47 protein-coding genes and 2 pseudogenes are annotated in these 57671 nt (G+C 64.3%); 22 read left to right on the top strand and 27 right to left on the bottom strand.

Translation table 11 applies throughout. The features are described from left to right. Position 1: 1 nt before the first annotated feature. Both IVA80_RS22035 and IVA80_RS22030 read right to left on the bottom strand, forming a co-directional pair. Positions 2 to 226, bottom strand: coding sequence for a DUF2783 domain-containing protein (locus tag IVA80_RS22035; protein WP_247435134.1), 225 nt, complete (start codon positions 224 to 226; stop codon positions 2 to 4). 8 nt (positions 227 to 234) lie between these two features. Next, positions 235 to 1863: an FAD-dependent oxidoreductase gene (locus tag IVA80_RS22030; RefSeq protein WP_247435131.1), complete on the bottom strand. Its 1629-nt coding sequence runs from the start codon at positions 1861 to 1863 to the stop codon at positions 235 to 237. A 110-nt stretch (positions 1864 to 1973) separates the two neighbouring features. On the opposite strand from IVA80_RS22030, the gene IVA80_RS22025 reads away from it, so the two are divergent. Next, positions 1974 to 2516 carry a MarR family transcriptional regulator gene (locus IVA80_RS22025; protein WP_247435128.1) on the top strand — a complete coding sequence of 181 codons (543 nt, stop codon included), beginning with the start codon at positions 1974 to 1976 and terminating at the stop codon, positions 2514 to 2516. Between the two features lie 50 nt (positions 2517 to 2566). Here IVA80_RS22025 and IVA80_RS22020 read toward each other — a convergent pair whose 3' ends face one another. Beyond that, positions 2567 to 3373: an N-acyl homoserine lactonase family protein gene (locus tag IVA80_RS22020; protein WP_247435125.1), complete on the bottom strand. Its 807-nt coding sequence runs from the start codon at positions 3371 to 3373 to the stop codon at positions 2567 to 2569. A 366-nt stretch (positions 3374 to 3739) separates the two neighbouring features. On the opposite strand from IVA80_RS22020, the gene IVA80_RS22015 reads away from it, so the two are divergent. The 6 genes from IVA80_RS22015 to IVA80_RS21990 all read left to right on the top strand — a co-directional run bounded on the left by IVA80_RS22015 (position 3740) and on the right by IVA80_RS21990 (position 10970). Beyond that, on the top strand, positions 3740 to 5245 hold the full coding sequence (locus tag IVA80_RS22015) for a caspase family protein (protein WP_247435122.1): 1506 nt from the start codon (positions 3740 to 3742) through the stop codon (positions 5243 to 5245). 148 nt (positions 5246 to 5393) lie between these two features. Further along, positions 5394 to 6065 carry an OmpA family protein gene (locus tag IVA80_RS22010; RefSeq protein ID WP_247435117.1) on the top strand — a complete coding sequence of 224 codons (672 nt, stop codon included), beginning with the start codon at positions 5394 to 5396 and terminating at the stop codon, positions 6063 to 6065. A gap of 158 nt (positions 6066 to 6223) precedes the next feature. Then, positions 6224 to 7153, top strand: coding sequence for an efflux RND transporter periplasmic adaptor subunit (locus IVA80_RS22005; RefSeq protein WP_247435114.1), 930 nt, complete (start codon positions 6224 to 6226; stop codon positions 7151 to 7153). Then, positions 7153 to 10302, top strand: a complete 3150-nt coding sequence (locus tag IVA80_RS22000) for an efflux RND transporter permease subunit (RefSeq protein WP_247435111.1) — start codon at positions 7153 to 7155, stop codon at positions 10300 to 10302. The genes IVA80_RS22005 and IVA80_RS22000 overlap by 1 nt, the downstream gene beginning before the upstream one ends. A gap of 66 nt (positions 10303 to 10368) precedes the next feature. After that, positions 10369 to 10608, top strand: coding sequence for a DUF433 domain-containing protein (locus tag IVA80_RS21995; protein ID WP_247435106.1), 240 nt, complete (start codon positions 10369 to 10371; stop codon positions 10606 to 10608). Beyond that, positions 10605 to 10970: a DUF5615 family PIN-like protein gene (locus IVA80_RS21990; RefSeq protein ID WP_247435103.1), complete on the top strand. Its 366-nt coding sequence runs from the start codon at positions 10605 to 10607 to the stop codon at positions 10968 to 10970. Before IVA80_RS21995 ends, IVA80_RS21990 begins: the two co-directional genes overlap by 4 nt. A gap of 7 nt (positions 10971 to 10977) precedes the next feature. Here IVA80_RS21990 and IVA80_RS21985 read toward each other — a convergent pair whose 3' ends face one another. Continuing rightward, positions 10978 to 11652 (bottom strand): Crp/Fnr family transcriptional regulator, encoded by a 675-nt coding sequence (locus tag IVA80_RS21985; RefSeq protein WP_247435100.1) that lies wholly within the window; start codon positions 11650 to 11652, stop codon positions 10978 to 10980. Positions 11653 to 11900: 248 nt separating this feature from the next. Between IVA80_RS21985 and IVA80_RS21980 the strand changes: the two genes are divergently transcribed. Together IVA80_RS21980 and IVA80_RS21975 are read left to right on the top strand one after the other, a co-directional pair. Beyond that, on the top strand, positions 11901 to 13979 hold the full coding sequence (locus IVA80_RS21980; protein ID WP_247435097.1) for an AsmA family protein: 2079 nt from the start codon (positions 11901 to 11903) through the stop codon (positions 13977 to 13979). A 229-nt stretch (positions 13980 to 14208) separates the two neighbouring features. Beyond that, a complete protein-coding gene (locus tag IVA80_RS21975; RefSeq protein WP_247435094.1) occupies positions 14209 to 16656 on the top strand; it encodes an adenylate/guanylate cyclase domain-containing protein in 2448 nt (815 codons plus the stop codon). A gap of 190 nt (positions 16657 to 16846) precedes the next feature. Here the strand turns inward: IVA80_RS21975 and IVA80_RS21970 are convergent, their stop codons facing one another. The 7 genes from IVA80_RS21970 to IVA80_RS21940 form a co-directional block, all read right to left on the bottom strand. Continuing rightward, positions 16847 to 20260: a DEAD/DEAH box helicase family protein gene (locus IVA80_RS21970; protein ID WP_247435091.1), complete on the bottom strand. Its 3414-nt coding sequence runs from the start codon at positions 20258 to 20260 to the stop codon at positions 16847 to 16849. 203 nt (positions 20261 to 20463) lie between these two features. After that, entirely contained in the window at positions 20464 to 20664 is a 201-nt protein-coding gene (locus tag IVA80_RS21965; protein WP_247435089.1) for a hypothetical protein, read from the bottom strand. A gap of 4 nt (positions 20665 to 20668) precedes the next feature. Further along, entirely contained in the window at positions 20669 to 20962 is a 294-nt protein-coding gene (locus tag IVA80_RS21960; RefSeq protein WP_247435087.1) for a BrnT family toxin, read from the bottom strand. Positions 20963 to 20964: 2 nt separating this feature from the next. Further along, positions 20965 to 22143 carry a restriction endonuclease subunit S gene (locus IVA80_RS38645; RefSeq protein WP_247435084.1) on the bottom strand — a complete coding sequence of 393 codons (1179 nt, stop codon included), beginning with the start codon at positions 22141 to 22143 and terminating at the stop codon, positions 20965 to 20967. Then, complete coding sequence (locus tag IVA80_RS21950; RefSeq protein ID WP_247435081.1) at positions 22140 to 23681, bottom strand: class I SAM-dependent DNA methyltransferase; 1542 nt, start codon at positions 23679 to 23681, stop codon at positions 22140 to 22142. The genes IVA80_RS38645 and IVA80_RS21950 overlap by 4 nt, the downstream gene beginning before the upstream one ends. A gap of 272 nt (positions 23682 to 23953) precedes the next feature. Further along, positions 23954 to 25222: a Spy/CpxP family protein refolding chaperone gene (locus IVA80_RS21945; protein ID WP_247435145.1), complete on the bottom strand. Its 1269-nt coding sequence runs from the start codon at positions 25220 to 25222 to the stop codon at positions 23954 to 23956. A gap of 142 nt (positions 25223 to 25364) precedes the next feature. After that, a complete protein-coding gene (locus IVA80_RS21940; protein WP_247435077.1) occupies positions 25365 to 26387 on the bottom strand; it encodes a LysM peptidoglycan-binding domain-containing protein in 1023 nt (340 codons plus the stop codon). A 171-nt stretch (positions 26388 to 26558) separates the two neighbouring features. Between IVA80_RS21940 and IVA80_RS21935 the strand changes: the two genes are divergently transcribed. After that, complete coding sequence (locus IVA80_RS21935; protein ID WP_247435074.1) at positions 26559 to 29222, top strand: EAL domain-containing protein; 2664 nt, start codon at positions 26559 to 26561, stop codon at positions 29220 to 29222. Between the two features lie 234 nt (positions 29223 to 29456). Beyond that, positions 29457 to 29816 carry a hypothetical protein gene (locus IVA80_RS21930; RefSeq protein ID WP_247435071.1) on the top strand — a complete coding sequence of 120 codons (360 nt, stop codon included), beginning with the start codon at positions 29457 to 29459 and terminating at the stop codon, positions 29814 to 29816. A 28-nt stretch (positions 29817 to 29844) separates the two neighbouring features. On the opposite strand, the gene IVA80_RS38385 is transcribed toward IVA80_RS21930, so the two are convergent. Together IVA80_RS38385 and IVA80_RS21925 are read right to left on the bottom strand one after the other, a co-directional pair. Next, positions 29845 to 29967 (bottom strand): hypothetical protein, encoded by a 123-nt coding sequence (locus IVA80_RS38385; protein WP_256467498.1) that lies wholly within the window; start codon positions 29965 to 29967, stop codon positions 29845 to 29847. Between the two features lie 111 nt (positions 29968 to 30078). Continuing rightward, positions 30079 to 30255 (bottom strand): hypothetical protein, encoded by a 177-nt coding sequence (locus IVA80_RS21925; protein ID WP_247435068.1) that lies wholly within the window; start codon positions 30253 to 30255, stop codon positions 30079 to 30081. A 145-nt stretch (positions 30256 to 30400) separates the two neighbouring features. Here IVA80_RS21925 and IVA80_RS21920 point away from each other — a divergent pair, with 145 nt between their 5' ends. The 3 genes from IVA80_RS21920 (at position 30401) to IVA80_RS21910 (ending at position 33035) form a co-directional block, all read left to right on the top strand. Next, a complete protein-coding gene (locus tag IVA80_RS21920) occupies positions 30401 to 30538 on the top strand; it encodes a hypothetical protein (RefSeq protein ID WP_247435065.1) in 138 nt (45 codons plus the stop codon). 97 nt (positions 30539 to 30635) lie between these two features. Next, a complete protein-coding gene (locus tag IVA80_RS21915) occupies positions 30636 to 31793 on the top strand; it encodes a beta-propeller fold lactonase family protein (RefSeq protein WP_247435062.1) in 1158 nt (385 codons plus the stop codon). A gap of 354 nt (positions 31794 to 32147) precedes the next feature. Continuing rightward, positions 32148 to 33035, top strand: coding sequence for an HlyD family efflux transporter periplasmic adaptor subunit (locus IVA80_RS21910; RefSeq protein WP_247435058.1), 888 nt, complete (start codon positions 32148 to 32150; stop codon positions 33033 to 33035). Positions 33036 to 33158: 123 nt separating this feature from the next. Here the strand turns inward: IVA80_RS21910 and IVA80_RS21905 are convergent, their stop codons facing one another. Beyond that, positions 33159 to 34007: a caspase family protein gene (locus IVA80_RS21905; protein WP_247435055.1), complete on the bottom strand. Its 849-nt coding sequence runs from the start codon at positions 34005 to 34007 to the stop codon at positions 33159 to 33161. Positions 34008 to 34426: 419 nt separating this feature from the next. Here IVA80_RS21905 and IVA80_RS21900 point away from each other — a divergent pair, with 419 nt between their 5' ends. The 3 genes from IVA80_RS21900 (at position 34427) to IVA80_RS21890 (ending at position 38532) form a co-directional block, all read left to right on the top strand. Then, complete coding sequence (locus IVA80_RS21900; RefSeq protein WP_247435052.1) at positions 34427 to 36157, top strand: hypothetical protein; 1731 nt, start codon at positions 34427 to 34429, stop codon at positions 36155 to 36157. Positions 36158 to 36432: 275 nt separating this feature from the next. Further along, on the top strand, positions 36433 to 37158 hold the full coding sequence (locus IVA80_RS21895; RefSeq protein WP_247435049.1) for a thermonuclease family protein: 726 nt from the start codon (positions 36433 to 36435) through the stop codon (positions 37156 to 37158). Between the two features lie 186 nt (positions 37159 to 37344). Beyond that, a complete protein-coding gene (locus IVA80_RS21890) occupies positions 37345 to 38532 on the top strand; it encodes an aminotransferase class V-fold PLP-dependent enzyme (RefSeq protein WP_247435046.1) in 1188 nt (395 codons plus the stop codon). A 174-nt stretch (positions 38533 to 38706) separates the two neighbouring features. On the opposite strand, the gene IVA80_RS21885 is transcribed toward IVA80_RS21890, so the two are convergent. Then, positions 38707 to 39813, bottom strand: coding sequence for a hypothetical protein (locus IVA80_RS21885; RefSeq protein WP_247435042.1), 1107 nt, complete (start codon positions 39811 to 39813; stop codon positions 38707 to 38709). Further along, entirely contained in the window at positions 39813 to 41249 is a 1437-nt protein-coding gene (locus tag IVA80_RS21880; protein WP_247435038.1) for an MBOAT family protein, read from the bottom strand. Before IVA80_RS21880 ends, IVA80_RS21885 begins: the two co-directional genes overlap by 1 nt. Before the next feature lie 337 nt (positions 41250 to 41586). Between IVA80_RS21880 and IVA80_RS21875 the strand changes: the two genes are divergently transcribed. Beyond that, positions 41587 to 43686, top strand: coding sequence for a S9 family peptidase (locus tag IVA80_RS21875; protein ID WP_247435035.1), 2100 nt, complete (start codon positions 41587 to 41589; stop codon positions 43684 to 43686). Between the two features lie 192 nt (positions 43687 to 43878). Here IVA80_RS21875 and IVA80_RS21870 read toward each other — a convergent pair whose 3' ends face one another. From IVA80_RS21870 to IVA80_RS21850, 5 genes are all read right to left on the bottom strand, one after another. After that, entirely contained in the window at positions 43879 to 44598 is a 720-nt protein-coding gene (locus IVA80_RS21870; RefSeq protein ID WP_247435032.1) for a ribonuclease activity regulator RraA, read from the bottom strand. A 130-nt stretch (positions 44599 to 44728) separates the two neighbouring features. Continuing rightward, positions 44729 to 46468 (bottom strand): L-arabinonate dehydratase, encoded by a 1740-nt coding sequence (gene araD / locus IVA80_RS21865; protein WP_247435029.1) that lies wholly within the window; start codon positions 46466 to 46468, stop codon positions 44729 to 44731. Next, entirely contained in the window at positions 46465 to 47322 is an 858-nt protein-coding gene (locus IVA80_RS21860; RefSeq protein WP_247435026.1) for an ABC transporter permease, read from the bottom strand. The genes araD and IVA80_RS21860 overlap by 4 nt, the downstream gene beginning before the upstream one ends. Positions 47323 to 47336: 14 nt before the next feature. Beyond that, on the bottom strand, positions 47337 to 48098 hold the full coding sequence (locus tag IVA80_RS21855; RefSeq protein WP_247435021.1) for an ABC transporter ATP-binding protein: 762 nt from the start codon (positions 48096 to 48098) through the stop codon (positions 47337 to 47339). Continuing rightward, a complete protein-coding gene (locus IVA80_RS21850) occupies positions 48098 to 49117 on the bottom strand; it encodes an ABC transporter substrate-binding protein (RefSeq protein WP_247435018.1) in 1020 nt (339 codons plus the stop codon). Before IVA80_RS21850 ends, IVA80_RS21855 begins: the two co-directional genes overlap by 1 nt. A 94-nt stretch (positions 49118 to 49211) precedes the next feature. On the opposite strand from IVA80_RS21850, the gene IVA80_RS21845 reads away from it, so the two are divergent. The 3 genes and pseudogenes from IVA80_RS21845 to IVA80_RS21835 all read left to right on the top strand — a co-directional run bounded on the left by IVA80_RS21845 (position 49212) and on the right by IVA80_RS21835 (position 53888). Then, positions 49212 to 49940 (top strand): GntR family transcriptional regulator, encoded by a 729-nt coding sequence (locus IVA80_RS21845; RefSeq protein ID WP_247435015.1) that lies wholly within the window; start codon positions 49212 to 49214, stop codon positions 49938 to 49940. A gap of 194 nt (positions 49941 to 50134) precedes the next feature. Beyond that, positions 50135 to 50266: pseudogene (locus IVA80_RS21840) on the top strand (response regulator); the annotation flags it as partial. A gap of 115 nt (positions 50267 to 50381) precedes the next feature. Beyond that, the gene (locus tag IVA80_RS21835; protein WP_247435012.1) at positions 50382 to 53888 is read left to right on the top strand and encodes a PAS domain S-box protein; all 3507 of its coding nucleotides are present in this window, start codon (positions 50382 to 50384) and stop codon (positions 53886 to 53888) included. Positions 53889 to 54005: 117 nt separating this feature from the next. Here the strand turns inward: IVA80_RS21835 and IVA80_RS21830 are convergent, their stop codons facing one another. After that, complete coding sequence (locus IVA80_RS21830; protein ID WP_247435009.1) at positions 54006 to 54641, bottom strand: response regulator; 636 nt, start codon at positions 54639 to 54641, stop codon at positions 54006 to 54008. Between the two features lie 149 nt (positions 54642 to 54790). Here IVA80_RS21830 and IVA80_RS21825 point away from each other — a divergent pair, with 149 nt between their 5' ends. Continuing rightward, entirely contained in the window at positions 54791 to 55081 is a 291-nt protein-coding gene (locus IVA80_RS21825) for a hypothetical protein (protein ID WP_247435006.1), read from the top strand. Between the two features lie 54 nt (positions 55082 to 55135). Here the strand turns inward: IVA80_RS21825 and IVA80_RS21820 are convergent, their stop codons facing one another. From IVA80_RS21820 to IVA80_RS21800, 5 genes and pseudogenes are all read right to left on the bottom strand, one after another. Further along, positions 55136 to 55639: a response regulator gene (locus tag IVA80_RS21820; RefSeq protein WP_247435002.1), complete on the bottom strand. Its 504-nt coding sequence runs from the start codon at positions 55637 to 55639 to the stop codon at positions 55136 to 55138. 152 nt (positions 55640 to 55791) lie between these two features. Next, positions 55792 to 56109, bottom strand: coding sequence for a PilZ domain-containing protein (locus IVA80_RS21815; RefSeq protein WP_247434999.1), 318 nt, complete (start codon positions 56107 to 56109; stop codon positions 55792 to 55794). A gap of 2 nt (positions 56110 to 56111) precedes the next feature. Then, a complete protein-coding gene (locus tag IVA80_RS21810; RefSeq protein WP_247434996.1) occupies positions 56112 to 56990 on the bottom strand; it encodes a protein-glutamate O-methyltransferase CheR in 879 nt (292 codons plus the stop codon). 129 nt (positions 56991 to 57119) lie between these two features. After that, positions 57120 to 57506, bottom strand: coding sequence for a response regulator (locus IVA80_RS21805; protein ID WP_247434992.1), 387 nt, complete (start codon positions 57504 to 57506; stop codon positions 57120 to 57122). 32 nt (positions 57507 to 57538) lie between these two features. Continuing rightward, positions 57539 to 57671, bottom strand: a pseudogene (locus IVA80_RS21800) (chemotaxis protein CheW); the annotation flags it as partial.

Below are 57671 nucleotides of genomic sequence, written 5' to 3'. Positions count from 1 at the left end.
GTTATTGTTGTTGCTGTTGTTGCTGCTGGCCGTCGATCATGCGCCGCTTCGCGAGCAGGATCGCTTCCCGCAACACGTCGATGTCGCCGATATGGTTGGCGAGGACCAGCACCAGAGCCGCGTCGAAATCGGCGCTCTGCTCGTCGGTGAGGCCGCGATGCGCCTCGACGATGGCGCGAAATGCATCGTCCGGCCGCGCGAAGTTGGAGCTGGTGGAAAGCGGCATGCGAAACCTCAATTCAAACCTTCAGCCCGCGACAATGCGGCTGCGATCGCCGCACGCGTCGGATGGCGGAAGCGCGCCGCGACGTAACCATCGGGCCTGAGCAGATAGGCTGCGCCCGACTCGGCGCCATAGCGCCCTGCGACCAAGCCCGAGGAATCGCCAAGTCCTCCCTCGCCGCCGATGCGGATATCCTTCACGCCATCCGGCACATCGATCGCCGCGCCATTGTTGAATGATAGCAAGGTAAAGTCCGTTCCGCCCCTGCGGAATGCATCCGTCAAATAGCCGCGCTCGCCCGTGGCCGTCGCAACCGGCGCATCCAGCATGCAACAGCCGGGCGACGGTCCCCCGCGCCACGCATCCGCATCGGGCGATGACAGCGGCGTGTCATAGCTGCACGGCACCGACAGCCGGCCGCCATTGACCATGCGCTTGCCGAACTCCGTCTCCTTGGCCAGCGACAGCACCGCCTTGCGCAGCCGCGCCTCCTGATGCGAGTTCGGCGCCATGAAATCGGTCGAGCGGGTGGATTCGCGAATGTTCTCGTCGGCCGCCATGCTGCGCTCGACATGGTAGCTCTCGAGCAGGCTCGCGGGCGAAGCGCCACGCAGCACGCGGTCGAGCTTCCAGGACAGGTTTTCGGCGTCCTCGAGTCCCGAGTTTGCGCCGCGCGCACCGAAGGGCGAAACCTGATGCGCGGAATCCCCCGCGAAGATCACGCGGCCGTGGAGGAAGCGATCCATCCGCCGGCACTGGAATTTGTAGAGCGAGATCCACTCGAACTCGAACTTGTCGTGCCCGAGCATGCGCGCGATCCGCGGCCGCACGTTCTCGGGTCTCTTCTCGACCACGGGGTCCGCATAGCGATTGAGCTGGAGATCGATGCGCCAGACATCGTCCGGTTGCCGGTGCAACAGCGCCGAACGTCCCGCATGAAACGGCGGATCGAACCAGAACCAACGTTCGGTCGGAAATTCCGCAGTCATCTTGACGTCGGCGATCAGGAACTGGTCTTCGAACACCTGGCCGGCGAAGTCGGCGCCCACCATCTGCCGCAGCGAGGAGCGGGCGCCATCGCAGGCGACGACATATTGCGCATGCAGGCGATAGGCGCCCTCCGGCGTTTCGATCGTCAGCGCGACGGAATCGTTGCGGCTCTCCAGCGCCGTCACCTTGTTGCGCCAGCGCAGGTCGATATCAGACAGATCGCTAATGCGATCGACCAGATAGGCTTCGGCGTAATATTGCTGGAGGTTGATGAAGGCTGGCCGCTTGTGACCGTCTTCGGGCAGCAGGTTGAACTGGTAAAGCTGCGACTCGCCGTGAAAAATGCGCCCGACGCTCCACACCACGCCTTTCTCGACCATGCGGTCGCCGACGCCGATCCGGTCCCAATATTCCAGCGACCTTTTCGAAAAGCAGATCGCCCGCGAGCCCTCGCCAATGCGGTCGGCATCATCCAGAAGGACGACGCGCTGGCCGCGCTGGGCGAGATCAATTGCCAGCGACAGACCGACCGGACCAGCGCCGACGACCACGACCGGAGGCTCGGCCGGGCTCTGGCCGGGGCGATCCTGATCGGGGTGGCGGCGATAGCCGAACTGGGTTTTGGCCTGCTGCGTATTGGCCTGCGCCATGCGCTAACCTCGGCTCTGGTCAGGAGAGGACCGATCTGCTAGATAGTCTCACGTGCAACTATTTTGGACCGGAGCCGGCCGGCCGTCAACTGGAATTCGGAGCGCTCTCCTTGGCGAGGACATCCAGCGACATCGCGCTGAAGACACGTGAAGCCGACGAGGCTTCACCGTGGCCAAAGTCACGGCTCGACCTGTTCAAGTTCGTGCCGTTCCGGCTCAACCGGCTGGCGGCGGAAGTCAGCGCCGCGCTTTCGGTCGAATATCAGGAACGGCACGGTCTCGACATTCCAGCCTGGCGCGTGATTGCCACGCTCGGCTTTCGCAACGATGCCTGTAGCGCGCAATACATCTCGCAATGCACCCGCACGCACAAATCCACCATCAGCCGCGCGGTGACCACGCTGTTGCACGAGGAACTGATCGAGCGGGTCGAGAACGAAGCCGACCGCCGCGAATTCCGCCTGCAACTGACGAAGAAGGGCCGCGCTCTCTACCAGGAGCTGTTCCCGCAATTGCTGCGGCGGGAAGATGAGATCCTCGCCTGCCTCTCCGCGTTGGAGCGCAAACAGCTATCGACGCTGCTCGGCAAGATCGAACAGAGTCTCGACCTGATCCAGACCAGCGAAGAAGCCGACGCCAAGCAGGCGTATTAGCCTCCTCTGTCATTCCGGGTTCCCGCTCCGCGCGCCCCGGAATGACGCCGTCATTTCGCAAATGATCTCGACGGCGGCAGGTGCAATGCCCAGGCATCGACCTTGTCGCTGGCACGCGGATAGATCTCCGTCACGATCGGATCATGGCCGGGAATGAACCTGTCAGGATGGCCGGCGAGGCGTTCGATCGTCTCCCAGCCCTGCGCCATATCGCCGATGTTGTAGACGATGGGGAACGGGCTCTTGCGCTGGAGATTGGCGTAGTAATGCGCGGCATCGGAGGCCAGCACCACGGGTCCGCGCGCAGTCTCGACCTTGACCACCTGCAAGCCATCCGAATGGCCGCCGACACGGTGCACGGTCACGCCGGGAGCAACCTCGCCGTCGCCGGAATAGAAATGGACGCGCTCGCCATAGACATGGCGCACCATCTGCGTGACGTGCTCGACCGAGAACGGATGTCGCAGCAGTCCGTTGCACATGCAGCGTCCCGTCGCGTAAGCCATCTCGCGCTCCTGGAGATGGAAGCGCGCGTTCGGGAAGCGGTCGAGATTGCCAGCGTGGTCGTAATGCAGATGTGTCACGATAATGTCGCGAATGCCTGACGCCGTGACGCCAAAGCGCTCCAGCGCATCGACCGGATTGAGCGTCAGCTTGCGCGCCCGCGCGCTCGCTTCCTCGGCATTGAAACCGGTATCAACCAGAATGTCGCGGCCGCCGCCGCGGATCAGCCAGACGAAATAGTCGAGATCCTGCGCCGCGCTGTCATGCGGATCGGGCGCCAGGAAGTTCATGTTGGGGGTACGCGGCGACATCGTCGCATAGCGCAGGGCGTAGATTTCGTAGGCGTTTCCCATGGTTTTCTTTTCTGAGTTGGACCTTCGGGACGATCGAGCGCACCAAGCCATTGTCCGCCGCAAAGGTCAAACACCGGAGGGCTGCGACAGCGTCCAGCCCGCCATGTGAGACCCATCACATTTTCTGTGTCGTGGTTGCTCTGGCATCCTGCCGTAGAGTCGAAGCAGATTACGTCGAGCCCAACCGTGACAGCCCGTTTATTCCCCTCGCAGCGCACCCATGTATCGCGGTCAATTGTCGCGATACTGCCGAATCTCCAAGCGGTTGACGCCCCCCTTCCCGGGTTTGATAATGCACATTGCGTAAGTTAAGGTCGCCGCGGCGCAAGCTGGTAACGGCGCCTTTTTGGCTGGACCGCGCTGATTATGAAAATTCGCTTCCTTTTTCTTCTGCCCTTGCTCGTGTCGCTCGTCCCGGCTGCGCCATCCCTGGCCGCCGGCGACCGTTATGCGTTGGTCATCGGCAACGCCAAATATCCGGATGCGGACGTCCCGCTGAAGGAACCGCTCAACGACGCGCGCGATGTCGCCGACGAACTCAAGCGCGACGGCTTTTCCGTCGAAATCGGCGAGAACCTGACCGGCGACGGCATGCGCCGCGCCTTCGACAAGCTCTACGGCAAGATCAAGCCGGGCTCGGTGGCGCTGATCTTCTTCAGCGGTTTCGGCATCCAGTCGGCGCGCCAGAGCTACATGCTGCCGGTCGATGCACAGATCTGGACCGAATCCGACGTGCGCCGCGACGGTGTCAGCCTCGAGACCGTGCTTGGCGAGCTCAATACCCGCGGCGCCGGCGTCAAGATCGCGCTGATCGATGCCTCCAGGCGCAACCCGTTCGAGCGCCGGTTCCGCAGCTTCTCGGCCGGCCTGACACCGGTCATCGCGCCGAATGGCACGCTGGTGATGTATTCGGCGGCGCTGGCCTCGGTGGTCTCGGACGCAGGCGGCGAGCACAGCCTGTTCGTCCAGGAACTCCTGAAGGAAATTCGTGTCCCCGACCTGATGGCCGAGGAGACGCTGAACCGCACCAAGATGGGCGTCACCCGCGCCTCGCGCGGCGAGCAGGTGCCGTGGATCTCCTCGTCGCTCGCGGAAGATTTTTCATTCATTCCGGGCGCCGGCGGATCGCGCCCGCCGGCGATCGCACCGCCGCCACCGCCGGTCGTCGCCAATAACCCGCCGCCGGCTCCGCCCGCACCGCCTCCGCCGCCGAAGCCGGCGGACACGGCAGCGGCACCTTCACCGGCACCTGCACCGGCGCCCTCGCCGAAGCCGCAGGTCGAGGCCGCCCTGCCTCCGCCACCGCCGCCGGTGAACCCAACCGAGACCACCCCCGCGCCGAGCATGGAAAGCGGGCCGAGCGCGGCCGTGCTGGCGGAGGACCCGACCATCAAGGGCCTGACGGCCAAGATCGCCACCAATCCGGACGACGTGAACGCGCTGTACCGGCGCGGCCAGGTCTATGCCAGCAAGGGCGCCTACAATCTCGCCATCAAGGATTTCGACGACACGCTCCGGATCAATGCGAAGGACGTCGAGGCGCTGAACAACCGCTGCTGGACCCGCACCGTGGTCGGCGACCTCCAGGGCGCGCTGAAGGATTGCAACGAGGCGCTGCGCCTGCGGCCGAATTTCGTCGATGCGCTGGACAGCCGGGGGCTCGTCAATCTGAAATCGGGAGCGGTCAAGAACGCCATCGCCGATTTCGATGCGGCCCTGAGGATCAATCCGCGCCTGACCTCCTCGCTCTTTGGCCGTGGGATTGCCAGGCAGCGCAACGGCTCGGCTCAGGAAGGTGCGCTCGACATCGCCAATGCCAAGGCGATGGACCCGAACATTGTTCAGGAATTCGCAAGCTACGGAGTACGTTGATATTTTTTCGAGTTGAGGCAGCCCACGCCTCGAACCCTCGGCGGCCGATGGAAGACTAATGGACGGATGCCGCAGGCGGCCTTTCCCGGGGGACGTATTGCAGGGATTTTGGAAATCGCGCGAGCTGGCTGCGCAGGAGGGACTCACTATGAGATTGGCTGCAAAGGGACTGACCGCAATCCTGTCCATCATCACCATCGGCACCGCCCTGTCGCTGACGACCGCGCTCGCATTGGCGGGCGACGACGGCAACAGCAAGAACGTCACCGAGGACGACATCGTCCGCGCGCTGGCGCCGCAACCGAAGAAGCCCCTGACCCGCGGCCTCTCGATCGCCCCGCAGGCCGATCCAGCGCCGAGCGCGACAGAAACCAAGCTGATCCAGTCTGTGCGCGGCCGCTCGACGCGCTCGCTTTCGTCGACCGAGCGTGAAGAAATCGCGTCGGTGGCCAAGGACAAGCCGAACATCGATCTGGAAATCACGTTCGACTACAACTCGGCCAATATCAGCCCCAAGTCGCTGTCTTCCGTGCAGGCGCTCGGTCGCGCGCTGACCAGTCCCGACCTGAAGGGCTCGACCTTCGTGGTTGCAGGCCACACCGACGCCGCCGGTGCCGAGGGCTATAATCAGGACCTGTCCGAGCGCCGCGCGGATTCGATCAAGCGCTACCTCATCGACAAGTACGGCATCTCCGCGACCGATCTCGTCACCGTCGGCTACGGCAAGAGCAAGCTGAAGGACCCGAACCAGCCGATGGCGGAGGTCAACCGCCGCGTGCAGGTCGTCAACATGGAAAACAAGACCACCGCATCGAAGTAAGCACGACGTAATCCTTTGAAATGATAAGTCGTGATGTGGTGTAAAATCTTGCTTCCAAAGCGCGTCCCGCAGCCTTGCGGGACGCCGCTTTATTTCAGAGAAGCGCTCTCAGCAGGCCTCGTGCGGATGGCCGTGAGCCAGGCCAGGACAATCCGGCGATGAACGTCTCCGACTATCTCAAGCCTGCCGGAACTGTGGTGTTCGTCGTTGCGCTCGGCGTCGGCTATTATTTGTTCGAGCATCGGCATCGCCCCGAGGCGAAGGAAACGCCGGGCGAGGCGCTCGTCATCGTGACGAAGTCGACCAATGCCTGCTTCTCCGACCTGGTGCGGGTGACCGGCTTTTTCGTGCCGCGCCGTGAGGCGGTGGTCGTCGCCGACCAGGAAGGCTCAAGGGTCACCGACCTCTTCGTCAGCGAGGGCGCGATGGTCACCGACAATCAGGAGCTGGCGCGCCTGACGGCGCCGCCGCAGATTCCGGGCCAGCCGCAGCGACCCGGTCCGCAAGGCCCGGTCTCGCTGAAGGCGCCGGCGCCGGGCCTCGTCACCCAGGTCCGCACCATCGTCGGCGCGCCGGCCTCGCCGCAGGCCGGCCCGATGTTCCGCATCGCCGTCAACAACGAGATCGAGCTCGACGCCCAGGTCCCGGCGGTACATATGCCGAAGCTCAGCTCCGGCGCGACGGTGCGCATCAGCCGCGACGACGCGCCCGATTTGATCGGGCGGGTCCGGCTGGTTGCGCCCGAAATCGACCGCGCGACCCAACTCGGGCGCGTCCGCATCAGCGTCACCAACAATCCGTCGCTGAAAGTCGGCGTGTTTGCCCGCGCCTCGATCGACGCCAAGCGAAGCTGCGGCGTCGCGGTTCCCAAGACCGCGATCGACCATCTCACCGTGCAGGTCGTCAAAGGCAACACGATCGAAACGCGGAAGGTGCGGGTCGGACTGTCGTCCGACAGCGCGACGGAAATCCTGGAAGGCCTCAGCGTCGGCGAAATCGTCGTGGCCGACGCCGGCTCTTCGCTCCATGACGGCGACCAGATCAAAACCATGTTCGCCGATGAACTCGATCGCACGCGGGTACGCTGATGGCTCTCAATATCTCGGCATGGTCGATCCGCAATCCGCTGCCGTCGGTTGTTTTCTCCATCATTCTCCTGATCCTCGGCTGGGCCTCCTTCGCCAGGCTTGCGGTGACGCGGCTGCCTTCGGCCGACATTCCCGTGATCTCGGTCGCGGTCTCGCAATTCGGCGCTGCGCCTGCCGAACTCGAATCCCAGGTCACCAAGACGGTTGAAGACGCCGTCTCCGGCGTCGAGGGCGTGCGGCACATCACCTCGTCGATCACCGACGGCCTGTCGGTCACCACCATCCAGTTCGCGCTGGAGACCAACACCGACCGCGCGCTCAACGACGTCAAGGACGCGGTGACGCGGGTGCGCTCCAACCTGCCGCAGAACGTCACCGAGCCTCTGATCCAACGCGTCGACGTGATCGGCCTGCCGATCGTCACCTATGCCGCGATCTCGCCCGGCAAGACGCCGGAGCAGCTCTCCTATTTCGTCGACGACGTGGTCAAGCGCGCGCTGCAAGGTGTCCGCGGCGTCGCCCAGGTCGAGCGCATCGGCGGTGTCGAGCGCGAAATCCTGATCTCGCTCGATCCCGACCGTTTGCAGGCAATGGGGCTGACCGCCGTCAATGTCAGCCAGAGCCTGCGCGGCACCAATGTCGACGTCGCCGGCGGCCGCGCCGAAATCGGCAAGAACGACCAGGCGATCCGCACGCTCGCGGGCGCCAAGACGCTGGGCGACCTTGCCGGCACCATGATCCCGCTGTTCGGCGGCGGCGAGGTCCGGCTCGACGATCTCGGCACCGTCACCGACACCATCGCTGACCGCCGCACCTTCGCCCGCTTCAATGGCGAGCCGGTCGTCGCGCTCGGCATCAAGCGCTCCAAGGGTGCCAGCGACGTGAAGGTGGCCGAGGCCGTGCAGAAGCGCATCGACGCGCTCAAGGCCGCCTATCCAGATGTCGACCTGAAGGTGATCGACACCTCGGTCGAATATACCAACGGCAATTACCACGCCGCGATCTCGACCCTGTTCGAAGGCGCCATCCTCGCCGTCATCATCGTGCTCCTGTTCCTGCGCGACCTGCGCGCCACTGTCATCGCCGCGATCTCGCTGCCGTTGTCGATCTTCCCGGCGTTCTGGGCGATGGACCTGCTCGGCTTCTCGCTCAACCTCGTCAGCTTCCTCGCCATCACGCTGTCGACGGGTATCCTTGTCGACGATGCCATCGTCGAGATCGAGAACATCGTCAGGCACATGAACATGGGCAAGTCGCCCTATCGTGCCGCCCTCGAAGCCGCCGACGAGATCGGCCTCGCGGTGATCGCGATCTCGCTGACGATCATCGCGATCTTCGCACCTGCGAGCTTCATGTCGGGAATCGCCGGACAGTTCTTCAAGCAGTTCGGCATCACCGTCTCGGTGCAGGTGTTCTTCTCGCTGCTCGCGGCGCGCTTCGTCACGCCGGTGCTCGCTGCCTACTTCCTTAAACATGGCAATCACGAAGAGCCGCCGCCCGGCCGCGTGCTGCGGTCCTATCACAGGATCGTGGCCTGGTCGGTGAAGCATTATTTCATCACGGTGCTGGTCGGCTTCGGCGTCTTCGCCGCCTCGATCTGGAGCATCACGCTGCTGCCGCAGGGCTTCCTGCCGGCGCAGGACAGCGCGCGTTCACTGGTTGCCCTCGAGCTGCCGCCGGGCACTCAACTCGCCTACACCGAAAAAGTTACCGAGGACATCGTCGCGCGCCTGCGCAAGCGGCCCGAGGTCAAGAGCATCTTCGTCGACGGCGGGCGCGTTCCACCGGGCACCCAGGAAGTCCGGCGCGCCGCCTTGATCATCAACTACACGCCCAAGGACAGCCGCGACATCACCCAGCGCGAGCTCGAATTCTCGATTAGCCAGGAGCTGGAGAACATTCCCGATATCCGGTTCTGGTTCCTCGACGAGAACGGCCTGCGTGCCATCTCGCTGGTCGTGACCGGCGTCGACGCCAATATCGTCAATAACGTCGCCAGCGAACTCGCGACGCAGATGAAGCGGATTCCGACCATCTCCAACGTGATCTCGGAAACCACGCTGGAGCGGCCCGAGCTGCGCATCGAGCCCCGCGCCGATCTCGCCGCACGGCTCGGCGTCTCGACCGAAAGCCTGTCGCAGACCATCCGCGTCGCCACCATCGGCGACGTCGGTCCCGCGCTTGCCAAATTCGATGTCGGCGACCGTCTGGTGCCGATCCGCGTGCAGCTCGAAGATGCCGCACGCGGCAATCTGAAGACGCTCGAGCAGTTGCGCGTGCCGCTCGGCGAGCGCGGCGAGAAGGGCGGCGTACCGCTCTCCGTCATCGCCGACGTCAAGCTCGACCAGGGTCCGACCAGCATCAACCGCTACGATCGCGAGCGGCAGGCGACCGTCGCAGCCGACCTCGTCGGCTCCGCCGCGCTCGGCGACGCCACCAAGAAGATCTACGACCTGCCGGTGATGAAGAGCCGGCCGAAGGGTGTGAAAGTCTCCCCCTCCGGCGACGCCGAAAGCCTGAATGAGCTGTCCGACGGTTTTGCGACCGCGATCACGGCTGGTCTGATGATGGTCTACGCCGTGCTCGTGCTGCTGTTCGGCACTTTCCTCCAGCCGATCACCATCCTGTTCTCGCTGCCGCTATCGATCGGCGGCGCCATCGCCGCCCTGCTCGTCACCGGCAAGCAGCTCACGACGCCGGTGTGGATCGGCATCCTGATGCTGATGGGCATCGTCACCAAGAACGCGATCATGCTGGTGGAGTTCGCCATCGAATCCGTTCGCGCCGGCAAACCGCGTGAAGAAGCGATGATCGACGCCGGCATGAAACGCGCCCGCCCGATCGTGATGACCACGATCGCGATGGCCGCCGGCATGATGCCGAGCGCGCTCGCGGTCGGCGCCGGCGGCGAGTTCCGCTCGCCGATGGCGCTTGCGGTGATCGGCGGCCTGATCTTCTCGACCATCCTGTCGCTGGTGTTCGTGCCCGCAATGTTCATGGTGATGGACGATCTCGGCGCCCTGATCTGGCGCTTCGGCAAGCGGCTGATCGTGCACAGCGAGGACGCGGAGATCGCCGGTCATCACGGAGCAGCGCCGGCGGAAGGGGCACCAGCGCCGAAGAACATTGCGCGCCCTGCGGCGGAGTAGATTCTGGGGCGAACGGGCCAAGGGCGCACACTGGCGAAGGTCGTCCGCAGGCGCTATGTTACCCCTATGACGTTCACACGCATCACGATCGACCCTGCGGTCTGCACCGGCAAGCCCTGCATTCGCGGGCTGCGATTTCCGGTTGCACGGCTACTCGGCCTGTTGGCGGCCGGCGAGACCCGTGAATCCGTCTTGAACGACTACCCGTACCTCGAGCGCGAAGACATCGACGAAGCGTTGCGCTACGCGGCCTTCCTCGCGGAGGACGAGGCCGTCGAGTTGCACCCCACCATCGGGGCCAAGTGAAATTCCTCATCGACATGCCCCTCTCGCCGGCGCTGTCGCACTGGCTGACAGAGATGGGGCATGATGCGGTCCACGCTTCCGTGATTGGCTTTCATGCTGCGAGCGACGTTGAGATCATCGATCGTGCCAGGCAGGAGGTCCGCACGGTCGTCACGGCAGACCTCGACTATCCTCGGCTGATTGCAACCGCGGGCAGCGACAGCCCAAGTCTGATTCTTTTCCGAAGCGGCGACTGGACAGAGGCGAGCGTTCGAGCCCGACTGGCGGAGGTTCTATCCGCCCTGACTGAGAACGAAATACGGGGCAGCATTATTACGGTCGATCGGGATCGCGTCCGACGGCGCAGACTCCCGATCGCTTGATCCCCTCCTACTCATTCCGCGCGATCGCCGTCAGCTTGGTCATGTTCCTCAGCAAGATGCGGCCGCGCTGGAGATCGAGGATCGCTTCCTTGCGCCAAGCCTGGAGCTGGCGGTTGACGCTTTCGCGGGCGGCGCCGACGAAGACGCCGAGCTGCTCCTGCGAGATGTGAACCTCCGAGCCGAAATCGGCGGCGAGCGCACAGAGCCGGCGCGCGAGGCGCACGGGCAGCGGTTGCAGCATGGATTCTTCCATCCGCTCGCTCTGCCAGCGGATGCGCTGGCACAGCAGCGCGATGATCTTGATCGCGACCTTCGGCTCGCGCTCGAGGAAAGCGAGAAAGTCTTCGCGCCGCAACACGAACAATTCGCTGGCCTCGCCCGCGGTTGCATCCGCCGTGCGGCTCTGGCCGTCCAGCACCGCGACCTCGCCGAACAGATCGCCCGGGCCCATGAAGTTCAGCGTCAGCCGGCTGCCGTCGGCGGAGCCGGTCTCGATGCGGACTTGGCCGCGGCGCACGCCGAACAGCGCATCCCCGGCATCGCCCTTCTGGAACAGCACCTCGCCGTTGGCCAGATGCTGGGTGTGGCAGAGATTGGACAACCGCTGGAGTTCGTCCGCGCCGAGATCCGCGAACATCGCGTTCATCTTCAGGATGACCGCAAATTCGGCCTGCTTGCTCATTTCTATTTCCTTGTGAATTTCCTAAGCCAGTTTCCTTGGCAAATCGCTTGGAACCATCAACATCAGAATCGCGTAAAACCGCGCCGGAGAAGTGTGTCATAAGTCACATAACTTTGCATCACACTCCGTTTATTTTTACGCGCTTGGAGCCGCTTCCCGTCCGGGGATAAGCTCAGGTGCGAAGGACGGGTGCAAAATTCGGGACTCCGCCGGATTCGGCGCCAATTGCGCGTCGTTGGAAAGTCGACATGAGAGCAGTGAAATTCGCCGGCGCGGCGGTAGCCGCCGTCATCATCGTGATCGGACTTCTCCTCGTGGTCGGCATCCCCTCGGGATTCCTGACCACGACGATTGCCTCGCGGGTCGAGAACGCGACCGGCTATCGCCTGTCGATCGACGGCACCACGAAAATCAGCCTGTGGCCGACGCTGAATGTCACCTTGAACGATCTCGCGCTTGCCGACCCCAAGGACCGCAGCGGCATCACGCGCCTGACGGTCGACAGCGTGCAGGCCGACATGTCGCTCTCGAGCGTATGGTCAGGCCGTCCGAAGATCAGCGAACTTGTCCTCACCCATCCCGTGCTCCACCAGCCGCTGCTGCGTGAGCGCCTGCCGAACGCCGGTGCCGCGCCGAAGCCGCTGTCGCTCGACACCGATGGCGCGAGCATCGACCGCATCAAGATCATCGACGGTGAAGTCGCCTTCGCGCGCGTGCGCGATCGTGTCGAGGGCCGCATCAGCGCCGTCAACGCCGACGTGATCGTTGGCCGCGACCGCAAGATCGACATCACCGGCACCGCGCGGATCGGCGAGCACCCGACCAAGTTCGACATCAAGGCGACGACGCCGGCGCCGCCAGCCGACCGGCCGACCATTCCGGTAGAATTCGCCATCGACATGCCCGATGTGCTGAAGTCTCAGCTCACCGGTCATGCCGAGATGCGGCTGAGCGGCGATGTCGTAATGATCAACGGCGTGAACGGCAGGCTCGGCGACGGCGCCTTCAACGGCTGGGCCTCGGTCGATATTGCGAGCAAGCCTCTGGTCAAGGTCGACCTCGACTTTCAGCGGCTCGCGTTTCCGCTGGCGAAATCGCCGGAGGGTGCGGCGGGACAGCCCTGGAGCAATGCACCGATCGACGTGTCCGGGCTCAACTATGTCGATGCACAAATCAGGATCTCCGCGAACGAGGCCGTGATCGGCGATGCGCGGCTCGCGCCGCTGGCGCTCGATGCGAAACTCGCCGGCGGGGTGCTGAAGGCCGGCACCGCCAATCTCGGCGCCTATGGCGGCCAGGTCTCGGGCGAGGTGATCCTGGATGCGACCAGCGGCGCGCCGAGCTTTGCCATGCATTCCGATCTCACCGGCGTGCGCGCGCTGCCGCTGCTCCAGGGCCTTGCCGAGTTCGACCGGATCAACGGCAAGCTGCAAGCCAAGCTCGCGCTGCGCAGCGCCGGCACCAGCCAGCGCGGGCTGATGGCGAACATGCAGGGCACGGCCTTCGTCAATTTTCAGGACGGCGCCATCCGCGGCATCAATATCGCGCAGATGATCCGCTCGCTGACGGCGGGCGCGCTGACCGGCTGGCAGGAAAACCAGAATCCCGGCCAGGAAGAACAGAGCACGGATTTGTCGCAGCTCTCGGCGTCCTTCCGGATCGACAAGGGCCAGGCGGTGACGACCGACCTCAACCTGCTCGGGCCGCTGGTGCGCGTGACCGGCGCCGGCACCATCGCGCTCGACACCAAGATGATGGGTTTTCGCGTCGAGCCGAAGCTCGTGATGACGACCGAAGGCCAGGGCCGCGCGTCGGAGCCGGTCGGCTTCGGCATTCCCGTGATGATCCAGGGCAGCTGGTCGCAGCCGCGGATCTACCCTGACATGGCCGGCATGCTGGACAATCCGGACGCCGCCTATGCCAAGCTGCGCGAGATGGGCAAGGGCCTGTTCGGCCCTGATGGCGCCGGGCTCGGCAATATCCTGGGCAGCTTTGGATTGGGCGGTGCCACCGCGCCGGGTGGCGGCAATGCGACCGGTAATGCCAATCCGCAAGCCCAGCATCCGGGCCAAAACAATCTGCTCGGCGGCCCGCTGGGCGAGGCGATCGGCAATTTGCTCCAGCAGGGGCTTTCCAGCGGTGCGGGAAATGACGCTGGCACTGGGACTGGTGGTACTGGCGCCGGCCGGAGCCGCAGCCTGCCGGCAACACCGTCCACTCCGGCACCACAGGCCTCTCCCGCGCCCCCGGCCCAGGACGACCCGCCAGTGGCGCAGCAGGACAGCCAGCCGATGAACGATGTGCTGCGGCAGCTCTTTAATCGATGATGGGCAGACCAACGCGCTGGACTCCACGCCAACCCCTTGCATCGTCCGCCGCTTCCTCCGAACGGATGAGGCTGCGACAATTCACCAGCCTTTCGCCCCAGCCTGGCCGCTCCAGCGGGTAACCACGCCGGCCAGTCCAGCGGTCCACTGGCCCAAATCGTGGTAGAAAGCTCGGAAGGGCCTGTACGGCCCGTAGCGCCGGCGTCGGCCGCGGCGCGAGAGGATCCGGATGGCAGGGGCGAAAGACAAGACACGGTTTCTGCGCGAGGGCCTGTTCGCCAAATACGTCGTCTCTCTGGTCGGCCTCGTCGTTTTCGTGCTTGCCGTCAATGGCGCGATGGAGACCTGGATCTCCTACCGCGCCACCAGGATTTCGCTCACCGACGGGCTCGAGGACAAGGCGCAAGCCGCGGCCCGGCGGATCGAGCAGTCGGTCTCCGAGCTCGAGCGCCAGATCAGCTGGGTGACGCGCGCGAGCCAGGACACGCTCGAGAAGCGCCGCGCCGACTACGCCCAGCTGCTGCATCAGGTCTCGGTCGTCAATCAGCTATTCCAGCTCAACGGCGAGGGCCGTGAGGTGCTGCGCGTCTCGCGCCAGTCGACCACGACCGGCGGTAACGCCGATCTCTCCCGCGACATGCGCTTCACCGACGCGGTTGCCCGCGGCGTCAGCTTTGCGCCGGCCTGGTTCACCGACCGGACGCCGTTCATGTCGATCTCGGTCGCGCATTCCGGTTTCAATGCCGGCGTCACGGTGGCCGAGATCGATCTCAGCTTCCTCTCCGATTTCCTGTCCGACGCCCAGGTCGGCAAGGCCGCGTTCGCCTATGTGGTCGATCCGCGCGGCCGCGTGCTGGCGACGTCGTCGAAAGGGCCCGATATCGGCAAGGATTTATCGAAGCTGCCGCAAGTCGCGGCCGCGGTCGCACCCGGCCGCGAGCCCGACACCTCGGGCACCGACTTCAACGGCCATTCGGTGATGAGCGCCGCGAGCACCGTGCCGAAGCTCGGCTGGAGCGTGATGTTCGAGCAGCCAACCACACAGGCGTTGATGCCGATCCGCGACCAACTCGTGCGCATCGCGCTTCTGATCGGCATGGGCCTGATGGTCGCGATCCTCGCCGGCACGCTGCTCGCCCGCCGCATGATCATCCCGATCACGGCGCTACGCGACGGGGCGCACAAGCTCGGCGAGGGCGATTTCAGCCACCGCATCAACGTGCACACCTCCGACGAGCTGGAAGACCTCGCCGGCCAGTTCAACCGCATGGCCGGCCAGATCCAGGAAACCTATTCGGACCTGGAGACCAAGGTCGAGGAACGCACCCGCGATCTCGCGCAGTCGATCAACGAGCTCAAGGTGCTGGAAGAGGTCGGCCGCGCGGTTGCCGCCTCGCTCGATCTCGACGCCGTGCTGCCGACGATCGCGGCGCGCGCGATCGAGATCACCCAGGCCGATGCGGTGCTGATCTACGGCTATGACGCCGAGGCGCGCCGCTTCAACCTGGTCGAGGCCAACGGCATCCACAAATCGGCCGAGGGCGCGCATGTCACGATTGGCGAAGGCGAGAACATCCTGAGCGATGCTGCGGCGAGCGGCGAGCCGATCGCACTTGCCCATCTCGACCACGCCGCCGAACAGCCGCTGCGGGACGTCGCGCTCGAAGCCGGCTTCCACTCCGTGCTGGTGGTGCCGCTGGTCGACCAGCAGGGTACGCTCGGCTCGCTGGTGGTGCTGCGCCGCGCCGGCGGCGAGTTCGCCGGCAGCATCATCGGCCTGATGCGCACTTTTGCAAACCAGGCGGTGCTGGCGATGCGCAACGCGCGGCTGTTCACCGAGGTCGACCACAAAGGCCGCGAGCTCGCCGCTGCGCACGAGACCGTGCAGCAGCAGGCGGCAAAGCTCCAGGAGCAGACCGAGCAGCTGCGTAACTGGAATCGCTCGCTGGAAGAGCGCGTCGAGAAGCAGCTGGGGGAGATCGGCCGCATCAAGCGGCTCGAGCGTTTCCTCGCGCCGCAGGTCGCCCAGCTGATCGCCTCGTCCGATGGCCACGACGCGCTGCTCGACAGCCACCGCCGCGAGGTTACGGTCGTGTTCTGCGATTTGCGCGGCTTCACCTCATTCACCGAGGCGACCGAGCCGGAAGAGGCGATGAACGTGCTGCGTGAGTATCACGCCGCGCTCGGCGAGCTGATCCACCGCTATGAGGGCACGCTCGACCGTTTTGCCGGCGACGGCGTGATGATCCTGTTCAACGCGCCGATACAATTCGCCGACCACACCAAGCGCGCGGTGAAGATGGCGGTCGAGATGCGCGATGAGATCGGCAAGCTGACCGAGAAGTGGAAGAACCGCGGCCACTCGCTCGGCTTCGGCGTCGGCGTCGCCATGGGCTACGCCACGCTCGGCCAGATCGGCTTCGAACAGCGGCTGGAATATGCCGCAATCGGCAGCGTCACCAATCTCTCCTCCCGCCTCTGCGACGAAGCCAAGGCCGGCCAGGTCGTGGTCAGCCGCCGCGTCTACGGCATGGTCGAGCCCTGGGTCGAAGCGCGGCCGCTCGACGATCTCGTGCTCAAGGGCTTCAATCACCCGGTGCTGGCGATGGAGATCTTGTCGTGGCGCGAGGAGGTGGAGAACGTGATCGATGCAGCGGCGGCAAGGCGAAGAGGGTAGCCAAAATAAAAAGTCGAAAAACAACCCCATGCACAGTAGGCGGGGGCTGCAAGATCAAGGGCTTACGTGGGTGACGACGTGGTTTGACACGTCGGGCAAAACACTGGCACGATGGTATGATCGGGCGATTGCGCCGAACTCATCCCATCATACTCTGGCGTGTAGAGCCTATCGGGCGAACTCGTTGCCCTTAAGCCACCGCACTGTCATTGATTTCACGTATCGTGCTGACGAGGCGGACCACCTTGGCCTCGTCGAACAAGTGCTCGGGTCCTGTTGGTGCGATCCCGGTGAAGGGCGGCTCGTACAGCAACGACGGGTCCATCATGCCTTGATCGGTCAAATGCTCGATCACCATGTTGATGAACTCGATTTGAGCCGCGGTCGCGGTGCCCGCGGCGATGAACCCGCCGAATGCCTCGCTGACGGAAGCGCGATCGAGCCCGACGAGCGAGCGCACAAACCGTCCAAAGCCATGGCTCGTCTCGCGCGCTTGCTCGATGTCGCCGGCTGCACCAACACCTGCATCGAGTAGCATCTTCTCCAGCTCGGTCAAATCAGACGGCGTCAGAGGTTTGCCCTGCCGCAGCTTGTGCAGGACAATATTGTCCTGGTGCGCCCGCAAGAAATGTCGCGCCTTGGTTTTGAAGCGGGCGAAGTCAGCCTCGCCCACTTGCGGCAATTGCAGCTCAACGCCTTCACCGATCTCATCTGCGAAGTTCGAATAGACCAGCGCCTTCTTGCCCTTCTCGATGTGCTGCACGAGGTCACGGAGGCGCAAACGTACCAGTTCGAAGAACGGCACGGTGACGCCCTCCCACCACTGGTCCGTCTGAATGTCTTCGATCAGCTCGGCATGCTGCGCGATCGCTGGAATGGCGGTCTGCTCCTCCAGAGCGGATGCGATTTCGAGAAGCTGCTTGCGCAGCGTATCGAAGCGCTTTGATCCCTTGAGCAGCGCCAGCTCGAGCTGGAACAGCAGGAGGTCAAATCGCTTGGCGTCCTCGGTGCCCAGCATGTGGCTCGAGGGAAGCGGTGCGACATGGTCGACCAGTTCTTTGCGCTTTTCGTCGTCGATTGCTCCCCATGCCTTCGGCCCGCGGAACTTCTCGACGGAACGGCGATGCTGACGCACGATGAAATTGTCTTCATTCATTCCGCCCACGATGTCTTGCAGCGTCTTGGCGGCGGACGCACGAATGTCCGGCTCGCTCGGCGGCGCGTCGTCGCCGGACTCGTACGGGACCTGTTCGCCTGCAGCGAAGCCGCCCGCCTTGGCGTACTTCTCGTCCAACGCCCGCACCAGATCGACCCGTCCGGCGAAAAGGCGCTCGGAAAGCGAGCGGGCCGCGCTCGCCTCCTTCAATTCGGGATTGGCACCGAAGAACTCGATGTTCTGGCAATAATCGAAGACCCGGAAGAACTCCTTGTCCTGTTCGGGGCCAAACAGATCGGGACACAGCCGCGTGCCGCGGCCGATCATCTGCCAAAACTTCGTCTTCGACCGCACCGGCTTGAAGAAGACGAGATTGACGACTTCAGGCACGTCGATGCCGGTATCGAGCATGTCGACGGAGATCGCGATATGCGGGGCCTTGGTCTTGATCGAAAAGTCGTCGATCAGACTCTGGGTGTAGGCGCCGGTCTGATGCGTGATGACGCGGGCGAAATGGCCGGCCAGTGCTGGATATGCGGTATTGAAGCGCCCCTCGATGAATTTCGCGTGCGCCTCGTTCTTGGCAAAGACGATGGTCTTGCCGAGCCGGTCACCGCCTTCGATCTTCAAGCCGTTCTGCATGAGGTGAGCGATGACGAGATCGACCGTCTCCTCGTTGAAGAGACGCTTGTTGACCTCGGCGGCTTCGATGGTGTCGGGAACGTCGTCCTCGCCCCATTCCAGCAGGTCCCACTGGTCTTTTTCCTCGGGGGTGAGATCGTCATAGCGGACGCCGGAGCGAACGATCTTCAATGGCACGGAGATCGTCTTGGGCGGCACGAGATGCCCCTCAGCCACCGCCTCCTCCAGCGAATAGGCGTCGGTCGGCACACCGTCTTCGAGATCGAACAGAGAATAGGTGTTGCGGTCGATCTCGTCCTTTGGCGTCGCCGTAAGGCCGACCAGGAAGGAGTCAAAATACTCGAAGATGGCCCGGTAGCGCTGGTAGACCGAGCGATGGGCTTCGTCGATGACGATGAGGTCGAAATGGCCCGGACCGAACTTGGCCTTGCCCTCCTGCTTGCCGTCGATCAGGCCCATCATGGTCGGATAGGTCGAGATGAAAACCCGGCCCTCGCTGGTCCGTCCGGTCACGAGATTGACTGGGGCCGAGTCAGGCAAATGTGCCTTGAACGCACCGGCCGCCTGATTGACCAGCGCGACCCGGTCGGCGAGGAACAGCACGCGCTTGACCCAGCCGGCGCGCATCAGGAGATCGACCAACGCGATCACGGTGCGCGTCTTGCCGGAGCCGGTGGCCATGACGAGAAGCGCCTTGCGCTCCCCGTCCTCCTCGAAATGTTTGGCGATGGAGCGGATGGCACGGTGCTGATACGGCCGCTCGACGATCCTGCGGTCGATCGCCTCCGCGCCAAGTGATCTGCGGCTGCTCCGGCGCTGGATCAGAAGCTCCAGTTCGTCGCGCTTGTAGAAGCCGCCGATCTGGCGCGGCGGATAGCTGCTGTCGTCCCAGATCCAGTGCTCGTAGCCATTGGAGTAAAAGATCACCGGCCGCTGGCCGTAACGTGCTTCCAGACAGTCGGCATAAAGTTTGGCCTGCTGCTGGCCCGCGCCGGCGTCTTTGCGGGTCCGCTTGGCCTCGACCAGGCCGACCGGCTTGCCGTCCGCGCCCCAGAGCACGCAGTCGACAAAGCCGACGCCCTCATTGTTCGGCATGCCCTCGACCCGAAACTCGGTCTCGTCGGGCTTGTCGAGCGCCCAGCCGGCCTCGCGCAGCAGGAGGTCGATATAGCGATCCCGCGTCTCGGCCTCGTTGTAGTCGTGGCTATCAGGCTTCGCCTCCGCAGCCTTGCGCACCGCGGCGACCTCGGCACGGATTGTCTTCAGCTCTTCATCGAGGTTCTGCTTGTCGAGAAGCAGCTTCGTCAGCTCGCCATTTTTTGCATCGAGCTCGGCCTGCTGCGTCTTGAGCTGGACGAACGCCTTCTTCAGCACCTCGTCGCGGCGCGAGAGCACCGACGGATCGAAGGCGAGGCTATCCGCCGGCTTGGCCTTGGCGTAGGTGCGCGCAAACCAGAAGCAGACGTGGAACAGCTCCTTCACCGCGCCCGCGGCATCGCCGGAGCTGATGCGGCGCTCTTCATGCACGGCGCGGTTGCGGAGCGTGTTGATGTACTTCGCCTTGGCGAACACCGCTTCGCCCGTTGCGCGGCGAAAGCTCGGCTCATGCAGGAGTGCGGCGATATTATCCTGATAGGGCAGCTTGAGGCTGGGGTCGGATCGGAACGCCCATTTCACGGCCACCTCGACCGTCTTGCCGGCGAAGAACGCCGCCGCAGTCGGCGACACCACCGCCTGGCGCTCGGCTTCCACGGCAGCCTCATGCACGGCGGGAAACTCAGCGGCGAGGAAGGTGAAATTGGACATCAGCCGGCTCAGGCGGCTTCCGCCGCCGGCCTGGCCTCAACGACCTGATCAAGACCCTTGGACAATCCAGCTCCCCCTGCACCTGCCTGTCCGCCCGGCAGGCTTCAATGGCGAGAGGCATCGTCCCATCTGGACGACCGGGATGCAACCCCAGCGCGACGGTCAGCCACGCACGCGCGCCCCGACATCAGTGGGCGAGGGTGTTACTTGTCCGCGTCGATCCGCTCGATATCCTCCTTGAGGAGGGTGTTCACGAGGTCATTCAACGAGGTTCCCTGGGTGACGGCCAGCTCCGACAGATAGGCCAGAACCTCGGGCTCCAGATAGACCGGCGGCACGAAACTCGCGCCTTTCCGGAAGAACTTGCCGCGCTCGGCGGCGGAGAAGTCGTATTCGTCCTTCATCGGGTCACCCATTTTCGTAGGACTTGATCTCGCGGCGGGTCGGGTTGCGCGCCGAAATAATGCGGACCAACGCCCGGTCCGCGGACAGCTCGACATAGGTATGCACGACCAGCAGCAGGTTACCGGCCAAGCTTCGACCCATGGTAACCCATCGCTCCTCCCCTGCGCCAGACTCTTTGTCGAGCAGCGACAGGGCCAGCGGATCGCCAAAAACGCCCATTGCCTCCTCGAAAGCGACCCCATGCTTGCGCCGATTGCTCTCCGCCTTCGTCGGGTCCCAATCGAACTCGAACTGCATGATCAGAGATGCCCGGAGAAAGCGCGGTGCTGAAGGGAGGAGAACAACAGCTCGAACTCACTCGATGCCTTGCGCAATCGAGATCGAATATCCTCTAGCGCTGATATCGTTTGGGCGAATACGACCTGGACGGCGAGGGGCGGCAGTGGGAACGACAACGACTTTATGATGCCCATGTTCAGACCGGGCATGACTGCCCCCTTCGCCTGAACCCCGAGTTGCTTGAGTACCACAGGATGCTGGAGAAAGACCGCCTTGAGAAACTCCGGTAGGCACTTGTCCCTATCCAGGGTGATGCAGCAAAGATGCTTTGTATTGATCGCAGTTGGAACGTTCGCTGGCACCACCGCACAGCGCCCACAAGTACCCATAATCGTTATGATGACATCGCCCGGCAGAACAGTATAGCGCTTGAGCTTGGCGTACTTTTTCTCGGAAATGAACCTACGTTGAGTCCAACGAAACTCATTTTCGACAGCATTGTCGATTCCCAAAACTGCTATGCCATTATCCACGAATTCGGAATGAAGAAGCTGGCTTCCAAACGGCCCTGTCCGTAGATTAAGCGCCACCTCCGCAACTGTGGTGCTTGGCCAGCTTCCCTCGTCACCTTCAACGAAAGCTTTTCGAAACAAGCCGGTCGTTAGTTCGTCGACTAGTTCAAGCATGCTCTTACGCTTGCGGCGCAGCGCATCCGTCTTGTCCAAGATCGCGGCGATCCGCCGCTGCTCGTCGAGCGAAGGAAGTGCCAGCTTGGTTTCTCGGACAATCGCCTGCGAAATGTTGGGTTGAGCCCCTCCCGCAGCGCGCGCAAGGAAGTGGCTCATCTTTGATTGTAGGCCATGAAATACGTATCGCGGATCGGCTAGCTTCGGATCTGGCCTGACATTGCAGACAGCTTGATTTGTCGCAGCATCAATTCCTAGAAACGCCATCCGACCGACTGTCGCACCATACATGGCCAGCAATATCGAACCTCTCGGCACTAACTTGGCGCTACTTTCTTTGAGTCCCAGTTCCGTGATTCTTTCTTCAGTGTCCTGTATGATATCTTCACGCAACTCGCCGGATTTTACCCACGGAATCGAACCGCCATAATATTGCTGCTTGCTGCGGTCGGGAGTTCCCCCACTACCCGTCTCACAGAACTCTTCAATCGCGAACTGAGGATGCGCGATCACAGTAACGCCTCCAACTCCGCTAACCCGTCTGCGATCTCTTTTTCCAGCGCTTTCAGCTCCGCTATGATCTCTTTCGGCGACCGATGCTCGGCTGTCTCATGCATAACCTCCCTATACCGGTTGATTGAGAGATCGTAGCCCGCCGTTACGATCTCAACCTTGGGCACGCAAAAGCTCTGTGCGGTGCGCGGGCGTTCGCGCTCCTCACCGCCACGCTGCTTCCAACGCGCGGCGACATCAGGAAGATTGTTCTTCGTGTATTCCTTAGCATCGAGCTTTGCCTGGGGACCAATCTTGTCTGCCGGCAATAGCGCATTGCGCTTATCATCCAGCGAAAAGCCGTCGGCCTGGCAATCATAAAACCAGACTTGTTCGGTACCGCCAGAATTTGTCTTGGTGAACAGCACGATCGCGGTGGAAACGCCGGCATAGGGCCGGAATACGCCTGGCGGCAGTTTTACGATGCCATCCAGCCTGTGCTCCTCCACCAGCATTTTCCGGATCGCCTTGTGCGCGGTGGACGAACCGAACAGTACGCCGTCCGGAACGATGACCGCCGCGCGGCCGCCGGGCTTCAACAGCTTGAGGAACAGCGCCATGAACAGGAGCTCGGTCTTCTTCGTCTTGACCAGCGCCAGCAGGTCCTTCGCCGTCGTCTCATAGTCGAGCGAGCCTGCAAACGGCGGATTGGCGAGTACGAGGGAGTAACGATCTTCGTCGCCGGCATGCTCCTGCGACAGCGAGTCCTTATACCGGATGTCCGGGTCCTCGACGCCGTGCAGCGTCATGTTCATCGAGCCGATGCGCAGCATCGTGCTGTCAAAATCGAAGCCGTGGAACATTTCCTCATTGAAATGATCGCGAATCTTCTTGTCGTGAAACAGCTTTGGATGGTTGTCGCGGAGATATTCGCCAACCGCGACGAGAAAGCCGCAGGTGCCGCAGGCGGGATCGCAGATCACGTCCTTCGGCGTCGGCGCGGTCATCTCGACCATCAATGAGATGATATGGCGGGGCGTGCGGAACTGGCCGTTCTGCCCGGCGCTCGCGATCTTGCCGAGCATGTATTCGTAGAGGTCGCCCTTGGTGTCGCGGTCCTCCATCGGGATATCGGCGAGGAGATCGACGACCTTGGCGAGCAGAGCCGGCGTCGGAATGGTGAAGCGTGCGCCCTTCATGTGAGTGGCGTGCGCGGTGCCCTCTTCGGCCATGTTGCGCAGGAACGGGAAGACGTGCTCGGAGACGATGGCAAACATCGTCGCCGGGTCCTTGTTCTTCAACCGCGACCAGCGCATCTCCTCATAGGCGACGCCGCCGCCCTTGCCGATGCCGTCCTTCCCCTTGGGGAAGATGCGCCGCTCCATCGGCCGGTTCATACGCGTGGCCTTGCGCTCTTCGAGAGTATGCATGTCGTCGAGACCGCGAATGAAGAGGAGATAGGTGATCTGCTCGATCACCTCGATCGGATTGGCGATGCCGCCGGCCCAGAAAGCGTTCCAGACGTTGTCGATCTTGGAACGTAGTTCACCCGTGAGCATTCCCTGCCTCGATTTGCGCTTGCCGGAGGTTGCAGTAGCAAATGAGGCCGGGGAAGCGAAGTGCGGCTTTGGCGTGATGGCAGGGTGCTGTGGAGGACTCGTCCAGGGCGCTAAAGCCTCACGGCGTCGTGGCCGGGCTTGTCCCGGCCATCCACGGCACGCAGAACGTGGATGCCCGGGACAAGCCCGGGCACGACGACTTCCTGTGAATGCTCATGTGCGATTGACCGGCGCACGCTGGGGATCGAGAAGGACTGCCGCTGGCTCGTTACTCACGCCCCCCGCTTCGGCCCGATCGCCTCGAACCCCGCCTTTTGCTCGTCGCTCAGATCCGCCTCGAAATCGTCGAGCGCGTCGCCGACGCCTTTTACGGCTTGCAGCATCGTCTCCAGCCGCGCCTTCACAGCGGCAAGGCGGGCGCCCGGTGTCGCTTCGGGCTGCGTTGGGCAGGCGCTCAGCGTCTCCATGGTGCGCAGGGTGGTGTCCTGGAGCACCTCGAGGCGGGCGCGGGCGACCTCGTCGAGGCGGAGGCTGGAGGCGATCTCGGCGGCGGGCCATTGCTGCTGCACGAGCTGCTCATATTGGCGCTGCGCCTGCACATCATAACGGGGATCGATGCCGGCATCGCAGGCGCTTGCTGCCCGCGCGTCCTTGCGCTGGCCGGCTGCGAGCGCGGCGCGGCGCTCCCTGGCCAGCGCGTCGAGCTTTGTCTTCTGGCCGTCGTCGAGGAGATCGACGAACTTTGCGAGCGGCGGCGCGATCGTGTCCGTCGCCTTGATCATGGCCTCGAGTCTGGTCTGCATCAAAGCGATGCGCTCCGATGCGTTCGCCGGCGCCTGCGCCGGGCAGGCTGTGCGAATGGTGTCGCGCGCAGCCAGCCAGGCGGCCGCGAGCTCGTCGAGCGCTGCGCGCTGCGATTCGTTCGGCTGCACGGCGGCGGCGATGCGGTCGGCCGGCAAGCCGCCGGTGTCGCTGGCATCGCAGACGGCTTCCAGGGTCGGGACTTTTCGTCCGCGCCTGACTTGCGGTGAGGCGTAGGCGGCGAGTTCGCTCGCCGCATAAGGCGCGAAGATCGCGGCATAGATGTCGCCGTAGCCATAAAGAGAGAGGCTGGTCGTATCGCCGAAGATGATTGCGGTGGTGAGATCGTCATGCGCGAACGGCCAGAACACCGGGCCGACCCAGCCGTAGCTGCCATCGGGATGGCGCCACCAGCCCTGCGGGCTGCGGCCACCGTGCCAGCCCGACAGCGCAGCCTGCGCCGTGAGCGCCGCGCGCAGGATGGTGGGATTGGGCGGCTGGCCGCGCTCCGCTCCCCGCGGGTCCTGGGACCTCAACGCGGCGGAGCGGTATCGGCCGCCGCGTACCGCCATGCGCGCGTGGCGCAGGCGCGTCATGCCGATCATGTGGCCGACCGCGAAGCGTGCAACGCCGAGCGGACCGCCGCGTATCCCGAACTGCGCCTCGGCTTTATTCGGCAGCAGCACTGCCGCAATCATGAGAGTCGCGCCCGCCAGCGCCAGTCCCATGCGTCCGGACATGAAAGCGGACCTGACCACCTCGGCCTCCTCCCAGCGCCAAGCGCGCACCGCGTCGCATCATCATGACGCGCAGGGGAACCGAATGTTCCGGGGACACAGCGGGCAAAGCGTCGCAACTCGCACCGGCGTTGCCGATGCGATCTCACTCCGCCTTCTGCGGCAGCACGACCGTCTGGCCGGGATAGATCAAATTGGGATTGTGGATCTTGCCGCGGTTGGCGTTGAAGATCACGGCGTAGCGGGCGCCGTTACCGTAAGCGAGGCGGCTGAGCGCCCACAGGCTGTCGCCGCGGGAGATCACCCGGTTGCCGCCCGCTTCCGCCGGTGCAGCGTTGAAGACATCCGCAGGCGAGGCCGACGCGACCGTCGTGGCCGCAGGCGCGGCCGGCGCTCGCGCCATGCCCTTCGGCTTGGGTGCGCCCATCAGTCGGGGCCGAGGCCGGTCGGGCACTGAGGCAAGGCGCGGCGACGGCAGGGACGCCACGACATCCGACCTGTCGTCCGGCTTTTCGGCCTGTTTCGCGGCGGGGAGCGGACGCGCAGGCGGCGGCGCGGCTTCGGCGATGGTCACGGGCATGCTGCGGCCCGACTGTGTGACGGTGCCGTCAGGCGATTTCGCCCGCAGGGTCAATTCATAGGAACCGGCGGGCAGCTGCGGCGGCGTCATCACGAACTGGCCCGCCGCATCGGCGATGACCGAATGAAGCGGCTTGCCGTCGCGCAGCAGCTCGACCGTCGCGCCCGGCGCGGCCTGGCCCGCGATCACCGCCGCCTCGCCGTGATCGTCGACGCGCGCGACGTCGAACCGCGGGCCGGCATCGGTCGCGGCCGGCGGCGGCTTGACCGGCGCGAGATCGGCGAGCGCGGCCGTGGCCCGCGTCTGCGTCTCGGCCAGCGCATCCACCTTCGGCGTGGGGGCCGGGGACGCCGATGGCGCAGGCGGCGCAGCGGCAATCTTCGGTTCTTCCGGCTTCAGCTCCGGCCTGGTGTCGGCTTTGGCGTCGGCTTTGGCTTCGGGCTTGGCCTCCGGCCTGGCGGCAACGGCGATCTCGGTCTGCGCGCCGCCCGGCAGCAGGCGGCGCAGTTCGGTGGGACCGATCACCAGCACGGTGCCCCCTACAGCGAGCAGACAGACTGCAATGAAGGCCTTGGAAGCGGTGATCATCAGAAAATGCATCCTTTGGCCGCAAATCAGCCGAGGACGGCAAACTGCGCCGATTTGGCTGCGGCAGCAAGACGGCCGATGGGATGATCGCCCCGTTCATATTTCCCTAACCCTCACTGGTAACGGGGTCTTGTCGGTTTTGCTGCATCTTGCATCCCACGGGAGGGCTGGATGGGCATATCAATCCGATGGACCGCGCGCATGCGCGCGTTGCTTCGCCGTTGGCGCGGGGCGCCGCTGACGTGGCTGATCGTCGGCGGCTTCGTGCTGATGGCTGCAACGGCCATCGGCACGGCGCTCACCGTCGATCGTTTCCGGCAAAATGCAATCGAAAGCGGCCGCGACAGCCTGGAAAACTCCGTGCGCATGCTCGCCCGGCATTTCGACCGCGAGTTCGAGGATTTTGCGGTGCTCCAGAAGAGCGTCATCGCCGCGCTCGAAAGCCACGGCATCGAATCCGCCGATGTCTTCCGCAGCGAGATGGCCACGCTGGCCGTGCACGAGGTGCTGCGCGCCAAAGCCAGCGGCTGGTCCGACGTCGCCGGCGCCAACGTGTTCGATGCCAGCGGCGTGCTGATCAACTCGTCGCGGCGCTGGCCGGTCGCCGATATTTCGGTCGCCGACCGCGGCTATTTCAATCGCCTCAAGAACGATCCGGCCGCGCAGGAAGAGGTCGAGGTCGTGCCCGGCCGGTTCGGCAGCGGACCGGCGATCGTGTTCGCACGGCGCGTGTCCGGCCCGCATGGTGAATTCCTTGGGCTGGTGTCCCGGGCCATTGCGCCGGAGCAGCTTGAATCCTTCTTTGCCTCAAGCGGGCTCGGCGAGGAATCCTCGATCGCGATGCACCACCAGAACGGCCAGCTGCTCGCGCGCGTTCCGCATGTCGACGCGATGATCGGGCAGAATTACCGCAAGGGCCCGCCCGAGCAGATGGCGGTGTTCGAGCGCACCTTCGTCACGACGCAGCTTGCAAGCCCGATGGACGGCAAGGACCGCATCGTCGCCTCGCGGATGCTGACCGGCGAGCCGCTGGTGGTGGTCGCGACCAAGTCGCTGGACGCGGCGCTCGCCACCTGGCGCACGCAGACCAAATTCTTCGTCACCGTCGCCGTGCTGTCGATCGCCCTGCTCGTGCTCACGCTGTTCCTGATCTTCCGCCAGGTGACACGCCGCCTCTCGGTGGAGAAGCAGCGGCTCGACACCGCGATGAACACGATGACGCAGGGCCTGCTGATGTTCGACCAGGACGAGCGGCTGATCGTCTGCAACCGGCGCTACATCGAGATGTACCGGCTGTCGACCGACGTCGTGAAGCCGGGCGTCCATTTCCGCGACGTGATTGCGCACCGCCACGACACCGGCTCGTTCCACGGCGAGGTCGATTCCTATTGCGACGATATCTTAAGCAATGTCGGGCGAACCCAGAGCGCCATCGTGGAGACCGCCGACGGCCGCCTGATCGAGATCAAGAACCAGCCCGGCGCCGCCGGAGGCTGGCTCGCCACCCATGACGACGTCACCGAGCGTATCCGCGCCGACGAGCGCATCGCGCATATGGCGCATTACGACGCGCTGACCGATCTGCCCAACCGTGTGCTGATGCGTGGCCATCTGGAGCGCCGCATCGCGGAGCTCAGCCAGGGCAAGCCGTTCGCGATTCTCTATATCGACGTCGACGAGTTCAAGGGCGTCAACGACTCGCTCGGCCATGAGGTCGGCGACGAGCTGCTGCGCCAGGTCGCGAACCGCCTGCGCGCCTGTGTCAGTGGCAACGATCTCGTCGCGCGGCTCGGTGGCGACGAATTCGCCATCGTCAAGGCCGGCACCAGCGATCCGGCCGAGCTGACCGCGCTGGCGGAGCAGATTCTGCAGACGCTGCGCACGCCGGTGGACTGCAAGGGCCAGGAGATCCCGACCGACGCCAGCATCGGCATCGCGATTGCGCCCGACCACGGCGACAATCTCGACGATCTGCTCAAGCGCGCAGATCTTGCGATGTATGCCGCGAAATCCGAGGGCCGCCGCACCTTCCGCCTCTTCGTGCCCGAATACGACGCCAGGGCCGGGCAGCGCCGGCAGCTCGAGCTCGATTTGCGCCAGGCGCTGGCCCGCGGCGAGTTCGAGGTGCACTATCAGCCGCTGGTCGATCTCGCGGCCAATGTGGTGACCGGCTGCGAGGCGCTGCTGCGCTGGCGCCATCCCGGGCGCGGCATGATCTCGCCTGTCGATTTCATTCCGGTTGCGGAAGAGACCGGCCTGATCGGCGAGATCGGCGAATGGGTGCTGAAGCAGGCCTGCCTTGAAGCCGCGAGCTGGCCCGGCGAGATTCACATCGCGGTCAACGTCTCGCCGGTGCAGTTCCGCTCGAAGACACTGGCGCTCAAGGTCGCCGCGGCGCTTGCGGAATCAGGCCTCGCCCCGGGGCGGCTCGAACTCGAGATCACCGAGACCGTGCTGATCCGTGACGACACGGAAGCGCTGACGATTCTCCAGCAGCTCCGCGAGCTCGGGGTGCGCATCGCGCTCGATGATTTCGGCACCGGCTATTCGTCGCTGAGTTACCTGCACCGCTTCCCCTTCGACAAGATCAAGATCGACCGCAGCTTCATCAGCGACATCGGCCAGTCCGAGGATTCGTCCCCGATCGTCCAGGCCGTGGTGCACATGGCCGCCGCCCGCCGCATGATGACGACGGCGGAAGGCGTCGAGACCGAAGCCCAGCGCGAGGTGCTGCGCCAGCTCGGATGCAGCCAGATGCAGGGCTGGTTGTTCAGCCCGGCCGTGCCGGCGGCGAAATTGAAGCAATTGCTGTCGGCCCAGGCGGTGGCAGCCTAGCTGCGCACCGCTCACGGGCGCTCGGGCTCGCGCCCTGGCTTCCACGGTGTCGATTGCGATCCCGACCGAATTTATTTGGCCTGGGAAAATAGGATCAAACGCCGGGCCTTGCGGTTATCGCGCTGCTGAGACGGCCGGAACTCCGGCCGGCCGACGTCAGCCAACATGCGTCACGCGCACCGCAGATCGCTTGCGTCTGCGGCGTTGCGCGCGTGCGAGATCGAGCGAGGCAACATGACGATCGCGGCTTTCAGGATGATTCCTCTCATAGCGGTCGCAGCCGTGATTGGCATGTCCGCGGATGCCCGCGACGACGGTCGCTACGCAAACTCTCCTCTCAAGGGCTGGTTCGAGAGCCTGCGCAGCAAGGGCGGCGGCCCCTGCTGCGCCGACGCTGACGGTACGACGCTCGACGACGTCGACTGGGACACGAGGAACGGACATTACCGCGTCAGGCTCCAGGGCGCCTGGATCGAGGTGCCCGATGATACCGTGATCACCGAGCCGAACCGGGTCGGCCGCACCATCGTCTGGCCCTATTACGTCGGTGGCCGCGCCTCGATCCGCTGCTTCATGCCGGGCAGCATGACGTAAGCCGGGCATGGTCCGGAGAGCTGAAAGTTTACATCAACCGTTTGGCGGCGCGCACTTCGGCGAACTCGGAATCGGGGTGGCTGATGATGGTGGCGACCATGATGCCGCTGATGATCAGCGACCAGGCGGTGTCCCAGTATATCCAAAACATTTTCCAGCCTTCGCTTCAAAGTCCTCCACCCGCGGGACCAAGGTAGCGGCAAGACGAGGCTGCCGTTCCCGGCGCGATTGCGGCACGGCGATGTGCGGGCGTGGCGCGGCGCTATTTTCTGTTGGTCGGCGGCGAACCGCGGTCGGTTTGACCGGTGTGGCGCTTTGCCACGACGTCCTCGTCGCGCGGACCCTCGCGCGGACGCGGCGGCGGCTTGGGCTGACCTTTCTGACCGCCATGCTTGCCGCCCATGTCGGGCTTGCCTTCGAGGTCGTTTTCACGGGGCATGCCGGCTCAATGCGCCGGCGCGGCATTGGTTCGCAATGGCACCGGCTGTTTCCGCCTGTGAGCGAGTTCATAGAATCGTCGCCGTTTGCGGTGCACGATCGTTGGTGCGCCCCGGTGCCTTCATCTGACGGACGGATTTGGCCTGATGCGGAAACGGCTCGTCGCCTGGACCATTTTGACCTGCGCGCTGCTTGCGGTCGCCATGTGGGGCCTGCTCGGGCCGCCCAACTATGCGTCCGGCCCGCATCTGCCCTCCCGCAGCCTGACGGCCGCAGTGCGGTAGCCGTCCCACGCGACCGATACAATTTCGGCATCGATCGATCCCAACTGGAATTTGGCTGCAAAACGACAACGCCGTACCGGCCCAAGGAGGAGCGCCCATGTTGAGACCGAGACATCGCATCGCAGCTGGATTGCCGCGGGTGGCAATCGCCGTCATCGCTTTCCTTCTCCCTTTCCTGCTCCCTTTCCTGCTCTCTTTCCTGGCCCTCGTTTCTGGAGTCCGCCCCGGCATGGCCGAGACCTTCGCCTATGTCGGCAACGCCGACAGCAACGACATCAGCGTGTTCAAGATGGCCGAGAGCGGCGCGATGATGCCGGTGCAGACCGCCGCCTTCACCGGCGTCGACAAGCCCGGCGCATCGACGCCGCTTGCGATCACGCCCGACCACCGCGTCCTGATTGCCGGCGTGCGCTCGCAGCCATTCCTCGCGGTCAGCTTTGCGATCGATCCCCAGACGGGCCAGCTCAGCCATATCGGCAACGGCCCGCTCGCCGACAGCATGGCCAATATCGCCATCGACCGCGGCGGCAAATTCCTGTTCAGCGCCTCCTATAGCGGCAACAAGGTCGCGCTCAATCCGCTGCTCGCCAACGGTGTGGCCGGCGAGCCGAAGCAGGTGATCCCGACCGGCCTGAACGCGCACGCCTTCCTGCCCTCGCCCGACAACCGGTTCGTGTTCGCGACCAATCTCGGCTCCGACCAGGTCCTGAGCTTTGCGTTCGACGCCAATGCGGGCTCACTGACACCCAGCGATCCGCCGGCGATCAAGGTGCCGGAAAAATCAGGGCCGCGGCACTTCGTGTTTCATCCCAGCGGCAAGTTCGTCTATCTCATCCACGAGCTGAACGGCGACGTCGCGGCGTTCGCCTATGAGGCCAAGAGCGGTGCCTGGACCGAGATCCAGCGCACCACTGCCCTGCCCGAAGGGTTCTCGGGAAAACCCTGGGCCGCCGACATCCACATCACCCCGGACGGCCGCTTCCTCTATGCGTCCGAGCGCACCACCAATACGCTCGCCGGCTACAAGGTCGACGCAACAATCGGCAAGCTGACCGCGATCGGCGGCGTGCCGACCGAGAAGCAGCCGCGCGGCTTCCACATCGATCCCTCCGGCCGCTACCTCGCCGCGGTCGGTGAGCTCTCCGACAGCATGACGGTCTATGCGATCGACCAGAGCAGCGGCGCATTGGCCAAGCTGAAATCCTATCCCACCGGCAAGAAGCCGAACTGGGTGGAGTTTTTGAGCCTGCCGTGAGGGGTATTGCGGAAGAAAGCGTGGCGGATAACTCGCGCGTAGCCATCCTTCGAGACGCCCGCCTACGGCGGGCCCTCAGGATGAGGTCGCGTTTCGCGGCGAGATATCAGACCCCATGGTGAGGAGCCCGCCAAAGCGGGCGTCTCGAACCATGCAGGTCAAACTCATACGGCAGCCTTCAGCTATCATACGCGAGAGCAAGGGCAGCGAACCTCTTTGCTGGTGCGGCGACCAATTCAACAGGCGGCGTCGCGCCGCCTGCGCTGCCGCGACATTCTCATCCGACCGGCCCATGGTCCGCCGCGGTGGCTTCTGCTAACGATGAGGCCGTCAAGGCCCTAACCGGAATGACCGATGCGTTCATTGCCTGCGCGTTCCTTTTCCAGACATCTCTTTGCGCTCACCGGACTGCTTCTGCTGTCCGCCCAGCCTACGCTCGCCGCCGAGGACGATGCGCCCAAGGGGCCGGCGGTCACGGTGCTGAAGGTGGCAAAATCCTGCTTCTCCGACATCGTCGAGGCCACCGGCACGATCATCGCGCGCGAGGAGACGTCGGTGCGGCCCGAGCGTCCCGGCCTCAAGGTCACGGAAGTGCTGGCGGAAGCGGGCGAGACCACCACGGCCGGCCAGGTGCTGGCGCGGCTGGCGCTGCCTGAAGGCGGCACGCTTCAGGTCACCGCCCCCGTGGCGGGCGTGATCGCGACGTCGACCGCGCAGATCGGCAACCTCGCCTCGGCCAAGGGCGAGGCGCTGTTCACCATCGTGGCGCGCAGCGAATATGATCTCGTCGGCCTGGTCGCGACCAGCGACATCAGGAAGCTCGCTGTCAACCAGCAGGCGACGGTGCGCATTGCCGGCGCCGGGGATCTCGACGGCAAGGTGCGCCGCATCGGACCGACCGTCGAGCCGAACATCCAGCAGGGCATGGTCTATATCGGCATCTCCTCGCAGAAGCGGCTGCTGCTGAACGCGAGCGGACGCGCGCTGATCAAGACCGGGCAGAGCTGCAACGTCGCGGTGCCCCTGACCTCGGTGCAGTATTCCTCCGCCGGCACCGTGGTGCAGGTGATCCGCCGCAACCGCGTCGAGACCAAGCGCGTCGAGCTCGGGCTGATGTCGGGCGGCAATATCGAGGTCCGCGACGGCCTCAACGAAGGCGACATCGTCGTCACCCGCGCCGGCGCGCTCCTGCGCGAAGGCGATCCGGTGCGCCCGGTGATGGCTACGGAAGCTGCGAAGTAGGGAACGATTTCGTAGGGTGGGTTAGTTAGCCGAAGGCGTAACCCACCTCTTTGCTTTCCACGCTGACGAGAGAGAAGTGGTGGATTACGCTTCGCTAATCCACCCTACTATCTGAGCGAAAAACTAGCCGCCGGCTTCGCCGAAATGGACGTCTTCGAGCAGCGAGGAGGAGATGGTCGGGACCTGGTCGCCTTCGGAGGCACGGGAGATGGCGACGCGGGTCTTGTTGAAGACGCCTTCGGCGCTGCCCTGCGCATTGAGGTTGTTGAGGAACTCGGCGACCAGCACGCTGTGCTCGCCCTTGCCGTCATCGGCGACCTTGCCGGGCGACGCGGAGGAGAGAATCAGTGCATTGTCGGGCGCGCTGATCGGCGCAAGACCATGGCTGTAGGAGCGGAAGCGGCGCTCGTAAGGGTTACGGCGGGAGGCGTCGACGACGACGAGCTTGGCCTTGGCGCCCTGCTCCTTCATCATGTCGAGCACGCCGTCGATGGAGACGCCCTGGCGGCGGACATCGTTTTCCTTCCAGATCACGGCATCGACCGGCAGCATGTAGCTCTCGCGGCCGGCCTGCACGCCGTAGCCGCCGAAGAACAGCATGACGACGGTGTCGCGCTTGATCCGGGACCTCAGGCGATTGACGGCGCGGACCATGTCGTCCTTGGTCGCGTCTTCAACCATGTCGACATCAAAACCGTTCTTGCGCAGCGACGAGGACAGTGCGCGGGCGTCGTTGATCGACTGCGTCAGCGGCGCGCTGGCGTCGGGATAATGTCCATTGCCGATGACGAGGGCGAGGCGGGAGGTCTGGCCGATCGAGCCCGTCACCTGATCGGTCGAGACGGCCTTGGCGGCATCGATCGCGCGCATGTTGAGGGCGGCATGGGCGCCGATCACGAGCGACACCGTGCCGATGAGGGCCGCAGCGACCGCAATCGTGCGTCGCGAGAGGTCGAGCTGCCTTACATTCATCTCGGTTCGTTCCTGTGCCAAAGACCAGCCAAGCGCGCGCACACTGTTTGAGTAGCGCGATAGCGTCTTCAGGTTTGAGGGATTGGCCGGGGATGTGCCCCCGAATTGCGCGCAATTTGCGGCGCCGCACCAAACAAAGCCTTAACCGCATATAGTCTCCCCGGCAATAGATCGCCAGGAATTTGATCTAAGCCTCTGAATACATTGCTTAATCCAACGGACCGAACATCTGCATTTTTCGCTTCCCCGTGGTCTTCCGGAGCCTGATCCCGCAGCCCTCATGCCGGCTTTTTCCGTGACCGCCATCACATTTGTATTTCCTGCGAATCCGGGTAGCTTTTTCAAAGACTTGCAGGGGGTGGCGCGCAGATGGGAGCGTGCCGGCCGGCCCTGGCCAAGGCCCCGCGACCAGGTATTTCATGAGCTTTCATTATTTCGCCGGCGCCACCTGCCGGGCGCTGATGGCGCGCAAAGACGGCCCCTCGCTTTACGACGTCTGCGATCCCGTATTGTCAGGCCCGGCCAGCGGCGATCCGCATCTGGCCAAGTTCTACAAGACCGCGCTCGGCAATCCCGCGCTGCGGGTGCTGCTCCGCCGCGCTGGGTTGCCCGAACTGCGCGACGAGGCCAAGCTGACCCGGCTGCGCGACGCGCTGGTGCGCGCCCGCGACGAGGCCGAGCCCGACTGGGCGGCGGTCGGCCAGCCCGTCGCCGATCTCGTCGACAGCATCGCACTCGACCATCCCAGGCCGCCGCCGGCGTTGTTCGTCGGCGCGCCGCCGCAGCAATCGCAGATCGACGGCGTGATCCGCGACTGCGCGCAGCATCTGCTCGGCTCGTACCGCAAGAACGGTTTCCTGCCGACCTATGCCGCCTTCAACCTGATCGGCGACCCTGATTTCCGCGGGCGCGAACTGACAATGGCGCTCACGGGGCTGAACGCGCGCGGCTACAAGAATTCCTCGCTGCTGTTCAACCTCGCCCGCGTCTTCATCGCCCGCTCGCAGGCAGCCGCCGTCGTCAATCCGCCCTGGACCGGCATTGCCGAACCGATGTGGGAGCCGGTGCAGATCCGACACCGCTCGGCCTATTACGACGCGTTCTTCATCGAAGCGCTGCTGAGCTATGTCGAGACCGGGCTCGCCTCGCCGGCCGACAAGATGGCGGCCGAGCGTGCGGTCGCCGACATGGTCGACTTCTGCATCAACATCAGCCGCGAGGAGGTCGAGGGCAGCGACGGCGCGCGGTTCAATGTCATCACCGCGCTCGCGCCGGCGCCGCATCCGCGCTTTTCCCGCTACTTCGCCCAGATCAAGCAGGACCTCGGCTTCGGAATCTACGTGCCCGACTGCGACACCACGGCCTGCTCGATCTCCGCGGCGACGCAGGCCGGCTGCACCGATCCCATCATCGATCAGCCGCTGCTGGATTTCTACGCCGGCTACCAGGTGCGCGCCGGAGTCAACGCGCCGCGCGTGACCGTTCCGCTCAACGACAATATCGACTACGAGGGCGGAGTTGCGACCTGGATCGACAATCTCAAAGGCGAGCGGCCCTATGGCAACGATCTCGATCCGACGCTCAATCTCGACATTCTCGAGGTCAGCTTTCGCAATCTGGCGCGCTGGAAGATATTGGAGACGCCGGCGCGGCTCGCCACCGTGCGTCGCATCATCGGCTTCCAGAAGCGGCTCGCCGCCAGCGGCGCCTTCGCCAATCCGCGCTCCCACATCTATTATTTGCCGGAGCTCTACAGCGCCTATTTCGGCCGCTGCTATGCCGCCTTCCTGGCGCTGCCGCTGGCGGCGCAGGCCGCGATCGATCCCGACGGCGATTTCGATTTCATCCGCCACCGCGTGCTGTCCTACGTCAAGGGCGAGCTGATGGCCGCGGAGATGAACGTGTTCGACGCGGCGCTGGCGCTGATCGCGCTCGGCCATCTCGGCGCCGACCCGCGCGCCTTCGCGCCGGCGCTGAACGTGATCGTCGCGAGCCTCGGCGAAGGCGGCCGCCGCGGCCCGTTCCGCGCCTATGAATGGAACAAGATGAAGACGCCGACCCGGATTCTGGTGGGCGGGCCCGAGGTGACCTCGGCGTTTGTCTTGATGGGGCTGGCGGTGGCGAGACGGGCGATGGCCGGGCGAGGGTGAGGTGGTCTCGTGCCCCGGACGCAGCGCAGCGCCTCTTCGGCGGTACGCTGCAGAGCCGGGCCCATTTCGCCAAAAGCTCGCCCGCGATTTTGTGGGTCCCGGCTCTGCGGAGCGGCGTTGCACGCCGCACCGCGTCCGGGACACGAGAGCGGAGAAGGCCCCGGCGCAATGACGGGAAGTTGAAAGCCCATCCGTTAGGCATAAGCTGGCCGGGCGGACAAAAGCCGACCACAATTGCGCGGCTTATCGAGATTGTCCTGAACACGCGGACCGGCATGTTGCGAAAATTCCTGATTGCGCTGTCTTTGCTCGCTCTTCCGTCACTGGCTGAGGCTGCCGACATCACCGGCACGGCAAAAGTCCGCGCCGGCGATTCCGTCGTGATCGGCAACACGCGGATCCGGCTCGGCGGCATCGACGCGCCTGCGGTCGACCAGCTCTGCCTCAACACCAAAAGCGAGCGCTGGACCTGCGGCATTGCGGCCCGCGACGAGCTCGCCAAATACGCCGACGGCAAGAGCTGGGTCTGCCACACCCGCGCGATCGACCGGCGCGGCCGCACCGTGGCGCGCTGCGAGGTCGGCGGCGAGGACATCCAGAAATGGCTGGTGCGTAGCGGCTGGGCGCTGGCCTATCTTCGCATGTCCCACGACTATGACGCCGATGAGGCTGCCGCGCGTGAGGCCAAGGCCGGGATGTGGCAGGGCGCCTTCATCGCGCCTTGGGACTGGCGCGTGCGCAACAAGAAGACGACGATATTGGGCGCCACCAGGCCGCCCGATGGCGCGCATTCGGTGCTGCTCGCCTCGGCCTCGGGCCCCGTCGCGCCCTCGCCCGACTGCACCATCAAGGGCAACGTCAACAGCGCCGGCGAGTGCATCTACCACCAGCCGAACAGCCGCTGGTACACCCAGATCAAGATGAAGATCAGCAAGGGCACCCGCTGGTTCTGCTCGGTCGAGGACGCCGAAGCCGCCGGATGCCGCGAGACGAAGCGATAGAGCATGGTCCGGACCCGAAGGGCCGCGTTGGCGCAAAGTGTGAAGCAGTTTTCCGACAACACCATGCTCAGAACAAAAGACCACTCCAGACCTGCGTTTTCGGTGCTTTTCTTGGGCGCCTCCAACGCGTAGAAACGCAAGTCATCAACCTTCCAGACCGTCTTCACGACACAAGGACCAACAGCAATGACCGTTCGCGCGGGCCGGGAATTTCTGGCCATCCCCGGGCCCACCACGATGCCCGACGAAGTGCTGCGGGCGATGCATCGTCCGGCGATCGACATCTACTCCAAACAGATGACCGATCTGACCGAGAGCCTGCTCGGCGACATTTCGAAACTGTTTGCGACCAAGGGCAAATCCTACATCTACATCGCCAACGGTCATGGCGCCTGGGAAGCCGCGCTGAGCAACGTGCTGTCGCGCGGCGACAAGGTGCTGGTGCTGGAGAGCGGGCGCTTCGCGATCGGCTGGGGCAACGCGGCAGCCCTGATGGGTGCCGAGGTCGAGGTGCTCAAGGGCGACTGGCGCCGCGCGGTGCGGCCGCACGAGGTCGAGGAGCGCCTGCGCCGCGACAAGGAGCACACCATCAAGGCCGTCGTCGTCGTCCAGGTCGATACGGCCTCGGGCGTGCAGAACGACATCGAGGCAATCGGCAAGGCGATCAAGGCGAGCGGCCATCCGGCGCTGTACATGGTCGACACCGTCGCCTCGCTCGGCTGCATGCCGTTCGAGATGGACAAATGGGGCATCGACGTCGCCATGTCCGGCTCGCAGAAAGGCCTGATGACGCCGCCCGGCCTCGGCTTCGTCGCCGCCAACGCGCGCGCGCTCGAGGTGCACAAGACGGCCAACATGTCGACGCCCTATTGGAGCTGGAGCGAGCGCGAGGGCACCGAGCACTACCGCAAATATGCCGGCACCGCGCCGGTGCATCTGCTGTTCGCGCTGCGCCAGGCAATCGACCTGTTGCACGAGGAAGGGCTGGAGAACGCGTTCCGCCGCCACAGCCTGCTCGGCGAAGCCGCGCGCCGCGCTGTCGGCGCATGGTCGGAAGGCCAGGTGCTCGGCTTCAACGTCGCCGAAGCCAGCGAGCGCTCCAACACCGTGACCACGGTGACCATGAGCAACGGCCACGATCCCGCGCTGCTGCAACGCTATTGCAAGGAGAAGTGCGGCGTCGTGCTCGGCACCGGCATCGGCGACCTCTCCGGCCAGGCCTTCCGCATCGCCCATATGGGCCACGTCAACGCCCCGATGCTGCTCGGCACGTTAGGGGTGATCGAGATCGGGTTGAATGCGCTGAAGATCCCGCATGGCAAGGGCGGCCTTGAGGCTGCCGTAGCATATCTCGGTGAAGAGGTGGCGGTGTAGCGCGGGCACTTCTTTCTTCCTTCTCCCCTTGTGGGAGAAGGTGGCGCGAAGCGCCGGATGAGGGGTTGTTTCCACAATCGCAACTGCCAGACGGACTCGCGGAGAGAGACCCCTCACCCGTCTCGCCGCTACGCGACGAGCCACCTCTCCCACCCACAAGGGGAGAGGGGAAGTTCAGCGCTCGACGCGATACGCTTCGACTTGAGCCTTGAGTGCATCAAGCGACGCGAGCGGCGCCTTCGGATCGATCCGATACTTCCCACGCGCCAGCCATGACAGCACCTTCGCATCCACCAGCGGCGAATGGTGGATGACGTCGCCGTAATTGTCGAGGTCGTGGGTGACCGCCTTGACCGCCCGGAAATCGTGGAGATGCGCGTTCGGAAGCTGCGTCAGGCGCTCGGCGATGCGGGCGGTGAGATCGGTGACGATCTTCAACGTTGCCGGCGAGGCATCGCGCATCGCGACGAATTGCAGGATCGAATAGGGCGGAAAGTAGATGTCGAAGGTCACGTCCGGATGGCGCGTGATCAGGCCGGCGGCATCGCGCTCGAAATGCCGCACCATGGCGTCGTAGCCATAGCCTTCGCCGAGGAAGCGGCTGCGTGCGGGACTGGTGATATAGGCGAAGGCGGCAAGCGTCTTCTCCGCGTTGTAGCCACGCGCGACATCGAAATCCCGCGGCAGCGCGTAGATGTCGTCGACATCGGACAGCGCAAACTTGACGGGGAGAAAAGGCGCGGCCCGGGTCAACGGCCCTCGAAACGGTCGCCCCGACCGCAGCAGCGCGAACAGGGATTCCTTGGCCATCGCGGCGCTGAACAGATAGGACGCGATCCCCTTCGTTGTCCTGCGATAGAGATCGACGGAGAGATAGGGATCCGCTTCGATATCGGCCGCATCGACAAAGATAAAATCGTCCATCGCCCAGATCACGCGCCGGGCGCCGCGGGCAATCGCCTGCTCCAGCACAAAACTTTGCTGGCGCGAATTGGACCCGGTCATCGCCAGCTTGAGCGAATGCACGCCGAGCGCGCGATCGATGTCGCTCTGGCGGAAATGAATCGCGAGCGAGGTGCCCATGAAGGCGGTGTCGAACGACTGGCTGCGGATCAGCCCGGCATTCTGCACGCGCGTATCGTCGGAATAGAAGGCTGCCACGAGACGCGAGGGGCGAAACAGTTGCAGGGGATCGACGACGAAAGTCAGTGCCGCCGCGCCCAGCATGCACGCGATGCTGGCGAGGAGAAGACGCATCGAATGTTTGAACGTGCTCCGCATCAGAACCGGAGATAGATGAATTCGCTGTGGCTCTGGATGCCGAGAATTCCGAGAGCGAGCACCAGCGACGCGCCGTAGAGGAACAGCGGCCGCATCCGCCCTGCCCGCAGGCCATCACCGACCCTGCGATGGCCGTGATCGTAGCCCATGATCGCTTGCGTGTTCGGCGCCAGCCACACCAGCGCGGCGTAGATGGATACAAGCACCAGCGCCGCGATCTCCTCGCGGCCGAAGACGATGTTCGTTGGGCTAGCCATGGCGCCGAGGATCCGCAGCGCCCAATCGACCCGCTCGGCACGAAAGAAAACCCAGGCCACGACGACGGCCAGGAAAGTCAGCACGGCCCCAGCGGCGCGGGCCATCCGCACAAGAGGCGTCGCAATGTTCGGCACCAGCGCATTGAAGGCGTGATTGATACAGAGATAGGCGCCGTGCAGCGCGCCCCACACCACGAACGTCCAGGCCGCGCCGTGCCAGAGACCGCCGAGCAGCATCGTGATCATCAGATTGACGTAGCGCAGCACCCGGCCGCGGCGATTGCCGCCGAGCGAGATGTAGAGATAGTCGCGCAAGAACTGCGACAAGGTCATGTGCCAGCGGCGCCAGAACTCGACAATGCTGGTGGCCTTGTAAGGGGAGTTGAAATTCACGGGCAGGAAGATGCCGAACATCAGCGACATGCCGATCGCCATGTCGGAATAGCCGGAGAAGTCGAAATAGAGCTGGAACGTGTAGGCGAGCGCGCCGAGCCAGGCCTGGTCGAAGCTCGGCGAGCGCGCCTCGAAGGCGAGCGCGACCAGGGGCTGGATGCCGTCGGCGAGGCAGGTCTTCTTGAACAGGCCGACCGCGAAGATGATGAGTCCGCACAGCATCAGATGCGGGTCCGGATGCTTGGTCTCCTCCCGCGCGAATTGCGGGATCATGTCCTTGTGGTGGAGGATCGGCCCTGCGATCAGATGCGGGAAGTAGGTCACGAACAATGCATAGTGCGGCAGCGCATAGGCCGCGACCTGGCCGCGCCAGGCATCGACCAGGAACGCGATCTGAGTGAAGGTGTAGAAGGAGATGCCGACTGGCAGCAGGATGTGAGCAGCAAAATGCGTGCCGAACAGCGCATTGATATTGTCGGCGGCGAAGCCGGCATATTTGAAGATGCCGAGCACGAGGAGATCGCCGGCAATACCGAGAGCAAGTACGGCCCGGCGCCGCGACGGGGTGAGCTTCGCTACGATGAGGAGGTGGCCGACGCCATAGTTAAAGGCGATCGACGCCAGCAACAGGGCCACGAACTGCCAGTTGCCGATGGCGTAAAAGGCGAGCGAGGCTGCCGCCAGCCAGATCACCGGGGTGAGATTGCTGCGTTGCCCGAGCCAAAAGTACCCGACCAGCACGGCCGGCAGGAACAGCAAGATGAACGGGTAGGAATTGAACAGCATCAGGCTGGACCGGCGGCGGGGACATGGAGCCTAAAGCATACAAGGGGACGATCAACAACCCGGCGACTTGGCGCAGTCCCGCTGGCAATTCGAGGAATCGGGACGATATAAGAGGCAACACGGCGCGCCTCCTTCTCCCTCTCCCCGTTCTTACGGGGCCGCGACGAGCTTCGCTCGCGCTGAGAGGGTTGGGGTGAGGGGCTGCTTCAGCAAGGGGTAGTGAGAGTTGGGCTCGCGGAGAGTCCCCCTCACCCGGATTGCATCTTCGATGCAATCCGACCTCTCCCCGCAAGCGGGGAGAGGTGAAAGAACGCCGACGCATCTGGATGAGGATCGAGTGACACAAGCCAAAACACCTTCCCAGCCCCCAATCGCCCCGCGCCGGCCGCATTCCTTCACACGGCATGGCATCACCGTGACCGACGACTATGCCTGGCTAAAGGACGAGAAATGGCAGGAGGTGCTGCGCGACCCCGCGGTGCTCGATCCCGACATCCGCAAATATCTGGATGAAGAGAACGGCTACACCGACAGCCTGCTCGGCCATACCTCGCCTCTGCAGAAGACGCTGGTGCGCGAGATGCGCTCCCGGATCAAGGAGGACGATTCCAGCGTGCCTTCGCCGGACGGGCCGTTCGCCTATTTCCGCAGGTTTCGCGAGGGCGGGCAGCACGAGCTGTTCGGCCGCATGCCGCGCGATGGCGGCGATGGCCACATCGTGCTCGACGGCGATGCGCTCGCCAAGGACCACACATACTTCAAATTCGGCGGCAGCCGCCACTCAAACGATCACAAGCTCCAGGCCTGGAGCGCGGATACCAAGGGCTCCGAATATTTCTCGATCCGCGTCCGCGACTGGGCTACGGCTAAGGATCTTGACGACCTCGTCGAGGAGACCGACGGCGGCGTGGTCTGGAGCAAGGATGCGAAGTCCTTCTTCTATGTGAAGCTCGACGACAATCACCGGCCGATGCAGGTGTGGCGGCATAAGCTCGGCACCAAACAGATCGACGACACGCTGGTCTATGAGGAGCTGGATTCCGGCTGGTTTACCCATCTGCACGAGAGCACCAGCGGGCGCTTCTGCGTGATCGCGGGCGGCGACCACGAGACCTCGGAGCAACGGCTGATCGATCTCGAAAACCCCGAGGCGCCGCCGCGGCTGGTCGCAGCGCGCGAAGAAGGCGTGCAATATTCGCTGGCCGACCGCGGCGACGAGCTCTTCATCCTCACCAATGCCGACGACGCCATCGACTTCAAGATCGTCACCGCGCCGCTTGGCTCACCCGAGCGCGGAAATTGGCGCGATTTGATCCCGTATCGTCCGGGCATCTACATCATCGATTTCGATCTCTATGCCGGCCATCTGGTGCGGCTGGAGCGCGCCAATGCGCTGCCTTCCATCGTGATCCGCGATCTGACGACAAAAGAAGAGCACGCCATCGCCTTCGATGAGGCCGCCTATTCGCTCGACACGATGGGCTCCTACGAATTCGAGACGACGAATTTGCGCTTCGCCTATTCGTCGATGACAACGCCGTCTGAAGTCTATGACTACGACATGGCGAAGCGCACGCGCACCCTGCGCAAGCGCCAGGAGATCCCGTCCGGCCACAATGCGGCCGACTATGTCACGACGCGCATCATGGCCAAGGCGCATGACGGCGCCGAGGTACCGGTCTCGATCCTCCATCGCCGCGGGCTCGCGCTCGACGGTTCGGCGCCGCTGCTGCTCTATGGCTACGGCTCCTACGGCATGGCGATGCCGGCCTCGTTCAACGCCAACCGCCTGTCGCTGGTCGATCGCGGCTTCGTCTACGCCATTGCCCATATCCGCGGCGGCGCCGACAAGGGCTGGGGTTGGTATCTCGACGGCAAGCGCGAGAAGAAGACGAACTCGTTCGACGATTTTGCCGCCAGCGCGCGGGCGCTGATCGATGCGAAGTACACGGGTGCAAAGCGCATCGTTGGCCATGGCGGCTCGGCCGGCGGCATGCTGATGGGCGCGGTGGCCAACCGCGTCGGCGAATTGTTCGCCGGCATCGTCGCCGAGGTGCCGTTCGTCGACGTGCTCAACACCATGCTCGACGACACCCTGCCGCTGACGCCGCCGGAATGGCCGGAATGGGGCAATCCCATCGAGAGCGAGAAGGATTTTCGCACCATCCTGTCCTACTCGCCATACGACAACGTCGCGGCGAAGCACTATCCGGCGATTTTGGCGATGGGCGGGCTTACTGATCCTCGAGTCACCTACTGGGAGCCCGCCAAATGGATCGCGCGCTTGCGCGCCACCATGAGCGGCGGCGGCCCGGTGCTTCTCCGCACCAACATGGGCGCCGGCCATGGCGGCGCCTCGGGGCGCTTCAACCGGCTCGATGAAGTCGCGATCGTCTATGCGTTCGCGCTGTGGGCGGCGGGGATGGCGGAGGCGTAACTTCGTAGCCCGGATGGAGCGCAGCGCAATCCGGGGTCCATGCAGCGCGCAAGACTGTCCCGGATTGCGCTTCGCTCCATCCGGGCTACGGGATCGACGAGGCGGCTCAGGCAATCCCATCGTCGCCAAACAAGACTCTTCGGCGAGGCCAGGCTACGTCGAAATCTGGTTGGGCAAGTAAGATCCAACCAGCTACCTTTTGCTTTTCTTCCGCCATTCAGCGAAGTCGGTCAGCGTCTGCGGGTCCGTCGCCGGGTAGAGACCAAAAATGCCGCGGCCCTTGCCGACTTCCTCGGTGACGAAATCCTCGAACGCGGTCATCTCGAAAGTCTCGTTCGCGATCTCGTCCGCAAGATGCGCGGGGATCACGATGACGCCGTCGGCATCGCCGAGGATCACGTCGCCCGGGAATACCGGCGCATCGCCGCAGCCGATCGGCACGTTGATCTCGATCGCCTGGTGCAGCGTGAGGTTGGTCGGCGCTGAGGGGCGGTGGTGGTAGGCGGGGATGCCGAGCCTGGCGATCTCGGCCGAATCGCGAAACCCGCCATCGGTAACGACACCTGCGACGCCGCGCTTCATCAATCGCGTGATCAGGATCGCGCCGGCGGAGGCCGCGCGCGCGTCCTTGCGGCTGTCCATCACCAGCACGCTGCCTGCCGGACAATCCTCGACCGCCTTGCGCTGCGGATGCGAGCGATCCCTAAACACATCGATGGTGTTGAGATCCTCGCGCGCCGGCATATAGCGCAGCGTGAAGGCCTCGCCCACCATGGTCGGATGGTCGGAGCCGAGCGGATGCACGTCCTGGATCATCTGGATGCGCAGGCCGCGCTTGAACAAAGCAGTGGCGACGGTGGCGGTGGAGACGGATTTGAGCTTGTTGCGGGTGGCGTCGGTAAGTTTTGTCATCTCATGCTCTCTCTTTCGTCATTCCGGGGCGCGCCACTCGGCGCGAACCCGGAATCCATCGAGCGGCACAGACTGCGGTGCGATGGATTCCGGGCTCATCGCTTCGCGATGCCCCGGAATGACAGGATGGTCAGTAAATCGAAGGCTCGCCGATCGGCGCGCCGAAATCGGTCTCCAGGAAGTCGAAATCGCAGCCGTCGTTGGCCTGCTTGATGTGCTTGGTGAACATCCAGCCGTAGCCGCGCTCGAAGCGGCGCTCCGGCTGCTTCCAGGCGGCGCGGCGCTTGTCGAGCTCGGCTTCGGGCACGTCGAGATTGATGGTTCGGGCGGCGACATCAAGGGTGATGCGATCGCCGTTCCGCACCAGCGCCAGCGGACCGCCGACATAGGATTCGGGCGCGACGTGCAAAATGCAGGCGCCGTAGCTGGTGCCGCTCATGCGCGCATCCGAGATGCGCACCATGTCGCGCACGCCCTGCTTCACGAGTTTCGTCGGGATCGGCAGCATGCCCCATTCCGGCATGCCCGGCCCGCCCTGCGGTCCCGCATTGCGCAGGATCAGGATGTGATCCTCGGTGACGTCCAAATTGGGATCGTCGACCGCCTTCTTCATCGAGGGATAGTCGTCGAACACCAGCGCAGGTCCGGTGTGCTTGAGGAAGCGCGGCGCGCAGGCGCTCGGCTTGATGACGCAGCCGTCGGGCGCAAGGTTGCCCTTGAGCACGGCGAGCGCGCCCTCCTTGTAGATGGGATTGTCGACCGAGCGGATCACGTCGTCATTGTGCACTTCGGCATGCGCAATGTTCTCGCCAACGGTCTGTCCTGTGACGGTGATGCAGTCGAGATGCAGATGCGGCTTGATCTGGCCCATCAGCGCCGGCAGGCCGCCGGCATAGAAGAAGTCCTCCATCAGATAGGCATCGCCGCTCGGACGCACATTGGCGATGACCGGCACCTTGCGGCTCGCGATCTCGAAATCGTCGAGGCCGATGTCCAGACCGGCGCGGCGGGCTTGCGCAATCAGATGGATGATCGCGTTGGTCGAGCAGCCCATCGCCATCGCAACCGCAATCGCATTCTCGAACGCCTTGCGGGTCTGGATGGTTTTCGGCGTCAGATCTTCCCACACCATCTCGACGATGCGGCGGCCGCATTCCGAGGCCATGCGGATGTGGTTGGCATCAGCGGCCGGAATCGAGGAGGCGCCGGGCAGTGTCATGCCGATCGCCTCGGCGATTGCGGTCATGGTCGAGGCCGTGCCCATGGTCATGCAGGTGCCATAGCTGCGGGCGATGCCGGCTTCGATGTCGAGCCAGTCCTTGTCGGAGATCTTGCCGGCGCGGCGCTCGTCCCAATATTTCCATCCGTCCGAGCCCGAACCGAGCGTCTTGCCCTTCCAGTTGCCGCGCAGCATCGGACCCGCGGGCAGATAGATCGCCGGGATGTTCATCGAAGTCGCGCCCAGCAGCAGCGCGGGTGTGGTCTTGTCGCAGCCGCCCATCAGCACCACGCCGTCGACGGGATGGCTGCGCAGCAGCTCCTCCGCGTCCATCGCCAGCAGATTGCGGTAGAGCATGGTGGTGGGCTTGAGCAGCGATTCCGACAGCGACAGCGCCGGCAGCTCCAGCGGCAGGCCGCCGGCCATCAGGATGCCGCGCTTGACGTCGTCGACGCGCGACTTGAAATGCATGTGACAGGGCTGCGCGTCCGACCAGGTGTTGAGGATCGCGATGATCGGGCGGTCCTTCCACTCCTCCGGCGCGTAGCCCATCTGCATGGTGCGGGAGCGGTGGCCGAACGAGCGGAGATCGTCGGGCGCGAACCAGCGCGCGCTGCGGAGCTGGTCGGGCGTCATTTTTTTCTTGGTCATGATTGGGTGCCCCATTTCTGGACGGTGTTCCGCTCGATGGCGCGGAAAATCAGGTTCTCGACAAAGAGCCCGATGATTATCACGGTCAAGAGGCCTGCGAACACCGCCGGAATGTCGAGCAGGTTGCGGTTTTCGAAGATGAACCAGCCTAGCCCGCCCTGCCCCGAGGACACGCCGAACACCAGCTCGGCCGCGATCAGCGTGCGCCAGGCGAAGGCCCAGCCGATCTTGAGGCCGGTGAGGATCGAGCCGAACGCGGCGGGAATCAGGATTTTTGCCACATAGGGCAGTCCGCGCAGGCCGTAATTACGCCCGACCATGCGCAGTGTGTTGGACACGCTCTTGAAGCCGGAATGGGTGTTGAGCGCAACCGGCCACAGCACCGAATGGATCAGCACGAACACGAGGCTGCCATTGCCGAGTCCGAACCAGATCAGGGCGAGCGGCAACAGCGCGATCGCCGGCAATGGATTGAACATCGCGGTCACCGTCTCCAGAAAGTCGGTGCCGATGCGGGTCGAGATGGCGAGCACCGTGAAGATGGCGGCAAGCGCGATGCCCGCCGAATAACCCATGAACAGCACCTTCAGCGAGGCCCAGGCCCGCATGGGGATCGTGCCGTCCTTGACGCGTTCGAACAGCGTCACGAACGTATCGTGCAATGTGGGAAACAGCAGGGGATTGTCGAGTGCGAGGCCGTAGGCTTCCCAGATCGCGGCCAAGAACAGGATGATGACGGTTTTGCGGACGAACCCGTCGTTCCATAGCAGCTCGCCAACGCCCAGCTTGCGCTCGACTTCGCTTGCAGCAGCGGCAGCCGGCGCGTCCCGCAGCAAAATTCTCGCTTCGCCCATAATCAAAGGCTCTCTCAATGCGCCACAGCTTCGGCGGCGAACAGGAGATCGTGGATCTCCTTCTCCAGCCGGCCGGCGCTGCCATCGTTATTGGAGACCTTGTCGACATCGACCACCTCGGCCTTGACGCGGCCGGGATGCGGCGACAGCAGCAGGATGCGGTTGCCGATGCGGATCGCTTCCGCGATCGAATGCGTCACGAACAGCACGGTGAACCTGGTTTCGCTCCAGAGCTGGAGCAGCTCGTCCTGGCAGGTGCGCCGCGTCAGCGCGTCGAGCGCGGCGAACGGCTCGTCCATCAGCAGGATATCCGGCTCCATCGCCATGCCGCGCGCGATCGCGACGCGCTGCTTCATGCCGCCGGACAGCGTGTGCGGATAGGCATCGGCGACGCGGGTGAGCCCGACCTTCTCGATATAGGCCCGCGCGCGCGCCTCGGCGTCCTTGCGCGACAGCTTTCGCGCCGTCAGCAGCGGGAACATTACGTTGGCCAGCACGCTCTTCCACGGCAGGAGCTGGTCGAACTCCTGGAAGATCATCATGCGGTCGGCGCCGGGACCGTGGATCTCGCGGTTGTTGATGCTCATGCGGCCTTCGCTCGGGCTCATGTAGCCGCCGACGGCCTTGAGCAGAGTCGACTTGCCGCAGCCGGACGGCCCGAGCAGCACAAAGCGGTCGGACCGGTCGACGGTGAAGGAGACCCTTTCGGTGGCGGTGACGACGGCGCTGGAGGTCTTGTAGCGCAGCGTCACGGAGCTGACGTCGAGCAGCGCCATCAATTGCCCTTCAGATCGTGTGCGACAGGGAGGTAATAGTCGGTCCAGGCCTTGGGCTGGGTCTTCAGCGTGCCGGTCTTGTACAGATGCGCGGCGAATTTCATCGTGCCCTGCGGCTCGAGATTCCACTCCATCATGCCGGGCTCCTTGAGCAGATCGAGCAGCTCCTCCACCGAGGTCTTGTCGCCGGTGATCTCCTTGTAGATCTCGACCGCTTGTCTGGTGTCGCTGCGGATCAGATCCTGCGCTTCCTTGGTGGCGTCGCGCACGGCCTGGATGATCTTCGGATTGGCGTCGGCGAATTTGGTCGTGGTGAAGAATTGAGCCTGACTGAGCGGGCCGCCCATCACGTCCGGCGAGCTCAGCACGATATGCGCGCCCGGCACATTCTTCAGCTCCAGGAAGGTGAACGGCGGAATCGAGAAGTGGGTGTGCACCTCGTGCTTGGAGTTGGACAGCGCCGCATAGGCGTCGGGGTGGCCGAGCTGCACGGTGTTGACATCGAGCTTCGACCATTGTTCGGCCCCGAAGGCGTCGGCGGCGGCGATCTGAAGCACGATCGCCTGCGTCGAGACTTTCACCGTCGGCACCGCGATCTTGTCGCTGGGGCCGAAATCCTTGATCGACTTGATGTTGGCGTCGCGGCTGATCAGCGTCATCGGCTGGGCCGAGGTCGCGACGATGCCCTTCACGCCGCCGCGGGTGCGGTCCCACAGCAAGAGGAGATTGCCGGTGCCGGTGTTGAGGATGTCGACGCCGCCGGCGAGCAGCGCATCGGTCTGCGCGCCGCCGCCGGAGAAGGTCACCCATTTGGTGGTGACGCCGGCTATGCCGAGCGAAGCTGCATGCTTCTCGATCAGCTTCTGCTTTTCCATGATGTGGCTCGGCATGTAGAAAATGCCGGGCTGGCGCGACAGCGAGATTTCGGACTTCTGCTGCGCCTGCGCCGTGGACGCCGTGAAGCCGGTTGCGGCGATCAGGGCCGCAGCCGCAAGCTTGCTACGAAGATGCTTGATCATTGTTGTGTGTTTCCTCCGGGTCGCCGCGAGCCGCGTTGACCCTGCTGACGCACTAATATATTAGTGCATCAAGGGCAAGCCCGCGGGACCCGACATGGAAGCAGCCCACACCGCGCCGCGCGCGGCCGCAAAAGCCGCTTCAAGACCCGCCGCCCGGCTCGATCGCGCCCGCCAGGCTGCGCCGCAGGTGTTCGAGCGGCTGCGCAATGCGATCATCGCTCTGGAGCTGCCGCCGGGCGCCCCCCTGTCACGCGCCGAGCTCGCCGGCCAGTTCGGCGTCAGCTCGACACCGGTGCGCGATGCGCTGATGCGGCTCGAGGAAGAGGGCCTGGTCGACGTCTTCCCGCAGCACGCCACTGTCGTCAGCCGGATCGACATCAGCCGCGCCGAGCAGGCGCATTTCCTGCGTCAGGCGCTGGAGCTGGAGATCGTCCGCCTGCTCGCCGCCGGCCGCGACGCGGCGCTGGTGATCCGCCTGGACCACGCCATCGCGCTGCAACAGCAATTTGCCAAGGCTGGCGACTTCGAGGCCTTCATGGCCGGCGACAACGACTTCCACGCGCAGCTTTACACAGCCGCCGGCAAGCAGGACCTGTGGGCGCTGGTGCGCAGCCGCAGCGGACATATCGACCGGCTGCGCCGGCTGCATTTGCCCTCGCCCGGCAAGGCCCAGAATATCCTGCGTCACCATAAGCTGATCACGCGCGCAATCGAGGCCGGAGACGCCGATGCCGCACAACAGCATCTGCGCAATCACCTGTCGGGCACGCTAAGCGAGCTGGACAAGATCCGCAGCCACCATCCCGAGTACCTCACCGACTAGGCGCCGCCCGCGCGTGCGCCAAGGACATGTGCACGTAAGCATGCATATGGACCGGAATTCACCCGTCGCGCGCAATCATCGCGTCGGTCGCGAAGTGCTTGCAGGCCGGGCAGAATCCGCGCAACATTTTCGTATTTGATGGCTTGATTTGCGCTCGCCGGGAAACGTCCCACCCGGCCCGGAGGATTCCAGACGTGGCCAACATCCTGATCGTGGATGACGATACGGCCGTGCAGATCACGATCCGGCTGCTCCTGGAGAGGGCCGGTCATCACGCGACGGTCGCCGGCGATGGCCGCACGGGGCTCGCGCTGTTCGAAGCGAGCCACGCGGGCAAGCCGGAGAGCCGCGACGTCAGCACCGGCAGCCGATGATGATGCCGTCCGTTCTGTTCCAGAGCAGAACCGGCGCGGCGGTTCGAGAAACGATGCGAAGATCCCGATGACGCTCGCAACGCGGCTGGCCATCGCAATGATCCTGCTGGTGGCGGTGACCGTCGCCGCAGTCAATTGGCTGGGCTATCGCAACATCACCCAAGCCGTCATTCCGCGGGTGCTGGAACGCATCGAGGCCCAGTCGCGCCTGCGGGCTACCAATCTTGAATCCTACGTTGCCGGAGCCCGCGGCGATTTGTCCGGCTATCGCTCCGCCGCGGCTATCAATGGCCTGATCCGTGCTCACATCAATGGAGGCATTGACGCCCTTGACGGCGTTTCGGAGCAAACCTGGCGCGAGCGCATTGCTGCGCGGCTCGCGGCTGAGATCGAGGCCAAACCCAGCTACGGACAGTTTCGCATCATCGGTCTCGACGACGACCAGCGCGAGCTGGTCCGCGTCGATCGCTCCGGCCCGAATGGAGCGGCACGGATCGTCCCCAACAGCGAACTGGAGCGCAAGACCGAGCGGCGCTATTTTCAGGAAACAATTCGATCGGCGCCCGGCGAAATTTACGTTTCGCCAGTCGATCTCTCCACCCGCCAGGGAGGCACCACGGTCGTGCACACGCCGACTTTGCGCGTCGCGACGCCGCTGTTCACGCCGGACGGCAAGCCGTTCGGTATCATCATCGCCAATATCGACATGCGTCCGGCACTCGACCGCGTCCGCTTGACCGCGGGGGCGGGGGGAGAGATTTACGTCGTAGATTCGCGCGGCGACTATCTCGTCCATCCCGATCGCGCGCGAGAATTCGGCTCGTCGCGAGGCCACCCGACCAACTGGCGCAATGACTTTCCATTCTTTGCGGCCCTGGTCGGCACGCTGGAAGGCTCCACCCAGCTTCTGAGCGACGGGTCGGGCCGGCCGAGCGGCGCGGCAATCGCGCCGGCGCTGCTCGCAGGCAAGGAATGGGTCGCAATCATCGAGACAGTTCCCCCGGCCGTGTTCGGCCGCGTGCCGGCGGCCATTCAAAAAACGTCCTTGCTCGTCGGCGTGCTTGCCGTCCTCGCCGCGGCTGCACTCGCGGTGCTCCTGGCGCGCTCATTGACACGCCCGATCGGGCGTCTGACCGCGGCGGTGGAGGCAATCGGCAGTGGGCAGCCAGCGGACATACCCGTCGATGCTGGCGGCGAAACGGGCGTGCTGGCGCGAGCCTTTGCCCGGATGGTCGAAGAGACGCGGGCCAAAACGGCCGCCCTCGAACGCGAAATCGAGGAGCATCGCCGCACCGAGATCGCGCGAAGCCATCATGCCGAGCGCGAGCGCTTGTTCAGTGCCGCGGTCGAATCGTCCGACGATGCGATCGTGATGCAATCGCTCGATGCCATCATCACGGGCTGGAATCCTGCCTCCGAACGCCTCTACGGCTATTCGGCCGACGAGGCGATCGGGAAACCCACCTCGATCATTGTCCCGCCCGACCGCCGCGAGCAGGGCAAGAATCTTTTGCGGCGAATCGCCGGGGGCGAGCCGATCGAGCGCTTCGAGACGGTCCGGCTGCGCAAGGACGGCACGCCGGTCGAGATCTCGCTCAGCCTCTCTCCGATCAAGGGGCCGTCGGGTGAGATCGTCGGCGCCTCCGGATCGGCCTGCAGCCTGACCGAGGCGCGACGGACCGAGCGGGCGCTCCAGCAGCAGCTGGAGGAGCGACGGCAGATCTTCGACACCTCGCAGGATCTGATCATGATCATGGATTCGCACGGGCATATCGCGCAGATCAGCCCGAGCAGCGAAGCCATTCTCGGCTATCGGCCGGAAGAAATGGTCGGCCGCAGCGGCGTCGACTTCATCCATCGCGATCATCTGGAACAGGCCCGCGAGGGGATGCGGGCGCTGCGGCGCGGCGATCGCCCCAAGCTCGACGACACCCGCTGCCTTCACAAAAACGGGCATGAAATCTGGCTATCCTGGCTCGGCAACTGGTCCGAACCCGCCAAGCGCTTCTTCTTCGTCGGGCGTGACATGACCGCGGCCCGGCTCGCGCAGGAATCCCTGCGCGAGAGCGAACGACTCGCCCAAGATATTGTCGAGACCGCGCTCGACGCCTTCGTCCAGACCGACGAGACCGGCAGCATCCTGAACTGGAACTCGCAGGCCGAGCAGCTGTTCGGTTGGCGCCGTGACGAGGTGCTCGGCAAGAGCACGATTGATCTGATCGTCGTTCCCAGCGAACGCGAGCGGGTCAGGGCGGGTCTGCAACGCTTCGTGGCGTCCGGACAGAGCAGTCGGCTCAACCGTCGCCGCGAACTCATGGTCCGCGGCCGCGACGGCAAGGAGTTCAAGGCCGAGCTGAGCGTCACGGCACTGAAGCGCCGCGAGGGCCTCCTGTTCAACGTGTTCTACCGCGACCTCACCGACAAGATCGCGGCCGAGGAGCGGATCCGCCAAGCCGAGAAGATGGAGGCGGTCGGCCAGCTCACCGGCGGCGTGGCACACGACTTCAACAACATTCTCACCGTCATCACCGGGACGATCGAGATTTTGGCCGACGCGGTGGCGAAGGAGCCGGAGCTTGCGGCAATCACGAGGATGATCGACGAGGCCGCCGGACGCGGCGCCGAGCTAACTCAACACCTGCTCGCCTTCGCGCGCCAGCAGCCGCTCCAGCCGCGCGAGGTCGACATCAACTCGCTGATCATCGACACCGCAAGGCTGTTACGGCCGACGCTGGGCGAGCAGATCCAGATCGAATCGGTGTTCGAGGACGAGAGCTGCGTTGCGATCGTCGATCCCAACCAGCTCACCACCGCGATCCTCAACCTCGCGCTCAATGCCCGCGACGCCATGCCCGGCGGCGGCAAGCTGATCGTGGAGACGGGCGCCGCTTATCTCGACGAGGTCTATGCCAGCGTCAACGACGTCCGGCCGGGACATTATGTGCTGATCGCCGTGAGCGACACCGGCACCGGAATTCCCGCGAACATGCTCGCCCGGGTGTTCGATCCGTTCTTCACCTCGAAGGGACCGGGCAAGGGCACCGGACTCGGGCTTTCGATGGTCTACGGCTTCATCAAGCAGTCCACAGGCCATATCAAGATCTACAGCGAGGAAGGCCACGGCACCACGATCAAAATGTATCTGCCGCCGGGCAAGACGCCTACGGCAGTGGGCGAAGGCGTGATGCCGTCGACGATCGAGGGCGGACACGAGACGATCCTCGTGGTCGAGGACGACCGGCTGGTGCGCGACTACGTGCTGGCGCAGCTGCATTCGCTCGGCTACGTCACCTTGCAGGCCGCGAACGCCGCGGAGGCGCTCGCGATCGTCGCCACCGGCAAGCCGTTCGACCTTCTGTTCACCGATGTCATCATGCCCGGCAAGATGAACGGACGGCAGCTCGCCGACGAGCTGTTGAAGACGCGCCCCGACCTCAGGATGGTCTATACGTCCGGGTATACCGAGAATGCGATCATCCATCACGGCCGGCTGGATTCAGGCGTCCTGCTGCTGGCCAAGCCGTATCGCAAATCCGATCTTGCGCGGATCATCCGCAAGGCGCTGAACGGGTGAGGTGAGAGCCTGTAGCCTGGATGGAGCGTAGCGCAATCCGGGACAGGCTTATCCGCGGGCGCAGCGGCCCCGGATTGCGCTACGCTCCATCCGGGCTACAAAAGCTCACTGATCGTTCTACGACGCGCGCTGGGCCGCGGTCATCACGATGCGGATCAGATCGGCGGCATTGCGCGCACCGAGCTTCTTCATGATGTTGGCGCGGTGGTCCTCGATGGTGCGTGGGCTGATGCCGAGCGTGCGACCGGCTTCCTTGTTGGACGCGCCGGAAGCGAATTGTTCGAGCACCTCGCGTTCGCGCCGCGTCAACGGTTCGCGTCCGGGGAAATGCAGCGAGCTGAATTTCGGCGATGCGCTCTCTGCCTGCCGCCGTGCATAGGCTCCGATCGCCTCGTCCAGCCGGCCGACGATCTCGCTGCCGCGGAACGGCTTCTCGATGAAATCGAGCGCGCCGCTCTTGATGGCGCCCACCGCCATGGCGATATCGCCCTGCCCGGAGATCATGAAGATTGGCGCCGGATAATCCTCGCCGTGCAGTTCGTTCAGAATGTCGAGGCCCGTCTTTCCGGGAATGTGCACGTCGAGCAGGATCGCAGCCGGTGTACGGTTTCGCGCAACGGAAAGCAGGGCTGCGCCGTCCGCAAAACAGATCACCTCATAGCCCGCCGCCTTCAACACCATCGACAAGGTGTCGCGAACGGCAGGGTCATCGTCCACCACGAAGATTTCACCACGAGAGATTTGCTCGGCCATGTGCCACATCCAGTTGGCATTACGGACTCGCGTCCGCGCCAATCGTTATGGCGTTCGGCGCGGATTTGGCCCACCCGTATTTGTACGGGACATAGACTTAACGCACAAGTAGCGGCTACGCGCCTAATTGCACGAGACGGAGAATATCCATGCTAAATCTGGCCGATACGCCGCCGCTGGTTGCGACATCCGATGCCGACAGCCGACGACTGGTCGCCGCCGACCTTCGCTTGCTGATCGCGCAGATTGAGACCAGCATGCAGCGGATCGCCGCGGCCATGGCTCAAGAACGCAGTAACGATCCGGAAGGTTCCGCTGACGTCTTCATACTCGACGACCTCACGCCCCGTTATGCCACGGCGAACGCCGCCCTCAATGCTTGCCGGGCGGGCCTCGGCCACGCCCTGCAATGCCTGTCGGAATCCGGCTGTCGGGCCTAGATCGCGATCAGCACGGCGGATCGTCCGCATCCGGTCGCATGGCAGCTCCGCGCCTCAGGCGCGGTGCCGCTCCACGATCGCGTCGGTGGCGACACCACCCCAGGTGTGGATCGCCGGCAGCCCCATCGCGGTCTTGCCGAGATTGGCGAGGCTGATGCGCAGCGCCGCGAGATCGAGCGGCTTCGGCAGGCCCTGGAGCTGGATCCCGACGGACCGGGCATAGCTGCGGGCGGCGCTGCGGCGCTTGCTGTCCATACCGCTGATGACGATCACCGCGCCCGCGAATTTCGCTGCCGCCATCTCGCGCAGCACGTCGATGCCGTCGCCATCCTCCAGCACGAGATCGAGCGTCACGCAGTCGAAGCGCGCGGCGCGGAGCTTTTCGATCGCCTCGGCGACGGACGGCGCCACCGTGACTTCATGGCCGGCCTGCTTGGCGGCGACCGTGATCAGGCTGCGCTGCGTGGCGTCGTCGTCGACCACCAGGAGCTGAAGCGCGCGCCGCTCGGCGACGTCGGGCAGGTTTGACGGGATGGGGGAGAGAGAGCTTCGGGGCATTGCCGTATCCTGAGATTGAGACCGGCAATGGATACGCGGTTCGCGCTTAGCCGACGTAAAGCTGCTACGGCAAATTCATTCGGATGTTTCAGCAAATGTAAAGCAACGTGTCGGAAATGCGGGACGAAGTGCGCGAGGTCCGCGCGAGCGGATCACGCCGCCTCGTCGCGGCCGCCGGCAGCGCCGCGCTTCTTCCGGTTCTTGCCGCGCAGGAACTGGACGTCCATTTCGGCACCGTTGACGCGCACCAGCTCGCAACGGCGATAGGCGAGCCCGGTCGACGACAGCAGCAGGAAGAATTCCTTCAGGTTCAATCCCTGGATCGAGCCTTCCACCGTGAGGATGGCATCGGCGTCGGAAATCGCGTTGAGCTTGCAGTCACGCCGCCACGTGCCGTCGATCGCCATGATGCAGACATCATAGCCGCGACTGAACGTGACGCGCTCTACGCCCTTGCCATCCTCGGCCATGCTTATCCTCCTGCCAACACCGCCAGGCGCGGCGGCGCGCCGGCGAGGGCCGGCCTGGCCGCGGCCGCACGCGGGTCGTTCGGCTTGTAGAGGCCGCGACGATCCGCGATCGGCCTGAACGTGTCGGTCAGCCCGACCACGGTTTCGGCTGCACCGAGCACCAGGAAGCCGTCGGGCTCGATCTGGCGGGCGAGGCGGTTGAAGATGTTGATCTTGGTATCCTGGTCGAAATAGATCAGCACGTTGCGGCAGAAGATGACGTCGAAGGTGCCGAGCTGGGCAAAATCATGCAGCAGGTTGAGCTGCCGGTGCTGAATCATCGCACGCAGCTCGGGATTGATCTGCCAGGTCTCGCCGGTCTGCTTGAAATATTTCATCAGCATCTGGATCGGCAGCCCGCGCTGCACTTCGAACTGGCTATAGATGCCGGCCTTGGCCTTCTCGAGCACCTCCTGCGACAGGTCGGTCGCGATGATCTCGATGCGCCAGCCGGTCAGAGCCGCGCCCATTTCCTTCAGGCACATCGCCAGCGAATAGGGCTCCTGCCCGGTCGAGCCGGCGGCGCACCAGATGCGCACACTCCGGCGGCCGGCGCGCGCCTTGATGACCTCAGGCATGATGGTATCGCGGAAATGGTCGAACGGGACCTTGTCGCGGAAGAAGAAGGTCTCGTTGGTGGTCATGGCCTCGACCACGCTGGTGACCAGCGCGCTCGGGCCGCCATGCAGCTTCTGCACGAGCTCGCCGATGCCGGAGAGCCCCGCCTTGCGGGCGAGCGGCAACAGCCGGCTTTCGATCAGATATTGCTTGTCTGCGGACAGGTCGAGCCCGGAATGATCCCTCAGGAACTTACGCAGATACTCATACTCGGTCGGGGTCACGGATAGCCTTTCGGAAGCTGGACTCGGAACACTCTGGCTAAGGGACTTGGGCTAAAGAACTTGGCCTAAAGGACTTGGCCTAAAGGACTTGGCCTAAAGGACTTGGCCTAAAGGACTTGGGCCAGACACTCAGACCATGGTTTGTCCGACCGGGATCAAGCCGACTTCGGCAAATTTGTCGGCGATGATGTCTTTGTCGAAGGGCTTCATGATGTATTCGTTGGCACCGCCGCTGAGCGCCTGGGCGATATGCGCCACGTTGTTCTCGGTGGTGCAGAACACGACTTTGGGCTGGTCGCCGCCGGGCAGGCGGCGCATGTGGCCCATGAACTCGAAGCCGTCCATGACCGGCATGTTCCAGTCGAGCAGAACGGCATCGGGTAGCTTCCGCTGGCAGACCTCGAGCGCTTTCGAGCCGTCTTCGGCCTCGGTGACTTCGAATTCCAAGCCTTCCAGGATCCGGCGCGCAATCTTTCGCACGACGCTGGAATCATCGACCACCAAACATGTCTTCATTTTGGTTCTCCGGCTTCGATGTTTTCGTTGGCTCACGCAGCCATTTGCACTTCGGTTTTGAGCTCGAGGACGCGATCGACGTCGAGGACGACCATGAGCTGTCCGTCGAGGCGATGGACGCCGCCGGCGAGCTTGGCCATGCGGGGATCGAGGTTGACGGGGTTG

Source organism: Bradyrhizobium sp. 139 (assembly GCF_023074175.1).
Classification (GTDB): Bacteria; Pseudomonadota; Alphaproteobacteria; order Rhizobiales; family Xanthobacteraceae; genus Bradyrhizobium.
Note: the sequence above shows the minus strand (reverse complement) of the source record. Positions and strands in the feature narration are given on the sequence as shown.

Coding starts and splice junctions, on each gene's coding strand:
- IVA80_RS22035 (WP_247435134.1), bottom strand. CDS start 226: ATGCCGCTTTCCACCAGCTCCAACTTCGCGCGGCCGGACGATGCATTT.
- IVA80_RS22030 (WP_247435131.1), bottom strand. CDS start 1,863: ATGGCGCAGGCCAATACGCAGCAGGCCAAAACCCAGTTCGGCTATCGC.
- IVA80_RS22020 (WP_247435125.1), bottom strand. CDS start 3,373: ATGGGAAACGCCTACGAAATCTACGCCCTGCGCTATGCGACGATGTCG.
- IVA80_RS22015 (WP_247435122.1), top strand. CDS start 3,740: ATGAAAATTCGCTTCCTTTTTCTTCTGCCCTTGCTCGTGTCGCTCGTC.
- IVA80_RS22010 (WP_247435117.1), top strand. CDS start 5,394: ATGAGATTGGCTGCAAAGGGACTGACCGCAATCCTGTCCATCATCACC.
- IVA80_RS22005 (WP_247435114.1), top strand. CDS start 6,224: ATGAACGTCTCCGACTATCTCAAGCCTGCCGGAACTGTGGTGTTCGTC.
- IVA80_RS22000 (WP_247435111.1), top strand. CDS start 7,153: ATGGCTCTCAATATCTCGGCATGGTCGATCCGCAATCCGCTGCCGTCG.
- IVA80_RS21995 (WP_247435106.1), top strand. CDS start 10,369: ATGACGTTCACACGCATCACGATCGACCCTGCGGTCTGCACCGGCAAG.
- IVA80_RS21985 (WP_247435100.1), bottom strand. CDS start 11,652: ATGAGCAAGCAGGCCGAATTTGCGGTCATCCTGAAGATGAACGCGATG.
- IVA80_RS21980 (WP_247435097.1), top strand. CDS start 11,901: ATGAGAGCAGTGAAATTCGCCGGCGCGGCGGTAGCCGCCGTCATCATC.
- IVA80_RS21975 (WP_247435094.1), top strand. CDS start 14,209: ATGGCAGGGGCGAAAGACAAGACACGGTTTCTGCGCGAGGGCCTGTTC.
- IVA80_RS21970 (WP_247435091.1), bottom strand. CDS start 20,260: ATGTCCAATTTCACCTTCCTCGCCGCTGAGTTTCCCGCCGTGCATGAG.
- IVA80_RS21965 (WP_247435089.1), bottom strand. CDS start 20,664: ATGAAGGACGAATACGACTTCTCCGCCGCCGAGCGCGGCAAGTTCTTC.
- IVA80_RS21960 (WP_247435087.1), bottom strand. CDS start 20,962: ATGCAGTTCGAGTTCGATTGGGACCCGACGAAGGCGGAGAGCAATCGG.
- IVA80_RS21950 (WP_247435081.1), bottom strand. CDS start 23,681: ATGCTCACGGGTGAACTACGTTCCAAGATCGACAACGTCTGGAACGCT.
- IVA80_RS21945 (WP_247435145.1), bottom strand. CDS start 25,222: ATGTCCGGACGCATGGGACTGGCGCTGGCGGGCGCGACTCTCATGATT.
- IVA80_RS21940 (WP_247435077.1), bottom strand. CDS start 26,387: ATGATCACCGCTTCCAAGGCCTTCATTGCAGTCTGTCTGCTCGCTGTA.
- IVA80_RS21935 (WP_247435074.1), top strand. CDS start 26,559: ATGGGCATATCAATCCGATGGACCGCGCGCATGCGCGCGTTGCTTCGC.
- IVA80_RS21930 (WP_247435071.1), top strand. CDS start 29,457: ATGACGATCGCGGCTTTCAGGATGATTCCTCTCATAGCGGTCGCAGCC.
- IVA80_RS38385 (WP_256467498.1), bottom strand. CDS start 29,967: ATGTTTTGGATATACTGGGACACCGCCTGGTCGCTGATCATCAGCGGC.
- IVA80_RS21925 (WP_247435068.1), bottom strand. CDS start 30,255: ATGCCCCGTGAAAACGACCTCGAAGGCAAGCCCGACATGGGCGGCAAG.
- IVA80_RS21920 (WP_247435065.1), top strand. CDS start 30,401: ATGCGGAAACGGCTCGTCGCCTGGACCATTTTGACCTGCGCGCTGCTT.
- IVA80_RS21915 (WP_247435062.1), top strand. CDS start 30,636: ATGTTGAGACCGAGACATCGCATCGCAGCTGGATTGCCGCGGGTGGCA.
- IVA80_RS21910 (WP_247435058.1), top strand. CDS start 32,148: ATGCGTTCATTGCCTGCGCGTTCCTTTTCCAGACATCTCTTTGCGCTC.
- IVA80_RS21905 (WP_247435055.1), bottom strand. CDS start 34,007: ATGAATGTAAGGCAGCTCGACCTCTCGCGACGCACGATTGCGGTCGCT.
- IVA80_RS21900 (WP_247435052.1), top strand. CDS start 34,427: ATGAGCTTTCATTATTTCGCCGGCGCCACCTGCCGGGCGCTGATGGCG.
- IVA80_RS21895 (WP_247435049.1), top strand. CDS start 36,433: ATGTTGCGAAAATTCCTGATTGCGCTGTCTTTGCTCGCTCTTCCGTCA.
- IVA80_RS21890 (WP_247435046.1), top strand. CDS start 37,345: ATGACCGTTCGCGCGGGCCGGGAATTTCTGGCCATCCCCGGGCCCACC.
- IVA80_RS21885 (WP_247435042.1), bottom strand. CDS start 39,813: ATGCGGAGCACGTTCAAACATTCGATGCGTCTTCTCCTCGCCAGCATC.
- IVA80_RS21880 (WP_247435038.1), bottom strand. CDS start 41,249: ATGCTGTTCAATTCCTACCCGTTCATCTTGCTGTTCCTGCCGGCCGTG.
- IVA80_RS21870 (WP_247435032.1), bottom strand. CDS start 44,598: ATGACAAAACTTACCGACGCCACCCGCAACAAGCTCAAATCCGTCTCC.
- araD (WP_247435029.1), bottom strand. CDS start 46,468: ATGACCAAGAAAAAAATGACGCCCGACCAGCTCCGCAGCGCGCGCTGG.
- IVA80_RS21860 (WP_247435026.1), bottom strand. CDS start 47,322: ATGGGCGAAGCGAGAATTTTGCTGCGGGACGCGCCGGCTGCCGCTGCT.
- IVA80_RS21855 (WP_247435021.1), bottom strand. CDS start 48,098: ATGGCGCTGCTCGACGTCAGCTCCGTGACGCTGCGCTACAAGACCTCC.
- IVA80_RS21850 (WP_247435018.1), bottom strand. CDS start 49,117: ATGATCAAGCATCTTCGTAGCAAGCTTGCGGCTGCGGCCCTGATCGCC.
- IVA80_RS21845 (WP_247435015.1), top strand. CDS start 49,212: ATGGAAGCAGCCCACACCGCGCCGCGCGCGGCCGCAAAAGCCGCTTCA.
- IVA80_RS21835 (WP_247435012.1), top strand. CDS start 50,382: ATGACGCTCGCAACGCGGCTGGCCATCGCAATGATCCTGCTGGTGGCG.
- IVA80_RS21830 (WP_247435009.1), bottom strand. CDS start 54,641: ATGGCCGAGCAAATCTCTCGTGGTGAAATCTTCGTGGTGGACGATGAC.
- IVA80_RS21825 (WP_247435006.1), top strand. CDS start 54,791: ATGCTAAATCTGGCCGATACGCCGCCGCTGGTTGCGACATCCGATGCC.
- IVA80_RS21820 (WP_247435002.1), bottom strand. CDS start 55,639: ATGCCCCGAAGCTCTCTCTCCCCCATCCCGTCAAACCTGCCCGACGTC.
- IVA80_RS21815 (WP_247434999.1), bottom strand. CDS start 56,109: ATGGCCGAGGATGGCAAGGGCGTAGAGCGCGTCACGTTCAGTCGCGGC.
- IVA80_RS21805 (WP_247434992.1), bottom strand. CDS start 57,506: ATGAAGACATGTTTGGTGGTCGATGATTCCAGCGTCGTGCGAAAGATT.